At 42.6% G+C, this 54,202-nt stretch carries 50 protein-coding genes and 1 tRNA gene; 9 read left to right on the plus strand and 42 right to left on the minus strand.

The genetic code is table 11. From position 1 onward, the window contains the following. Nucleotides 1-459: 459 nt before the first annotated feature. Both tsf and rpsB read right to left on the minus strand, forming a co-directional pair. The gene (tsf, locus tag ADH92_RS01535) at nt 460-1,500 is read right to left on the minus strand and encodes a translation elongation factor Ts (RefSeq protein WP_049496376.1); all 1,041 of its coding nucleotides are present in this window, start codon (nt 1,498-1,500) and stop codon (nt 460-462) included. An 82-nt stretch (nt 1,501-1,582) separates the two neighbouring features. Continuing rightward, on the minus strand, nt 1,583-2,365 hold the full coding sequence (gene rpsB / locus ADH92_RS01540) for a 30S ribosomal protein S2 (protein WP_003016971.1): 783 nt from the start codon (nt 2,363-2,365) through the stop codon (nt 1,583-1,585). 265 nt (nt 2,366-2,630) lie between these two features. On the opposite strand from rpsB, the gene ADH92_RS01545 reads away from it, so the two are divergent. Together ADH92_RS01545 and ADH92_RS01550 are read left to right on the plus strand one after the other, a co-directional pair. Beyond that, a tRNA-Cys gene (locus ADH92_RS01545) sits at nt 2,631-2,701 on the plus strand. Between the two features lie 144 nt (nt 2,702-2,845). After that, nucleotides 2,846-3,604, plus strand: coding sequence for a hypothetical protein (locus tag ADH92_RS01550; protein ID WP_049496382.1), 759 nt, complete (start codon nt 2,846-2,848; stop codon nt 3,602-3,604). Nucleotides 3,605-3,798: 194 nt separating this feature from the next. Here the strand turns inward: ADH92_RS01550 and nusG are convergent, their stop codons facing one another. The 3 genes from nusG to rpmG all read right to left on the minus strand — a co-directional run bounded on the left by nusG (nt 3,799) and on the right by rpmG (nt 4,861). After that, nucleotides 3,799-4,335, minus strand: coding sequence for a transcription termination/antitermination protein NusG (gene nusG / locus ADH92_RS01555; protein ID WP_003002077.1), 537 nt, complete (start codon nt 4,333-4,335; stop codon nt 3,799-3,801). 187 nt (nt 4,336-4,522) lie between these two features. After that, a complete protein-coding gene (secE, locus tag ADH92_RS01560; RefSeq protein ID WP_003002261.1) occupies nt 4,523-4,699 on the minus strand; it encodes a preprotein translocase subunit SecE in 177 nt (58 codons plus the stop codon). Nucleotides 4,700-4,708: 9 nt separating this feature from the next. Continuing rightward, nucleotides 4,709-4,861 (minus strand): 50S ribosomal protein L33, encoded by a 153-nt coding sequence (gene rpmG, locus ADH92_RS10440; RefSeq protein WP_003009043.1) that lies wholly within the window; start codon nt 4,859-4,861, stop codon nt 4,709-4,711. Between the two features lie 144 nt (nt 4,862-5,005). On the opposite strand from rpmG, the gene ypfJ reads away from it, so the two are divergent. Next, entirely contained in the window at nt 5,006-5,914 is a 909-nt protein-coding gene (gene ypfJ / locus ADH92_RS01565) for a KPN_02809 family neutral zinc metallopeptidase (RefSeq protein ID WP_049496387.1), read from the plus strand. Between the two features lie 42 nt (nt 5,915-5,956). On the opposite strand, the gene pbp2a is transcribed toward ypfJ, so the two are convergent. Further along, nucleotides 5,957-8,191: a penicillin-binding protein PBP2A gene (gene pbp2a / locus ADH92_RS01570; protein ID WP_049496391.1), complete on the minus strand. Its 2,235-nt coding sequence runs from the start codon at nt 8,189-8,191 to the stop codon at nt 5,957-5,959. 103 nt (nt 8,192-8,294) lie between these two features. Between pbp2a and ADH92_RS01575 the strand changes: the two genes are divergently transcribed. Further along, the gene (locus ADH92_RS01575; protein WP_049496393.1) at nt 8,295-9,158 is read left to right on the plus strand and encodes an RluA family pseudouridine synthase; all 864 of its coding nucleotides are present in this window, start codon (nt 8,295-8,297) and stop codon (nt 9,156-9,158) included. Between the two features lie 282 nt (nt 9,159-9,440). On the opposite strand, the gene ADH92_RS01580 is transcribed toward ADH92_RS01575, so the two are convergent. The 31 genes from ADH92_RS01580 to ADH92_RS01725 all read right to left on the minus strand — a co-directional run bounded on the left by ADH92_RS01580 (nt 9,441) and on the right by ADH92_RS01725 (nt 42,783). Then, a complete protein-coding gene (locus ADH92_RS01580; protein WP_049496396.1) occupies nt 9,441-12,203 on the minus strand; it encodes a GBS Bsp-like repeat-containing protein in 2,763 nt (920 codons plus the stop codon). A 142-nt stretch (nt 12,204-12,345) separates the two neighbouring features. Beyond that, nucleotides 12,346-13,398, minus strand: coding sequence for a glycosyltransferase (locus tag ADH92_RS01585; RefSeq protein WP_049496400.1), 1,053 nt, complete (start codon nt 13,396-13,398; stop codon nt 12,346-12,348). A 10-nt stretch (nt 13,399-13,408) separates the two neighbouring features. After that, nucleotides 13,409-14,401 (minus strand): stealth family protein, encoded by a 993-nt coding sequence (locus ADH92_RS01590; protein WP_049496403.1) that lies wholly within the window; start codon nt 14,399-14,401, stop codon nt 13,409-13,411. After that, the gene (glf, locus tag ADH92_RS01595; RefSeq protein ID WP_049496405.1) at nt 14,398-15,498 is read right to left on the minus strand and encodes a UDP-galactopyranose mutase; all 1,101 of its coding nucleotides are present in this window, start codon (nt 15,496-15,498) and stop codon (nt 14,398-14,400) included. Before glf ends, ADH92_RS01590 begins: the two co-directional genes overlap by 4 nt. Nucleotides 15,499-15,508: 10 nt before the next feature. Continuing rightward, the gene (locus tag ADH92_RS01600; RefSeq protein ID WP_049496502.1) at nt 15,509-16,924 is read right to left on the minus strand and encodes a flippase; all 1,416 of its coding nucleotides are present in this window, start codon (nt 16,922-16,924) and stop codon (nt 15,509-15,511) included. A 2-nt stretch (nt 16,925-16,926) separates the two neighbouring features. Next, nucleotides 16,927-18,075 carry a hypothetical protein gene (locus ADH92_RS01605; protein WP_049496408.1) on the minus strand — a complete coding sequence of 383 codons (1,149 nt, stop codon included), beginning with the start codon at nt 18,073-18,075 and terminating at the stop codon, nt 16,927-16,929. Between the two features lie 33 nt (nt 18,076-18,108). Then, the gene (locus tag ADH92_RS01610) at nt 18,109-19,179 is read right to left on the minus strand and encodes a glycosyltransferase family 2 protein (RefSeq protein WP_049496411.1); all 1,071 of its coding nucleotides are present in this window, start codon (nt 19,177-19,179) and stop codon (nt 18,109-18,111) included. Further along, nucleotides 19,172-20,143, minus strand: a complete 972-nt coding sequence (locus tag ADH92_RS01615) for a DUF6625 family protein (RefSeq protein ID WP_049496413.1) — start codon at nt 20,141-20,143, stop codon at nt 19,172-19,174. Before ADH92_RS01615 ends, ADH92_RS01610 begins: the two co-directional genes overlap by 8 nt. Further along, complete coding sequence (locus tag ADH92_RS01620) at nt 20,140-20,781, minus strand: DUF1919 domain-containing protein (protein WP_049496416.1); 642 nt, start codon at nt 20,779-20,781, stop codon at nt 20,140-20,142. The genes ADH92_RS01615 and ADH92_RS01620 overlap by 4 nt, the downstream gene beginning before the upstream one ends. A 1-nt stretch (nt 20,782) precedes the next feature. Next, complete coding sequence (locus ADH92_RS01625) at nt 20,783-21,931, minus strand: glycosyltransferase family 4 protein (protein ID WP_049496419.1); 1,149 nt, start codon at nt 21,929-21,931, stop codon at nt 20,783-20,785. A 2-nt stretch (nt 21,932-21,933) separates the two neighbouring features. Next, a complete protein-coding gene (cps2T, locus tag ADH92_RS01630) occupies nt 21,934-23,106 on the minus strand; it encodes a beta 1-4 rhamnosyltransferase Cps2T (RefSeq protein ID WP_049496421.1) in 1,173 nt (390 codons plus the stop codon). 38 nt (nt 23,107-23,144) lie between these two features. After that, on the minus strand, nt 23,145-24,521 hold the full coding sequence (locus ADH92_RS01635) for a sugar transferase (protein ID WP_049496424.1): 1,377 nt from the start codon (nt 24,519-24,521) through the stop codon (nt 23,145-23,147). 19 nt (nt 24,522-24,540) lie between these two features. Further along, complete coding sequence (locus ADH92_RS01640) at nt 24,541-25,233, minus strand: tyrosine-protein kinase (RefSeq protein ID WP_049496427.1); 693 nt, start codon at nt 25,231-25,233, stop codon at nt 24,541-24,543. Nucleotides 25,234-25,245: 12 nt separating this feature from the next. After that, complete coding sequence (locus tag ADH92_RS01645) at nt 25,246-25,941, minus strand: Wzz/FepE/Etk N-terminal domain-containing protein (protein WP_049496430.1); 696 nt, start codon at nt 25,939-25,941, stop codon at nt 25,246-25,248. A 44-nt stretch (nt 25,942-25,985) separates the two neighbouring features. Next, complete coding sequence (gene cps4B / locus ADH92_RS01650; RefSeq protein WP_045760016.1) at nt 25,986-26,717, minus strand: capsular polysaccharide biosynthesis protein Cps4B; 732 nt, start codon at nt 26,715-26,717, stop codon at nt 25,986-25,988. After that, nucleotides 26,714-28,183: an LCP family glycopolymer transferase CpsA gene (gene cpsA / locus ADH92_RS01655; RefSeq protein WP_049496437.1), complete on the minus strand. Its 1,470-nt coding sequence runs from the start codon at nt 28,181-28,183 to the stop codon at nt 26,714-26,716. Before cpsA ends, cps4B begins: the two co-directional genes overlap by 4 nt. Nucleotides 28,184-28,371: 188 nt before the next feature. Then, nucleotides 28,372-28,977 (minus strand): anaerobic ribonucleoside-triphosphate reductase activating protein, encoded by a 606-nt coding sequence (nrdG, locus tag ADH92_RS01660; RefSeq protein WP_049496440.1) that lies wholly within the window; start codon nt 28,975-28,977, stop codon nt 28,372-28,374. A 4-nt stretch (nt 28,978-28,981) separates the two neighbouring features. Then, nucleotides 28,982-29,482 (minus strand): GNAT family N-acetyltransferase, encoded by a 501-nt coding sequence (locus ADH92_RS01665; protein WP_041826497.1) that lies wholly within the window; start codon nt 29,480-29,482, stop codon nt 28,982-28,984. 38 nt (nt 29,483-29,520) lie between these two features. Beyond that, nucleotides 29,521-29,661, minus strand: coding sequence for a hypothetical protein (locus tag ADH92_RS10795; RefSeq protein ID WP_003002079.1), 141 nt, complete (start codon nt 29,659-29,661; stop codon nt 29,521-29,523). 11 nt (nt 29,662-29,672) lie between these two features. Beyond that, nucleotides 29,673-31,883 (minus strand): anaerobic ribonucleoside-triphosphate reductase, encoded by a 2,211-nt coding sequence (gene nrdD / locus ADH92_RS01670; protein WP_049496507.1) that lies wholly within the window; start codon nt 31,881-31,883, stop codon nt 29,673-29,675. Between the two features lie 122 nt (nt 31,884-32,005). Beyond that, a complete protein-coding gene (locus ADH92_RS01675) occupies nt 32,006-33,844 on the minus strand; it encodes an MFS transporter (protein WP_049496448.1) in 1,839 nt (612 codons plus the stop codon). A gap of 168 nt (nt 33,845-34,012) precedes the next feature. After that, entirely contained in the window at nt 34,013-35,548 is a 1,536-nt protein-coding gene (gene cls, locus ADH92_RS01680) for a cardiolipin synthase (RefSeq protein ID WP_049496452.1), read from the minus strand. 278 nt (nt 35,549-35,826) lie between these two features. Then, nucleotides 35,827-36,237, minus strand: a complete 411-nt coding sequence (locus ADH92_RS01685) for an SP_0198 family lipoprotein (protein ID WP_049496455.1) — start codon at nt 36,235-36,237, stop codon at nt 35,827-35,829. A 76-nt stretch (nt 36,238-36,313) separates the two neighbouring features. Further along, on the minus strand, nt 36,314-37,546 hold the full coding sequence (locus tag ADH92_RS01690; protein ID WP_049496457.1) for a bifunctional folylpolyglutamate synthase/dihydrofolate synthase: 1,233 nt from the start codon (nt 37,544-37,546) through the stop codon (nt 36,314-36,316). Between the two features lie 347 nt (nt 37,547-37,893). Then, nucleotides 37,894-38,199: a DUF1292 domain-containing protein gene (locus ADH92_RS01695; protein WP_003001941.1), complete on the minus strand. Its 306-nt coding sequence runs from the start codon at nt 38,197-38,199 to the stop codon at nt 37,894-37,896. Nucleotides 38,200-38,221: 22 nt separating this feature from the next. Next, the gene (ruvX, locus tag ADH92_RS01700; RefSeq protein ID WP_023919889.1) at nt 38,222-38,641 is read right to left on the minus strand and encodes a Holliday junction resolvase RuvX; all 420 of its coding nucleotides are present in this window, start codon (nt 38,639-38,641) and stop codon (nt 38,222-38,224) included. Next, nucleotides 38,641-38,907: an IreB family regulatory phosphoprotein gene (locus ADH92_RS01705; protein ID WP_003002070.1), complete on the minus strand. Its 267-nt coding sequence runs from the start codon at nt 38,905-38,907 to the stop codon at nt 38,641-38,643. The genes ruvX and ADH92_RS01705 overlap by 1 nt, the downstream gene beginning before the upstream one ends. A gap of 124 nt (nt 38,908-39,031) precedes the next feature. Continuing rightward, the gene (locus ADH92_RS01710) at nt 39,032-39,628 is read right to left on the minus strand and encodes an SP0191 family lipoprotein (RefSeq protein ID WP_049496462.1); all 597 of its coding nucleotides are present in this window, start codon (nt 39,626-39,628) and stop codon (nt 39,032-39,034) included. A gap of 135 nt (nt 39,629-39,763) precedes the next feature. Next, the gene (spx, locus tag ADH92_RS01715) at nt 39,764-40,162 is read right to left on the minus strand and encodes a transcriptional regulator Spx (protein ID WP_003009108.1); all 399 of its coding nucleotides are present in this window, start codon (nt 40,160-40,162) and stop codon (nt 39,764-39,766) included. Between the two features lie 87 nt (nt 40,163-40,249). Further along, entirely contained in the window at nt 40,250-41,395 is a 1,146-nt protein-coding gene (recA, locus tag ADH92_RS01720) for a recombinase RecA (RefSeq protein WP_049496466.1), read from the minus strand. A 119-nt stretch (nt 41,396-41,514) separates the two neighbouring features. Then, a complete protein-coding gene (locus tag ADH92_RS01725; protein ID WP_049496470.1) occupies nt 41,515-42,783 on the minus strand; it encodes a competence/damage-inducible protein A in 1,269 nt (422 codons plus the stop codon). Between the two features lie 375 nt (nt 42,784-43,158). On the opposite strand from ADH92_RS01725, the gene ADH92_RS01730 reads away from it, so the two are divergent. Further along, nucleotides 43,159-44,190 carry a S66 family peptidase gene (locus tag ADH92_RS01730; RefSeq protein ID WP_049496474.1) on the plus strand — a complete coding sequence of 344 codons (1,032 nt, stop codon included), beginning with the start codon at nt 43,159-43,161 and terminating at the stop codon, nt 44,188-44,190. A gap of 62 nt (nt 44,191-44,252) precedes the next feature. Here ADH92_RS01730 and ADH92_RS01735 read toward each other — a convergent pair whose 3' ends face one another. From ADH92_RS01735 to mutL, 3 genes are read right to left on the minus strand one after another with little or no spacing between them, the layout of a single operon-like run. Continuing rightward, nucleotides 44,253-44,816: a DNA-3-methyladenine glycosylase I gene (locus tag ADH92_RS01735; RefSeq protein WP_049496478.1), complete on the minus strand. Its 564-nt coding sequence runs from the start codon at nt 44,814-44,816 to the stop codon at nt 44,253-44,255. 9 nt (nt 44,817-44,825) lie between these two features. After that, the gene (gene ruvA, locus ADH92_RS01740; RefSeq protein ID WP_049496482.1) at nt 44,826-45,419 is read right to left on the minus strand and encodes a Holliday junction branch migration protein RuvA; all 594 of its coding nucleotides are present in this window, start codon (nt 45,417-45,419) and stop codon (nt 44,826-44,828) included. Between the two features lie 20 nt (nt 45,420-45,439). Beyond that, the gene (mutL, locus tag ADH92_RS01745; RefSeq protein ID WP_049496485.1) at nt 45,440-47,383 is read right to left on the minus strand and encodes a DNA mismatch repair endonuclease MutL; all 1,944 of its coding nucleotides are present in this window, start codon (nt 47,381-47,383) and stop codon (nt 45,440-45,442) included. A 247-nt stretch (nt 47,384-47,630) separates the two neighbouring features. On the opposite strand from mutL, the gene ADH92_RS01750 reads away from it, so the two are divergent. Beyond that, nucleotides 47,631-48,071: a LytTR family DNA-binding domain-containing protein gene (locus ADH92_RS01750; protein WP_049496490.1), complete on the plus strand. Its 441-nt coding sequence runs from the start codon at nt 47,631-47,633 to the stop codon at nt 48,069-48,071. Further along, nucleotides 48,065-48,520 (plus strand): DUF3021 domain-containing protein, encoded by a 456-nt coding sequence (locus tag ADH92_RS01755; RefSeq protein WP_049496494.1) that lies wholly within the window; start codon nt 48,065-48,067, stop codon nt 48,518-48,520. Before ADH92_RS01750 ends, ADH92_RS01755 begins: the two co-directional genes overlap by 7 nt. 259 nt (nt 48,521-48,779) lie before the next feature. Here ADH92_RS01755 and mutS read toward each other — a convergent pair whose 3' ends face one another. Both mutS and argR read right to left on the minus strand, forming a co-directional pair. Beyond that, complete coding sequence (gene mutS, locus ADH92_RS01760) at nt 48,780-51,329, minus strand: DNA mismatch repair protein MutS (protein ID WP_049496497.1); 2,550 nt, start codon at nt 51,327-51,329, stop codon at nt 48,780-48,782. Between the two features lie 120 nt (nt 51,330-51,449). Further along, nucleotides 51,450-51,890 (minus strand): arginine repressor, encoded by a 441-nt coding sequence (gene argR, locus ADH92_RS01765; protein WP_023919910.1) that lies wholly within the window; start codon nt 51,888-51,890, stop codon nt 51,450-51,452. 104 nt (nt 51,891-51,994) lie between these two features. Between argR and argS the strand changes: the two genes are divergently transcribed. Continuing rightward, nucleotides 51,995-53,683, plus strand: a complete 1,689-nt coding sequence (gene argS / locus ADH92_RS01770; protein WP_021154104.1) for an arginine--tRNA ligase — start codon at nt 51,995-51,997, stop codon at nt 53,681-53,683. 153 nt (nt 53,684-53,836) lie between these two features. After that, entirely contained in the window at nt 53,837-54,082 is a 246-nt protein-coding gene (locus tag ADH92_RS01775) for a hypothetical protein (protein WP_023919916.1), read from the plus strand. Nucleotides 54,083-54,202: the final 120 nt, after the last annotated feature.

The raw sequence follows: 54,202 nt of genomic DNA on the forward strand, positions 1-54,202 counted from the left end.
CTAATTCAGTTGTATCAATTGTTTAGCTCATGTTAAGTCAATTGTACATAAACTTTTAGTTTTAAAAAATTTATTTATTAGAATTACTCAGTCATCTACTAAAACTTTCCGCTGTGAGAAAAGTGCTAGAAACAATCATGTTTCTAGCACTCGGGAGTTTTGGAAGTAAAACAGTTCGGGGAACTGTTTTAGCATGAGCTTAAAATTTGAAAAGCGAATGGGTCCAAAACTAATTGAACACGGGCGGCGGATTGTGTCAAAAAGATAAGTTTTCCTAGAATCTAAAGATTCTTCGTTAAACTTCCTATTTTGACTTTATCCGCAGACGCCCTTTGTATCTTAATTAGTCATGGAACTTCTTTGAAGTTCGCTGACGTCCGTACTCACCTAAGGAAAGTTATTTAGATGACTTTATCTTACAAAAAAGAGGTTCCCATCGAAACCTCTTTTTTTGTATTCTTAGTTGTTAAGAGCCGCTGCCATTGTAGCTGCAACTTCTGATTCAAAGTCATTAGCTGCTTTTTCGATACCTTCACCAACTTCAAAGCGAGCAAACTCAACTACTGAAGCATTTACTGATTCAAGGTAAGCTTCCACTGTCTTGCTGTCATCCATGATGTAAACTTGTGCAAGAAGAGTGTAAGCTTGGTCAACTTTAGTGTTGTCAAGCATGAAGCGATCCATTTTACCAGGGATGATCTTATCCCAGATTTTTTCTGGTTTACCTTCAGCTGCCAATTCAGCTTTGATATCTTCTTCAGCTTGAGCGACAACTTCGTCAGTCAATTGAGCTTTAGAACCATACTTCAAGTGTGGAAGAGCTGGTTTACCAACCATTGCACGGCTTTCGTTATCTTGGTCGATGACGTGGTTCAATTGTGCCAATTCATCTTTCACGAATTGTTCATCCAATTCTTTGTATGAAAGAACAGTTGGTTTCATCGCAGCAATGTGCATTGAGATTTGTTTAGCAAGTGCTTCGTCTCCACCTTCGATCACAGAGATAACACCGATACGTCCACCGTTGTGTTGGTAAGCACCGAAGTGTTGTGCATCTGTTTTTTCAAGCAAGGCAAAACGACGGAATGAAATTTTTTCACCGATTGTAGCTGTTGCAGATACGTATGCAGCTTCAAGAGTTTCGCCTGAAGGCATTGTCAAAGCAAGAGCTTCTTCGTTGTTAGCTGGTTTACCTTCAGCGATGACTTTCGCTGTTGCGTTTACCAATTCAACGAATTGAGCGTTTTTCGCAACGAAGTCAGTTTCAGCGTTTACTTCAACTACTGCTGCAACGTTACCATTGACATAAACACCAGTCAAACCTTCAGCGGCAACACGGTCAGCTTTCTTAGCTGCTTTAGCCATACCTTTTTCGCGAAGCAATTCGATCGCTTTTTCGATATCACCTTCAACTTCAACCAATGCCTTTTTAGCGTCCATGACACCGGCACCAGATTTTTCACGCAATTCTTTTACAAGCTTAGCTGTAATTTCTGCCATTTTTGTTCTCCTATATTTTTTTAATAAAATAAGAGGGTCGGGCTGAGCCCTGCCCTCTTAGGTTCGTTACTTATTGAATGAATTAAGCGTTGTCGCCTTCTACAACTTCAACGATTTCTTCGATTGAATCAGCTTGACCTTCAGTAGCTGCCAATTCAGCTTCTACTGTAGCAACACTGTCTTCACCTTGACGTCCTTCGATAACAGCGTCAGCCATTTTCGCAGTGATCAATTTAACAGCGCGGATAGCGTCATCGTTCGCTGGGATGATAACATCGATATCATCTGGGTCAGTGTTAGTGTCGACCATCGCTACAACTGGGATACCCAATTTCTTAGCTTCTTTAACAGCGATTTGTTCTTTATGTGGATCCACAACGTACATTACGTCTGGGATACGAGGCATGTCTTCGATACCGCCCAAGAATTTTTCAAGACGAGCGCGTTGTTTGTTCAACAATGCAACTTCTTTCTTAGGAAGAACTTCAAAAGTTCCATCTTCTTCCATGCGTTTGATTTCTTTCAAACGAGCGATACGTTTTTGGATTGTTCCCCAGTTAGTAAGAGTTCCACCCAACCAACGGTGGTTGATGAAGTATTGACCTGAACGAACAGCTTCTTCAGCAACAGCATCAGCAGCTTGTTTCTTAGTACCTACGAACAAGATCACTGCATCGTTTGCAGCTGCATCACGCATGAAGTCGTATGCTTGGTCTGCATATTTTACAGTTTGTTGCAAGTCGATAACGTGGATTCCGTTACGTTCTGTGAAGATGTACTTAGCCATCTTAGGGTTCCAGCGACGAGTTTGGTGACCAAAGTGTACACCAGCCTCAAGAAGTTGTTTCATTGAAATTACTGCCATGAGTAAGTTCTCCTTTTTTGTTTTTTTCTCCTCTCTCAGACGTCAACTTGCAGCACGACCACAAGGGCAACGGCGCCACAATGGATCCGAGATGAGTATTTTGTTGTTTTAGACAACTGTATAAGTATAGCAGAAATCCCTAGAATTCGCAAGCTATTTGAGAGATTTTTTCAATCCCTACGATGAAATGGTTTTCTAAAGTTGTTTGACGTAAAAAGTTTTTCTTGACCTATCTTTATTTTTAGGTTACAATATTATATGTTATGGCGGTATAGCCAAGTGGTAAGGCACGGCTCTGCAAAAGCTTGATCGTCGGTTCAAATCCGTCTACCGCCTTGATAATAAAATTTTTTATCATCTTTTATCTTTTAAAAATTCCCCTAGCAATAGGGGGTTTTTTTGTTGCCATTTGCTCCTTTCCTTGATTATTGATATAATAAAACCTCGCCTGATTGGCGAAGCACATTAGAAAGGGTATTTATGAAAAACATTCGTTTCTTTGCGATCGGCCTTCTTTCACTAGTGACACTAGCCGCTTGCTCACCTGCCAATTCTGCGCAACCAGCAAAAACAGCTTCTAGCTCTAGAAAACCGATCAAACAATCTTCTACCAAAGCATCATCTAGTAAATCGTCGAGCACTTCTTCAGACAGCAGTAGCTCAGATGATTTTTCAGGTCGCTTCAGCTTGGATCCAGATGATGGCGCATCTCTCCAATATGTGCCAGGAGCTGCATCCATTCCTGAGATCGAAAAACTCAAGAACCTCCACCCTACCACCGGTTTTGTATTGAGAACCGAAGATGGACAAGAGGTTGGTGGGCCAAAAGAAAGAAACAGTTACGATGACGTAGTTGCAGCCTTTGGTCAACCCGTAAGTAGCACAGACAGTGCGAATCCTGGTGATGGAGTCAATGTTTGGGCAACAGACAATGGCGATATCATGGCTTTCTTCCGCAATAATGTGTTAACAGATATCACCTTCCGACTAAGAGGGGGCGATGCCAACCACCAGTCTACTGGCAGCATTTCCAAATCCGATACACCAAAAACGGCCCTCGAACGTCTCGGAAAACCCTATGCCATTATGCGTTCAGAAAATGGGACCAGCTATGTCTATAAAGATAGCAACGGGGACGAATCTAGCTTCTCTACACAAGGAAACAAGATCTTCAATGTTACGTCTGCTGCAGAAACCAAGCAGTTAAAAAAGATCACTGGCCTAGATAAAAATCAATAATAAGCAATCAAAAGAGGCTGGGACAAAAGTCCTAGCCTCTCAATTATTTTTGGATTGTCAAGCAAGACGCAGTGGTTGAGTGGGCTCTACTACGCTGATTTCATCAGCTTTTACAGCCCTACTCAACTGTGCGGAGGTGGGACGACGAAATCGAATTCTAACGAATTACCGATTTCTGTCCCACTCTCTCTTTCTTACAATTCTGCAATTTGGTTCAAATTCACTTCTGCAACTGTATCGTTACCGAACATAGAAATGACCATTTTCACCTTGTTGTTATCAATTTCAGTGATCTTACCAGTATAGTCTGTGAAGGCACCGTCGATGATGCGAACTGTGTCGCCCACCTTGACATCCAAATCAAACTCTTGAACAGTTTGACCCATAGAGAGCAAGATGCTGCGGATTTCTTCTTCCAACAATGGAGTTGGTTTTGAACGGTTCCCGTGGGATCCAACGAAACCAGTAACGTTCGGGGTGTTCCGGACAACAAACCAAGCTTCATCTGTCATGACCATTTCGACCAAGACATAACCTGGGAAGCGGTTTTCTTCGATTTCTTTTGTTTTACCGTTTTTCTCAACTTGTACGGTTTGAGTTGGAATCTCTACGCGCAAGATGTTTTCTAACATATTATAAGTTTGCGCACGTTGCAAAAGATTCTCTTTTACCTTGTTTTCATATCCTGAGTAGGTTTGTAGTACAAACCAGCCTTTATCAAAACTGTCCATTTGGGCATCCTTTCTTTCTGTTTAGCCTGCTCGAGCTTTTGTGAACATACTAAAAAAAGCCTCTTGGCTTTCCTTTTCCTAGCTTCATTATACCACATTTTGCCAGAATGCAAAGAGGTTTGCTGATTTATTTTTAAGAAAAGACCATAAAAAGCAGGACCCTTGGGATCCCGCCTGGCTTCTTTTCTTAAAAGAAATTGATCATGTGCAATAGGCCACGTGCAATGACTTTGTCAAACAAATAAATCAATGCAACAAAGAAAGCGGTGTACTCAATCACTGAGATAAAGTTTTTCCATCTTTCCTTGCGATTTGGCCAAGTTGTATCTTTTAGTAAGACGAAAATATCTTTAATGAATTTCACAACTCTCTCCTATCGTGTTTCTTTATGGATGGTATACTTGCTGCAATGTTTGCAGAATTTATTGACTTCTAGACGTGTTGGTTTTGGCGTCCCACTCAACTTAATGGAGTAATTGCGTGACCCACAAACCGTACACGCTAGACTTGCTTTTTTTAATGCCATAACGCCTCCGTTCACCCCATTATAGCAAGTTTTCCACGTTTTGACAAGGACAGAAAATCTACTGTCAATAAAAAAGCAAATCTAAAGCGTTATCACTCTAGTTTTTTCCTCATTTTTGGTAAAATAAAACAAAAGGAGACGAATATGAAAAGTGATAACTTAAAAGAAAGTAGAAATATCGAAGATCGTCGAGGGCAAAGCTACCCCCAGTCTTCAGGCAACAGTAACCTTGGCGGGGGAATTTTACAAATTTTGCTATCGCCTGGTAGCTTCAAGAGTAAGATCATCATCATCCTTCTCATGGTCCTTCTTGGAGGGGGAGCTAGCCTTGGAGGCCTCTTTGGAAATGGGACTTCACAACCTTACCAGTCCACCCAAGTCACGCGCACCAATAAGACCCATGTCGACGATGCAGACGCCCAGTTCGTCAGCAAAGTCCTTGGGACAACAGAAGATCATTGGCACAAGGTCTTTCAAGCAGAAGGACGGACCTACCAGGAGCCCAAACTAGTCTTCTATACCGGACGGACAAAGACAGGCTGTGGGGTTGGGCAAGCATCGGCTGGCCCCTTCTACTGTCCAACCGATAAGAAAATTTATTTGGATATGAGTTTCTACAAGGAATTGACTACCAAATACAAGGCTAGCGGCGACTTTGCCATGGCCTACGTCATCGCCCATGAAGTCGGTCACCACGTACAAAATGAGCTGGGAATCCTTGGCAAATACCACCGGATGCAGCAAGGACTTTCTGAAAAGGAACGAAATGCCATCAGCGTCCGCATCGAGCTGCAAGCAGATTACCTAGCAGGTGTCTGGGCCCGCTCCATTCAAGACCGAAACCTTTTGGATATCGGTGATATCGAAGAAGCCATGAATGCGGCCCATGCAGTCGGTGACGATACTCTCCAAGAGCAAGCTTACGGCTACTCGGTGCCAGATAGCTTTACCCACGGGACTTCGGAGCAACGCATGCGCTGGTTCAAACGGGGCTACCAGTACGGAGATCTCCAACACGGCGATACCTTTAGCTTGTCAGATAGTGAACTCTAATTAAAAACGATTCAGAAGAATTTCTGAATCGTTTTTTTTTGATTAGAAACCAAGCCAACCTTTGAAAGTATCCCAAGCATTTTTCGCTTTTCCTGGGATATCGGCCTCGTCGATTGCTTTTTTCGCATCATCGACCATATTCGACGCCTTTTCTTTGACATCCTCAAAGAAACCTTTGTCTTCTTTGCTGTCTGTTTCTGTCGTTTCTTCTCCGACTGGCGCAATGCCATTTTCAGCATAAGAGTTCTTCACCGAATCAAACTGGGTACCGTCTGTATAAGGCAGGACACTGTTGGCAACATTCCGGAAGATCTCTGACGCCGTTCCGGCACTACTATCGGTCAGGTAATGACCTTCATCGGTCGTTGGGAAACCAAGCCATTGACTGATGACCACATCTGGCGTGTAGCCGATCACCCATTGGTCTCCAGAGAGGTCCTTGTTAAAGCTGGTCTCTGTCGTACCGGTTTTTCCTGCCATGGTATAACCATAAGGCGCAGCGTTAACCCCCGTACCATTACTGAAGGTTCCCAACATCATATTGGTCATCTTATCCGTTGTGGATCCACTAAGCACCCGGGTTGATTTCTGACTGTGGCTCTTGACCACTTGGCCACTTGCATTTTCGATCTTAGTAATGAGGTGGGCATCATTCATGACACCGCCATTGGCAAAGGTTCCATAGGCTTGGGCCATCTGCATCGGATTGGTCGTCACACCAGCACCCAAGGCAACAGCAAGCGACTTGTCCACCTTGTCCATGTTGAGTCCAAATTTTTTCCCGTATTCAAAGACCGTATCGAGCCCCAAATCATTAGCGGTCGCTACGGCTGGAAGGTTAAGGGACTCTGCCAGGGCCTGGTACATCGGTACCGTTGGGCTAGACTGGATTCCCGCGTAGTTATTGACCTCATAGCTTCCATATTGGGTGGTACTATTGTCCAATTCCTTATTGGTCGACCAACCTTCTGCAACAGCTGGGCTATAGACAACCAAAGGTTTGATGGTTGATCCTGGACTTCGAGCAGCCTGGGTGGCATAGTTGTAGGTACGGAAACCTGGATTTTGATCGCTTCCAACACGCCCTACGAGGGCCCGAACCCCTCCGGTTTTAGGATCGAGGGCGACACTACCAGACTCCGCGCGCGTGCCGTCTTCCGCTACTGGGAAGAGGGCCGTATTATCATAGATTACCTGCATGCTTGCTTGGTAATTTTGATCCAGCTCGGTGTAGATCCGGTAGCCATTTTTGACAATGTCTTCTTCGGTCAGGCCGTATTCATTGACCGCTTCATTGATGACCGCATCAAAATAGGATGGGTAGCGGTAATCCTCCGACTTGCCTTCATAGGCATCGACCAGCTGGCCATGGATATCGACAGCAGCCGACTGATCAGCCGTTTTCTGGTCAATATAGCCAGCCGCCACCATATTTTGGAGGACCGTATTGCGGCGATTGGTCGCATTCTCTACTGAATAGAGCGGGTTATAGATTTCCGGTCCCTTGAGCATACCTGCGAGAACCGCAGACTGATCCAGGCTTAATTGACTGGCTGAAACTCCAAAATACTTCTTGGAAGCATCCTCAATTCCCCAAACCCCATTTCCAAAATAGGCATTGTTGAGGTACATGGTGAGGATCTCTTTTTTACTGTATTTCTTATTGATTTCAAGTGCCAGGAAGAATTCCTTGGCCTTGCGCTCCACCGTCTGATCCTGGGACAGGTAAGCATTTTTAGCCAGCTGCTGGGTGATGGTCGATCCACCACCTGAGCGACCCAAAGTCAAAATGGCTAAGAAGAAGCGACCATAGTTGATCCCACTATTCTTGTAAAAGCTCCGGTCCTCTGTTGCGACCACGGCATTTTGCAGATTCTCACTAATGGCATCGAGTTCGACATAGGTTCCTTTTTGCCCGGTCAAACTTCCCGCCTGGTCCCCATTCTTATCATAGATAATGGTCGTCGCCTTCAGTGCATTCTGCAAATCCTTGACGTTGGTCGTCTTAGCAAGGTAGAAAAGATAGCCCCCTGTCAAGAGGCTAAAGCCTAGCCCAATGATCAGGAGAATCTTGGTCAAATGGAATCTGCGCCAAAAACGACGGAAGGGGTGTTGAGAGAGAGGCTTGCTTCTGTGCTTGCCTGAGCGACTATAGGTCGGCTCTACTGTCTCTTCCGGTAGTTCCGTGTCTGGCACTTCTTCTGCCACCGCTTTGGGTGGATGATCCTTTCTAAAAAAAGTGATCAGGTTTTCAAATAATTCTTTTATTCTATTCATACCTGTTATTGTAACACCTTATCCTTGTCCTAGCAAGAAAAGATAGCTCATCCCCTTCTCCCATTTAGTTTTCTTTAAGCTTAGATTTTGCTACAATAGGGTCATGAACTATCAATTTACCATTCCACAATCCTTTCCCCAGATGACTGTGAAAGAGTTGCTTGAGGACTACTTCCTCATTCCCCGTAAGATCCGGCATTTTTTACGAACCAAGAAGCACGTCTTGGTCAATGGCGAGACCATCAACTGGCAGAGCCCCGTTCAAAAAGGAGACCAGATCCAGCTAATCTTTGATGCCGACGATTACCCTGAAAAGGAGCTCCCAGCCGGAGACCCGAGTCTGGTCGAAGAACTCTATCAGGATGAGCATGTCATCATCGTCAATAAGCCTGAAGGTATGAAAACCCATGCCAATGAGCCGACAGAAATTGCTCTTCTCAACCATGTTTCCAGCTATGTTGGATCCACCTGCTACGTTGTGCACCGCTTAGATAAGGAAACCAGTGGGGCCATTTTATTTGCTAAAAATCCTTTTATCCTGCCCATTCTCAACCGCATTTTAGAAGATAAAAAGATCCAACGGGAGTACTGGGCCTTGATCCAAGGCAGCTTAGCACAAAAGACCATCGTCTACAAGGATAAAATCGGACGCGATCGCCACGATCGGCGCAAGCGCCTGGTCGATCCACGCAAAGGGCAGTATGCAGAAACTCAGGTGACGCAACTGAAAAAAATCGGGCGAAACAGCCTGGTCAAATGCCAGCTCAAGACGGGCCGTACCCATCAGATCCGGGTGCATCTCTCCCATCATGGGCACCCGATTGTCGGGGATCCTCTCTATAACCCTGCACGCGGAGAGCGACTCATGCTCCATGCTCACCGCTTGACCTTCACCAATCCATTAACCCTTGAAACCATTCAAGTTGAAACGACTTCCAAGAGTTTCGAAGAAGGGTTGAAAAAATGAGAAAAGAACCGAAATGGTCTTCTTAGAGACTTTCCTTAAGTGAGTACGGACGTCAGCGAACTTCAAAGAAGTTCCATGACTTAGTTTTGAGCCCCAGGTCTCAAAACTCCCGAGTGCTTGAAATTCTAATATTTCAAGCACCTTTCTCACTGCGTAAAGTCTCCAGTCATAATCAAATATTTCAAAAGATAAAAATCATTTTAAACAATTGACAGAATCTCTCATTTTATTTTAAAAACTTATCTGCATTCAAAAAAGAAGCCACAGGGCTTCTTTTCTTTATTATTGATAGCGTGGGGTTGCAAATCCACGGATATTACCATGTCCGATTCGGTAGGTATTGCGACGGACTTGGTTGTTGGAGTTTCCTTCAATGGTATGAATAATGCCATTTGAGACGCTCTCAACAATTCCGATGTGATCCGCAAAGCCATTATTTTGTTGGCTATTTTGATCCCAGTTAAAGGTGATGATGTCCCCTGCTTTTGGTGTAGTGGTCCCATCTTCATTCCAAATGCCCAAGCGTTTGAAGATCTGGATGTGACGTTCGACTCCACATTCACGACCGATCAAACCGCTCAAACCTTCTCGCTGGAAGACTGTTGTGACAAAGATATCACACCAGTCATCGGTCGTCTTCACTGCATAACCAACCGGAAGTGGTTTAACACTGTTATAATCATTGACCAATTGATGGTGAGCTGCAGTTCCGCCACGAACGCCCACTAGACTAGCTGCTGCCCGTAAGACACGGTCCCGTTGTCCATTCGTTACACGAGGAGTGAAAGCTGTTTGACCAACTGTCGCACGGGGATGAAGGGCTGTTTGACCAAGGTTAAAGCCTTCAACGCCACCATCGACATAATCCACATAGACGTGAGTGGTATAGTTGCCTGATTGGTACTGGTGATTTGCTGCAGAGACCTGCACTTCTGTGTGCATACCAGAAGGTGCTGTTGAATACCAGAAGAGATTTTCTTGGTGCGCTTGAGACCAGGCTGCAACACGGATGTTCTTAATCTGACGACCTTGAGGCGCTTGATCCACCGTTACTGTATAAGTTCCAGCACCAGAATTAACATTCTTGATGTAGGCCTGTGTTTTTGTCTTAGCATTACGGAATTCGACGTCTGTAGTTGTCCCACCAACACCGACTCGTGTGCCATCATTCTGAATGTAGTATAGGTGAACAAAGTACTTCCCAGTAGAATTTTTATGGTCACTAACCTTCACAGAAACCTTGTAGTCTCCGTTCGCTTGGCGAGTTGCTTCGTACCAACGAAGATCGTCCTGACCATCCTTGTCAGACCAAGTTGGGACTTGAACTGTTCGCACGCCTTTAGGGCTGTAGACATCTTTAATAATGACGTCAAAAGTTCCCGTATCTTTGTTGTTGTTAACTATTGAAATCGTACCAATTGGTTTGTTATGCTTAACATCCACCACCGTTTCAGTGATATAATGGTGTTGATTTTTGTTATCAACGATATAGAGGTCAGCACGATAATTGCCAAGCGAATTCTTGTGCTCATCGGACTTGATGGTAACACGATAGCTACCGTCTGGTTGTCGAGTCGCTTTGTGCCAAATAAGATCATCTTGGCCATTCACAAGACTCCACGATGGAACTAAGACTTCTTTAATCCCATTTGGAGCGGAAATATTACGAACAACTGCATCAAAAGTTCCCAATTCAGCATTATTATTTTCAATAATGAGACTTGCAGTCGGACGAGTTTGGGTAACTTCTACCACTTTTTCCGTTAGATAAAAAGGAGTATTAGAATTATCTACAAGATAAGCATCAGCACGATATCTCCCTGTAGAGTTCTTATGATCTGTTGCCTTAATCGTCACGCGGTAAGAACCATCGGCTTGACGAGTAGCCTTATGCCAGATGAGGTCGTCCTGACCACCAGCAAGACTCCATGATGGAACCAAGATGTCTTTAACGCCATTTGGCGCAACAATGTCACGAACAACTGCATCAAATGTCCCTGCTACAGTATCGTTGTTTTCAATTGAAAGGACACCTCTTGGCCGTGTGTAATCAACAGCTACTACTTTTTCAGCAATGTAGTGACGATTATTTGAGTTGTCTACAACATAAGCATCTGCTCGGTATTTCCCTTTATTCCCTTTATGTTCGGTTGCCTTAATGGTGACACGATAGCTACCATCACTTTGCTTAGTTGCTTTATGCCAAATGAGGTCTTCTTGACCATTCTCTAAACTCCATGACGGAACCAATACCTCTTTCACACCATTTGGAGCGACAATGTTTCGAATAACCGCATCAAATGTCCCTGCTACAGTATTGTTATTCTCAATTGAAAGGGCACCACTTGGTCGTGCATAATCAACAGCAACAATCTTTTGAGATAGATACTGGGCTCTCCCTTTTTTATCAATTACATAAGCATCTGCCCGGTAATTCCCAGTGGAATCTTTGTGATCGGAGGCTTTAATTTTCGCACGATAAGAGCCGTCAGGCTCTCTCATAGCTTTATGCCATATCAGATCATCTTGACCGTTTTCAAGGCTCCATGTTGGAACAAGAACTTCTTTCAAACCATTTGGGGCTTCAATATCACGAACAACTGCGTCAAACGTTCCTGCCACCGGATTGTTATTCTCGATTAAAAGTGTCCCACTGGCTTTTGCTTCTGTAGTGGGAATCGTTCCACTTGTTGTAGCACTTGTATGTTCTTCTTTTCTATTGGAAGAGAGACTTGTAAACACAGCGGAAGATGGAGATTCTGTTTCGATCTTTTCTTCAGCAACATATTCCGCAAATTCAGCGTTATTTTTAGCAGTTTCGTTCCGGTATGCTTCTGTATCAGCCTTTTTCTCTATTGCCACTGATCTTTCAGCATGTATTCCTGTATTCTCTGTATTTGACGAGGTTTCTGCCTTTAAAACGATTGTGGCAGTTTTTTCAAATGTTTGGTCAGATGAAGTTTGTTCATCAGCCTTGACCTGTTGCGTTGAAAAGGCCAATAGTACCGTTGCACTCGCATAAAAAATAAGATCTTTCTTTTTCATATAAACTTCCCTTTATACAAATTTTATACTTTAATCATTTTACCACACGGTTTCAGAGATGAAAAGTTTTAAATGGCAAATTTTTAAAATTAGTGATTTTTTTTGAAACACAAAAAAGAAGTCCTTCTGACTTCTTCTGACCTTATGCTAAATGCTCTAAAGCTGTCTTTAAATAGTGACCCTCTCGGATTTCCTGACCGACACGCTTGGCATTGTCCACCAAGTCTTGGTAATCAGCATCTGAAAGATTGTCGATTGTCTCCTTCAAGTCATGAAGCGACTCTACTGCAATCCCACAGCCCTTCTCAAGCACAAAATGAGACAAGGCTGACTGTTTCCAAACCACAAGCGGGAAGCCCGATGCCAAGTAAAGAGACGCCTTGTGAGAGTTGTTGTAGCGAAGGTACTCACCAAAGACGCCACTACAAGTTTCCGAACTATCCCCATCCCAGACCAGTCCAAAACCACCCTCAAGGGCTGCAGGCAGTTCATCCGGTAAGAAGGAACCAAAGTAAGTCTCATTTTCTAGTGCCCTACTCTCGTCAAAACCTACACCATAAAGGTTATAAGACGGTGCTTCTGGAAGAGTATAAAGATAACCAGCTTTTTCCTTGGCCAAATTACCTGCCACAATTATCGGCTGGTCTTTTGTTTGGCCACTCTTTTCTTGAAAATCTGGAATCAAATAGTCAAAAATACCAAGGCTGACAATCTTATCTTCTACAACCCCCTTATCCACTAAAACAGATTTCATAACCGGGTTGTGAGCAATAATTCCTGTAACACTACGGAACGTATCACTTTCAGTTAGTTTCATCCGTAACTTCATTCTAAATGGTAAGGTTTTATCATTCACAAAACGCAGTGTTTCCAAATCATGAACTAAAAAATAGACGTCCGTACCCCTGTTTTTAAGTTTTTTTAGTAAATGGTTAAGAAACAAAGAATGATGTAACAAAGGAAATTGAATTATGATCTCATCATTTTTCTTTAGGTCTTTGAAAGCTCTAAAGAGAGCTCTATATTTATGAATCTGTGCCCTAAGAACATTCATTTGATACCAGTCATCCACCAAAACTTTCAACGGAGAATAACCTAATTTATTTAAAATTGCTTCAACGTCATTACGTGCTTTATTTCCCGCATTTTTAGCATTATTGTCGTGTAAAAATTCTTCTTTTAAATAGTATTTCATCTCTTACTTCTCATTTTTCATACGCTGATTTTTTAGGATAATATTCATTTAAAATTTGCTTGAAATGAATGATGTTTTCTTCCCTAAAGTCACCATCATCATTGACACAAAGCAGTTTTTTACGTCTATCTGTAAAGATAGATTCCAGCTTATCCACTTGATTTAAACCAATTGTTTCTCCGAAATTTTTAGACATAGGATAAAACTGATTACTTTCAATTTGCCAGTTAGAACAAACGTATTGATTGACATCTACCCCATAATCTCTAATCTTATTTCTGGATGTTCTATCCAAAGTTTCACCTTCGATGTCCCACAAATGTGACAAAGTACTCTTCTTCATCGGTACAGGCAAATGCTGATTCACATAACCCGTCGGTCCCCATGGTAAGAGTAACAAGTTTTTCAAAACCAAGGAACCATAACGAAAATTAAAAAATTTCCAAGGAGAGGATTTCATAGCCTTCTTATTAGGAAAATGGCGATAAATCAACTCAACATTATTGTGATAAGTATTTGTAAATGGTGACCATGGAACTAAAGCATCGTATACTGCTAAAAGCTTGGGTTGTCCATTCTTATAAAAATCGGAAGGTTGAGTATCCTTTATCATGAACATATCATCATTGAAGTAGATAAAATGTTCTGATAAGCCCTCAATACGATGAAGATTTAGCTCAATTGCTGCTGAATTATATGAAGGAAGGTAAGCTTCAGGCATAAATTCCCTATGAGTGATCAACTTAAGTTTTGGATGCTCCAAATTTAACCAGTCAGGCTTTTGCCCATTGGTAATTAGATAAACATTATTCACCCAAGGAGCATGCTTTTCAATCATTCGAAACCAGTAATTAAAAATACCGTAATCACGATAACGTTGCTCTCCGTCGATTTCTTGGTCTATTTTTGACATTTGACCTGTCACGGCTTGTTTCTCGCGGATAAACTCCGTATCACTTCCGTCGACCCAAAGAACCACGATATCAATTTTTTCTTGTGTCATTTAATAAATTCTTTCTCAACGACTTCTAGAGCACGCTCAATAACCACATGCATATCGTAGTATTTATAGTCTGCTAGGCGTCCACAGAAGATAACCTTGTCATTTTTCTCAGCTTCTTCTTGGTACTTGGCAAACATCGCATTATTCTTTTCATCATTGATTGGATAGTAGGGCTCATCGCCTCGTTTCCAATCAGCTGGGTATTCACGGGTAATCACCGTCTTCGGTTGTGTACCATACTCGAAGTGCTTATGCTCAATGATTCGAGTATAAGGAATCTCACGCTCTGTATAGTTGACGACCGCATTCCCTTGATGGTTTTCCTCGTCCAAGACTTCGTGTTCAAAACGAAGACTGCGATACTCCAACTCACCATGTTTGTAATCAAAGTACTGGTCAATCATCCCTGTAAAGACAACTTTATCAGCTGAAGCTTCAAGCTCTTCACGATTGGCAAAGAAATCAACCCCAAGTTCTACTTCTATATCACCCAGCATGTTTTCAATGATGACGTTGTAACCACCGATTGGAATCCCTTGGTAACGGTCATTAAAGTAGTTGTTATCAAAGGTCAAGCGAACTGGAAGACGTTTGATGATAAATGGTGGAAGGTCTATTGCAGAACGTCCCCATTGTTTTTCTGTATAGCCCTTGATCAACTTTTCATAGATGTCCGGACCAATCAACTTGATCGCTTGTTCTTCCAAGTTCTTAGGCTCAACATCTTTCATATCCGCCGTTTGCTCCGCAATCTTGTTTTTGACTTCTTGAGGAGTCTTTGTCCCCCACATGGCATAGAAGGTATTCATGTTGAAGGGAAGATTGTAGAGGCTGCCCTTGTAATTAGCTACCGGTGAATTGATATAGTTGTTAAATTCAGCAAATTGGTTGACATAATCCCAAACCTTTTTGTTTGAGGTATGGAAAATGTGGGCACCGTACTTATGAACATTGATTCCTTCAACTTCTTCACAATAGATATTACCACCAATGTGGTCCCGTTTATCAATCACTTTTACTTTTTTGCCACGCTTGGTTGCCTCATGAGCAAAAATTGCCCCCGATAGACCAGCACCAACAATCAGATAATCGTACATAGTTGTCTCCCTATTTTTTTATTAATTGCTGTTTCAACTCTTTCACATTCACTATTTTGAGGAGCAAAATCAAGGTCCCATAGATGACCCCACCTAGGCCAGCATAGAGAACGACATTCAGCGTCGGCGAAAGGTGGACGATGAACTTGACTAGTAGCAAAAGACCATACATGAGGCCTGAAGCGAACACAATCTTCATCATTGAGCCCATAATCGGCACTTCTTTAAGATAAGTTCGTGTGAAGTAGAGTTGAATCCCCCATACCAAAGCTTCTGTCAACACTGACACAATCGCAGCTCCAATAAAGCCCAGTTTTGGTAGGAAGATGAGATTCAATCCGACACTGACAATGGCAGGTACAGTAGTCGAAATCATAAATTCTTTATTTTTATTGTGAGGGATTAGAATTTGAATCCCCATGATATTGGTCCATCCGATAAAGAACATTCTAAAAATCATGATGGCAATGGCATAACGTGCATCTTGGAAATCCTTCCCTAGGAAGAATTGAACAAAATCATCATTGATAATCAGCATGCCGGCAATAATCGGAAAAATGACCAAATTGTAAATCAAAAAAGACATTTGGTGCATCTTGTTGACAGCCTTGTGGTCCCCTGAGGATAAGAGGCTCGATACCCGAGGCAACATGACACTCCCCAGTGAAGTCACCAAGGTTAACAAAATATTGACCAATTTTAAGGCCTGGTCATAGATCCCCACATCCTTTGTAGAGGCAAGAGCCCCAAGCATAGTCCGGTCTAAGGTGACATAGAGGGAAATGGCAATCTGAGGTAAAAAGAGCAAAATGACCGGTTTTAAATGCACCCGTGCATAGGCCATATCAAAATGGACTTTCCCAATAAATTCACGTGCGGGCAACCACATGCTAAGCTGACCTAACAGTTCAAAGATGGTGAGTAAGAATACATAGAGATAAAGATCATTAGCAGATTTGACAAACAAGAAGATGGAGATGACTCCAACCAGTTTGACCGTGATATTTCGAACCGTAATCTTGCGGAAATCTTCCAATCCTTGAAAGAGCCAGGAGATGTCTAGTCCCTTTGAAACTAAACTGAGCCCCAAAATATAGGCCACAGGGTTTTGCATAGAAGGAAGGGTTAGACATAAAAGAACATAGAGGGTAAGGGATAAAATCGTAGCCCCCAACTGAAGGGTATAAATCCCCCAGAAATTCTTTTGGATGTCTTTTCGGTGTCCTGAAATCTCCTTAGTTCCATAATTGGCCACTCCTAGCGTCGCCAAAAGGAGAAAATAGGTAACAATGGAGTTGAAATAGCCATAGGTCCCCAAGTCATTTGAACTAAAGACCCGCGTCACATAAGGGGTGGTGATAATCGGCAAGATAATCACCAATAACTGGTAGGAGAGATTATAGGCGTAATTTTTAAGAACTTTCATGATCATTCAATTCTATATTTTATTTTGTATTGAACTGGCACAAGGCTAGCAAAAAGTGTAAAAATAAAAATATTATATCCTGGTCTTATCCAAAAAGCTTCTATCATACAATTAATTGTAATAAGCGATAATAAAGCTAAGAATAGGAACATACCCTGTTTATAAATTCTCTTTGATGCAAGTACATAAATCAATACCAGTAATACTACAGGAACAACTCCGTAGTAAAATAACATTTGAATATAAGAGGAATCTACATAGTTATAACTGTATACTGATTCTGTTGTGCCGCCATATCCTATAAACTTAACCCCGGTTGCTCCAAACAAATGTAATCCATAGGTCTCTATTGCATTTTTCCCTAAAAATAACCTCATACTGAATAAGTTGTTCAAACTCACAAATAATGAAGAAGACCAGGTAAAGAAATACGATAAGTAAAACATTAAGAAAGAAAATATAGCTGCAAAATAAGGTAGGATCCCATAAATTTTAAATTTTCTTTCTTTAGTAACATACATAACAATAAAAATGACAGTTGCTACAAGTACAGAAAGGGCATTTAACCTAGCATCACAAAATTTGATGATAAAAAATGCTAAACTAATACCTACCAAGGTTCGTAGTATGATGAACTTTTTCCGTAGTACATATCCCCAAGCAATAAATAAATAAAAACAGTGAGACGCAAAGTCAGTTGGATAAATGAAACCAAAGGAATTTCTAATCACAAGGCCAGACGAACGGACCTGAGCAAATTGTAAATTAGGAATAACTCCTAGAATTGAAAGTAAGAACACTCCGAACACTATCGTTCCTGACACAATAACGTATGTTTTTAAGATAACATCAATATCTGCATCATATAATAACAAAATCAATAATGAATAAAGTAGGAAATTAGTCCCGCCCGTATGCATGAATACGATAGAACTTGTTAGTAGTAATAAAATAGCAGTTAAGATATAAAAGAACGTGAATTTTTTTATATACAAAAATCTAAAACATAATAATAATGAAAAACAGATTAATAAAACAACCGGAAGATTTGGGATTATTCTGTTTAACATTGTTGTCATAAGAGTATCGTACCCAACAATAAGAGTCAATACTAGAATAACCAAAAGGTTCTCAAACTTAATTTTTAACATAATACCTTTTTACTCTTAATAAAATAGCTACACCTATTTAAAAGCAATTTTACGTAAAATTGGATTCATTTTCATTTTTTCAATAAAGATGACTGTCCGAAATTTTTTTTGGGTGAGAAGATCAATACTCAATCTTCTAATAAAAGAAGAAATATCTCGCTGTCTTAATAAGGTCTTATAAGACCCAATCATTTGATTCCTATTTCCTGAAAAAATATGATCAAAAGCTTTATTAGTAATAACAGATTGCAGTAATTCTATCTTTTCTTTCCTTCTCGCATTTAAATTAGAAATTTGAAAGGCTGCACTTACAATAATTTTTGTCTTAATTTCCTGAATTAATGTGGCATCTTCTATTTGGAACTTTTCAAGTAATTCTTGCAATGCTTGAAGTTCATCTAATTGTATTTCGATTCTTCTAGGATGAAAACTGGTCAATGCTGAACCGCTTCTACCAGCAATATAATTATAAAGAATCGAATCAATAAATTGAATGGTATTTAAATGTCGATAAACTTGAAAATTGAATGAAGTATCCTCTCCTATTGGTTTACTAGGAAACTGAATATCGTGTTTTAAAATAAATGACTTGTTATAGATTCTTGACCAAACATTGTACATCATATCAGTTTTGAATAACTCTATAAATTCATTTCTAAATTCATTCTTTCCAAGAAGACCACAACGCGTATACAAATGAGGGCGACAAGACAAAATAGTGTCCTTATTTTCTTTAATTTCATTGTAGCCAAAACAAAGAACATCCCATTTATCATTGAGGGTAGGAAATATTTTTTCAAAGAAATCCTCAGATACGAAGTCGTCAGGATCCATAAAAAATAAATAATTACCTCTCGACAAAGAAATACCTAAGTTCCTAGCTTCTGACACTCCGTTATTTTCAATATGCCTAACACAAACGTTAGAAAAATTATTTTGATACTTATCACAAATCGCACCGCTATTATCACTTGAACCGTCATCAATTAACACAATTTCATAATTGATTGGCGACGATTGCATAAGTATGGAATCTAGGGCTCTTTTTAAATAACCTTCAACATTAAATACTGGAACAATAATACTCAAATCTATATTATTCATTACTCTTCATCCTTAATTTATGACGAATAAATTCTAGTGTCCATTTTTCTTTTTTTAATTTCTTTAACATTGTTGATCTAATATATTCCCAATAGAATTTATTTCTTGTCACCTCTACTAGCTCTTGCTTAGAAATTTTCTCTCCAATAACTAATTGATTTGGTATAACATAAAATGAATCAACCAATTTAAACTCAGGACATTTGATCATCCTCTTTTGGAAATGTGCATATAGAGGACGCTTAACCACTATATCACTATCGATTAAATTTATCGATTCCAAACCATTTTCCTCTGACCAAAAATAGTAGCGTTTCGGTTCGTTTTCACCATATTCCCGAAATGAGAAATGACTAATATCAATATCATCAAAAAACTTATCTTGCAGTTGTTTGAAATGACTTTTTTCAAAAAGCTTTTGGATACCTTCTGCCTCATCAAAAATAAAATTTTGCTCACTAGTAAAGACATTATGATAATCTAATCGATAGTTTAAACCTTGCCCAGACATAAATACATGATTAACATCTTGTGTATTTTTAAATATTTGTAAATGACCTAAAAGACCATATCGAGCATAATCTTTCTCAAAAAATCTATGCTCTTCTAGAAATTGGTAAATATCTCCAAGTAAAACATCTGTGTCACAAAAGCCCCAGTAATCATAACCCTTTAATTCTTCTTCAAAGATAAGCCCATAAGCAACTTTATAGTCACATAATTTATAAGGTGTTTTAAGAGAGATTTTAAAATCAAACTTAGACTGAACTTTCTCTCTTAACTCATCAAAAGAAAGAGTTACAAATTCTATATTTTTAGCATTTAAAATGTCAAATTGTTCAACCTTTTGATCCGTATAAATTAAGAAATCAATCTTTTGATTACGTTTGGCGGTTAACAAAAAATAAGGGAAAAATTTTGGAAGTCTTCCGAAATATGGAATAATAAGTCTTATTCTTTTCATTTAGTTAGATCCTCTCCACCCTTATTCAACCAAGTAACAGCATTAAAATAACGGTGGTACGTTTTCAAATCGATGCCAACGTGTCCTTGCTTTTCAGCTGATTTAAAGTGGACCAATGAAGGTAGGTCACTATAATTCTTTGAAGAGAAAATCACCTTACTCTTGTATGGAAGCTCTTCAAACTCTTTCATCAGCTCATAAGTACAAGCATCATTGTCATTGAACTTGAAATACAAATTATCCCAATGCATTCTCTTCAAACGACGATTCCATTTTTTAGTAGCTTCTTCTTCATCTGCATAATGCAAAAAATGAAGTTCAATATCATCAAGAAGTGCGAGTGGATAGGAATTATCAAAGTCTGTGATATATTTCGATTCCTTAACAAATTTCAAGGGAATGTTTCCGCTCAAATAGTATTTGATATTCTTGAGCATTTTGATGTAATCAGGCGAAAAGACAAACAGTCCAACAAACGGTGTTTGATAAGGTAGTCCTAACTCCTGATAAACTTTCCCAGCCCAACAATTATCACAAATGATCGTGAAATTTTTATTCTTGAGTCTTCGCCGAGGAATAAAGTTAATAATTGGATAAACGATTGGTTTTAATTTATTCTTAATTGTTTCAGTATTCATCTTAATAGTTCTTATACAACTCCGAAAAATTCCGAATATAACTTTGTAATGAGAATAGTTCTTTTTGGCGTTTAACAGATGCCTTTCCAAATTGTTCTCTCTTCTCAGTGTTCTCAGCCAATTCTTGAATAGCCTTGGATAATTCAGAAGGTTGATTTGGTGTGGCAAGAAGGCCGTTTTCGCCTTCCTTAACCATTTCACAGACACCACCATGACGGTAACCGACTACAGGTTTGCCACAAGCCATGGCTTCTAGGACAACTGTTGGCAGTGGATCTGGATTTGTACTTGGCAAGACAAAGATATCAAACATATTATAGAGTTCTGTCGTCTTGCTATAATAGTCAATTCGCTTGATTTGGCTAGCTACTGGTGATTCTGATATAGCCTTTTCCAACTCATCCACGCGCCACTCTTCACCTTCAAATGCACTTCCTGCCAAAAAGGCTACTGCTTTTGAATTGGCCTGTAAGATTGGCGTCACAGCTTCTAAAAAGTCGCCTTGACCTTTCCAGGCATTCACACGACCAACCATACCGATAACCAAAGCATCCTGCGAAATTCCAAACTGATCACGAACCGCACTAGCATCCATCACCTGATAAACAGCATTGTCAACACCATTATAGATGACTTGAACATGATCATCTTTGACATAACGAGACTGCTTGACGTGGTTGGCTACAGCATTTGAAACGGTCACAATCGTATCCGCATAGCGACCCATTAAAAAGTTGATGAAATCAGAAATCGCTTTAGGTTTAACGATGATTTCATGCACATGCCAAATCAGAGGAAGTTTCAACTTCCGTTTGAGGTAAATTCCTTCAAGAACCGCTGTGGTGTTGTTGTGAATGAGGGTAATGCCATTCTCCTTAGCGTATTGAGCAATTTGTTTGGAGTAACGGTTATAGGAACCAAAGTACTCAAGGATTCCTTTTGGATTAAAATATTTCCGGCGCAAGATTGGGTAATCAATGACTTTAACCTTAGCACCGACCTCTTCCAATGCACCAACTAAGACACCATCATTGGGTAAGATAACGTGTGCCTCAAAAGCATCTTTATCCAAACCCTTAATAAGCTCCAACAAAACCTTGTCAGCACCATACATTTCGGCACCAGCGTGGAGATATAATATTTTCTGCATTTCTAACCTTTAAATACTTTCTCGTAGTCTGTGACAATCTTTTCCCAAGTGAAGGCTTCTGCGATCCGTCGGCTTGATTTCTCATTGAGGTCTGCGATGGCTTGAGCGTCCAATTGTTCAGCCTGATCAATGACATGTGCCAATTGATCTTTCTTCCAATAAAGCGCCCCATCTTCACCAACTTCTCGGTTGAAACCAACATCTAACAAGAGGTTGAGTTTAGTAGACTCGAGCGCCTCAAGAAGAGATGGATTGGTCCCGCCTACCTCATGACCATGGAAATAAGCAAAGGCATTCTCACGAATGTATTTAAGTAATTCTTGATCATAGACAGTCCCCACAAACTTCACTCGAGGATCTTGATCAAATCCTGTATCCTTGCGCAACTGTTCATAGAACTTGTTTTGCTCTACATTAGTAATCAGGACAAAATCTTTTTTAGAATTGGACTGCATAAAGCCACGAATCATGGCCTCATAGTTATTTTCAGGTACAAAACGTCCCACAACAAGATAGTAATCTCCTTCGGAGACTTGCTTGTCTGCAAACCAGGTCCGTATTTTCTCATCTTCTCTACTCAGGCTAGACTTGCTTGTATCCGTTCCATAGGCAATATAGGTCGTCTGTGGCTGATACTTAGCGTAATCCTTTTGAATATAGGCCTCGATATTCTTGCTATCGCAGATTAACAGGTCGGCATGTTTAACCATGAGTTGTTCAGAAAACTTCCAATACTTACGGACTGGGAGACTCCATTTCGCGCGAAGCCATTCATGACCATCTGGATTGACCATGAGGGTCCCACCGATCGCCTTGATTTTCTTTTTAATTTTTGAGATAAAAGGACCAATCCGGCAAGCCAAGACATAGAAGATCGGAGCTTGATCCTTATTTTCTTTAGCCATTTCAATAGCCTTATTGAGGGCCGCAATATCATAAGCAATAGCACGCGCAGGACCGATATTAGGGACGTCAATATTGTAACAGATTGCTCCATTATGCTCGAAAGTATCTGCTGTAATGTCTGATTTTGCAGAGTTTTCCCGCATACAAGCCACATAATACTGAATTTCTTTGTCTTTTTGGAATTCTGTCAATTTCTCAACAAAGGTTTCAAAACCACCATATTTTGCTGGAATACCTTTGGAACCAACGATATAAATTGATTGTGTCATTTTTCTCCTAACATGGAAAGGACGAAGTAGGCAGTCTCCTACTTCGCTCCTTCTTTTCTAAGTACAACCTTCACGGTCTTGAGCAAGATCTGAATGTCTCTCCAAATCGTCCAATCATCCATGTACGCAACGTTCAGTTTGACCACTTCGTCAAAGTCTGTAATCTCACTGCGTCCGCTCACTTGCCAAAGGCCTGTAATCCCTGGCTTGAAACTGAGTCGGCGTTTTTGGGCTGGCGTATAGTCTTGGTATTCGTCTACCGTTGGAGGACGAGTTCCGACTAGACTCATGTCACCGATCAGAACATTGTAAAATTGTGGCAATTCATCCAGACTGGTCTTACGGATAAAGCGTCCGATTGATGTTACCCGCGGATCGTTTTCCATCTTAAACATCCCACCTGTCATGGTGTTTTGCGCCATCAGATCTTTTTTAATCTCTTCGGCATCCACGCGCATGGAGCGGAATTTATAGAAGTTAAAATACCGTCCGTTCTTTCCGACCCGCTTCTGTACAAAGAAGGCAGGGCCGCCATCTTTACGGATCAGAGGGACTAAGACAATACTTACTAGTCCACAAATCAAGAGACCAAAGAGGGCTCCCGCAATATCCAAGAGACGTTTGGCCAATACGTGGCTCGGTTTGTAGAAATTGGTTGAGAAAGTGACGACACTTAGTCCCCCGACTTCTCGAACCCGTTTATTGCCCAAAGAAGCGAAGTTAAAGGCATTGAGATTGACCGATACATCGATCCCCATACTCTCAAACTCCGAGACGAAGTCACTAATATTGTAGTCCTCACTTGGCAGATTGATAAACACTTCATCCACCACTTCCTTGGTCACAAAGTTCATCATTTGATCCGGCTGCACCACCCGTACACCCGAATGGGTAAAATCCGTATCATCCATGACAGTGACACCGATCAATTCCCCATGATAGAGGCTGGGCGAATGCAGAATATCAAATACCCTTTCCATCCGACTGGTCGCTGTGATCAAGAAAATCTTTCGCGAACTTTTCCGCCGTGGTGAAACAGACTTCCGGTATCTCTTGAGCAAGAGATCCATGATGTAGACGGAAAACGTATTGAAAAGAAAGAAGTAGATCATCCCCCGACGAGAAATGGAAAAGACCCCGTCGAGCATAAAAGAGGTAAAGGTGATCCCAACAGCGAAAAATACATTGTATTTCAAGACCTGAAAGAGCTCATCCAGATAGCCTCTGCTGTAAAAACGATAGGAGACATTGCTAATGTAGAAGGCTACAAAATGCAAGAGATAGAGAATGGCGATCGTCTGCGATGTGTATTCTGCATCCTTAAAAAGACTCACAATGTAAGCTGAAAATAGGACAGCCAAACTTTGAAAGAGAACAATATTTAATTTTTCCAGTTCGATTCTTTCTTCTCCCATTTTCCCTCAATCCTATTCTTTACTTTTTCCCGTACTCTCCGTAAGATCCGTATCCACCATACGAACCATACTCAGCAGCTTTAATGTTAAATTTATTGAGCACTACTCCTAAGAAAGGTGTGCCTGTTTGTTCTAATTGGTCCTTGGCCTTTTGGACAGCCTTGCGTCCATTGGCACCAGATTCTGTGATCAAGACAGTTCCATCACAGCGTTGGGCGATAATGGCTGCATCGATCACGACCCCGATTGGAGGCGTATCGACAATGATGTAGTCAAAATGCTCACGCAGGGCATCCATCATCACAGTGAAGTTCTTGCTTTGCAAGAGACCTGTTGGGTTTGGTGCGACCTGTCCAGACTCGATGATATCCAAGTTTGGAAAATCAGTCGCATACAAAATTTGGTCCAATTGGCTACGACCAGATAAGAAATCTGTTAACCCTTGAATCTTAGTACGACTACGGAAAATCCCTGTCATGACAGAGTTCCGGATATCACAGTCGACCAAGAGGGTCTTGTAACCCGCACGCGCAAAAGCAACGGCCAAGTTGGTTGAAGTGGTTGATTTTCCTTCATTTTCTTGAACAGATGAGACAGCGATGACTTTTAGATCCACTCCACTCAATTGGATATTGGTCGCAAGAGCATTGAAGTACTCTTCCACTTTTCGAATTTCTTGCAATTTGTTTTTTGAAATTTCTAACGTATTCATGCGATCTCCAGTCTATAGTTTCTTAATATCTGGTACAACACCAAGTAAGGTCAGACCCATCAGCTCTTCAACGTCTTCTGGTCTCTTGACACGATCGTCCAAGACTTCTACTACGACCATGAGAACCACCATCAAACCAGCTCCAGCAATAAAGCCAAGAAGGACATTGCGCTTGATATTTGGTGAAGAAGGTGATTGAGGCACTTCGGCTTCATCCAAGGTCGTAACATCTGACACCTTGGTCACAGAAATGATCTTTTCAGCTGCTACATTCCGAAGACCATTAGCAATACGAGCCGCTTCTTTTGGATCTCCGTCCTTAGCCGTGATCGAAAGGATACGAGTATCTGTTGGAACGGACACACTGATCTTTTTCAACAATTCAGCAGGTGTCATATCGAGTTTCAATTCTTCGATGGCTTGGCTCAAGACATTCTGAGAAAGAATGATCTCACGGTAGTCCTTAACCAAGTAAGAACCCGCCTGCAAATCAGAGTTTGTCAAGGCATTGTTGTCTTGGTTTTGACGGCTGACCACATAGATCCGGCTAGTACTTTGGTATTCTTTCTTGGCTAAAAAGGCACTGTAGCCAAATGCTGCAATGGCAAAGACAAGAGCGACCAAAACGATCGAAAACTTGCGTTTCCATAGGGTCTTCAGCATAGCGAAAACATCAATTTCCACTGCTTGATTTTCTTGATTGTTCATTTCCTAATTACTCCTTCATGTGGATCTCTCCACCTGTTTCCTGGTTAGATTAATTCATCCGCTAACAAGAGTTCTTGATTGCTGACAAAGAGAGCTTGTGCTCGTTGTTCTCCGTATTCTTCCTTGATCAAGCGATAGGCTTCTGCCATATAAGGCGGTCGTTTGTCCACATTGTGCATATCACTGGCCACAAAGTGCACCAAGTCTTTTTCTAAGAAGTACCGAGCTCGTTTTTTCAGTTGTTTTTGCTCATCCCCAAAGAGGCGAGGTTTGAGAACACTGGAACTATTGATCTGCATGTAGCAGCCCATGTCAATCATCTCTTGCACGCGCTCCTCATTTTTCTCCAAGCACTTGTAGCGCTCGATATGGGCCACCACCGGTGTCACACCTAGATGGAGCAAACGGTCCAAGGCGGTATGAATCTCCTTGTAAGGCGTTCCCATGCTAAATTCAATCAGCGCAAAGCGCGTCTCAGCTAAACGTGGAATGATCTTTTCTTCCAGTTTTTTCAAGACATCATTGGTAAAGTAGATCTCTGCCCCGTAATGAATCGTCAAATCTGGCGCGACCTCTGCCGCAATTTTTTTCACTTCTTGAAAATTTTCAGAAATCTTTTCTTCGGGAGTTTCAAACATCCCCTTGCGACGATGAGAAGTGGAGATAATTGTCCGTACCCCTTGGCGATAGCTTTCTTCCAATAAGGCACGTGTATCTTCTCTTGTCTTTGGTCCATCATCCACATCAAAGACGATGTGCGAATGGATATCAATCATTTTTCTTTTCCTTCCATTACTTTTTGAATGGTTTCCTTAGCCTTGGTCAAGCTGGCTTGATCCAACTCCATGACATAGAGGTTGTAACCAGGCATAGCATAAGACGGCAAGTCATTTCGTCCTTGACCAGTAATCGCTTGGGAAGTCACCTCATAAGAACCACCCGTTTCTAACTGGGTATTGATCAAGTTCATCATAGTCGGCAACTGCATATTGGTTTGGACAGAATCTTGGAGGTTTCCGATAATCTCGTTGTAGTTACTTAAGACCTTAGTTGAGGTCAACTTTTTGATAATGGCCGCAATGACTTTTTCTTGGTTTTTCCCACGGTCATTGTCGCCACCTTGAAGAGAGTAGCGTTCTCGAACAAAACCGAGTGCTTGCTCTGAATTCAAATGAACCTTACCAACTGGGAAATGGAACTTGCCATGCAGGCTCGTAAATTCTTGGTCATTTTCCACATCGATTCCCCCTAGAAGGTCAATCAACTTGAGGAAGGAGGTGAAATTGAGACGAACATAATAGTTGAGCTTGATATCATAGAGATTCTCAAGGGTATGGATCGAAGCATCCACTCCGTAGATCCCTGCATGGGTCAACTTATCATTTTGGTTGTTGCCACCATCTGCGATTGGCACATAGGCATCCCGTGGTGTCGTTGTCAATAGGACTTGCTTGGTCTTCCGATTGACAGTCATGATGATATTGACATCTGATCGAGAAACCGAGGTTACTGGGCCATAGGTATCGATCCCGCTGACATAGATGTTAAAGACATCCGCATCGGCAGACACCTTGCTCGTCGCTGCCACTTCTTTTCGGATCTTGTAGGAATAGATTTTCTTCAACTTCTTCGCATAGTCCGCATCTTCTGCAGCGATGGTATCTTCAAAGGTACTGTTGAGGACCATAGCAGAAGAATTCCCTTCTTGCAGGCTCTTATAGGCATCTAGATAAGTTGGTGCATCCACTACAGAAATTTCCTGACCCTTGGTCTTTTTGATGTTGTCCAAGAGGGCCGTGAGATTGGCTTCGTTATTGTTGCCCTTTGGTGCCACCACTTCCTTGATTTCTTTGATATCTTTGATGTCACTGTCTTTCTTGACATAGACAGCCATCTCAAACTCTGTATAGTTAGAGTGGCCGTTGACATTACTGGTCAGATTCAGCAATTGTTGACTAGCAAACAAAACTCCTGAACTAGCCAATAAGCCGACAAGAAGCAGGACCAAAGTTGTCTTTTTGGCCTGATTTTTAATCACAAAACAAGCTGACAAGAGCAAGAGAACAGCTAATAGTGCCATCACGAGAACATTGACATAGCGAAAAGCCAAGATGTTATTGGCCAACATGGTATAGGTCGCCCAACTTGCAGTCATAAGCAAAAAAATAAGCAATACGGAATTAATGATTCGCAATTGCCCCCACTTATATTCTGAACGACGACTCCGTCTCCTTTGTGACATAAATACCTCCAATTAGTCCTAATCATATTTATTGTAACATATTTTTAGCAAAAAATGCATTAATTATCACTTTTTTGTCCATTATGGGTATTTGAAAAGTAAGCGTTTTCTGAAATAAGCAAAATCCCTTGTATACTTATGCAGAGAATCAAAAAAACCGGGCGAAAAACCCGGTTTTTTTGAAGATCCTACAAAAGATCATCTCGTTTGACCTGCTCAAAACTTTCTTTGCCGTCATTGAGCTTGTCCCAGATGACGACTTTTCCTTCTTTGAGGGATTTTTGAACATCAATGATCCGCTGGTTAGAAGAGCCACGGAACTGCAACATGAGGTTGCGCTTGCTCTTATCATAGCGCCCATCGACTAGTATATCAATCAGAGATAAAAGTTCTAGTTTGTCAGGGGTCTCCAACATCATTTCTTCCCAAGTGTAGCCTGTCCATGACCAGATGTCTTTGTCGGGCAATTCTTTTCTCACGCGCTTGGCCAAGGGCAGAAGGATGCCGGTGTTAAGAAAGGGTTCCCCCCCAAGCAGGGTCAGGCCCTGAACATAAGGTTGGGCCAGATCTGCCATGATCTGCTCTTCTAACTCTTTGGTATAGGGAATGCCTGCATTGAAAGACCAGGTTGCTACATTGTAACAGCCCTCACAGTGAAACATGCAACCCGCCACATAAAGGGAGTTGCGCACCCCTTCTCCATCGACAAAGTTAAAAGCCTTGTAATCGATGATGCGTCCTTGACTCAGCTCCTCACTCTTCCATTCGCCTGGTTTTGGTGTATTCCATGTCATCCTTCTACTCCACTTCTATCCAATAACGCTCCGTTCCATTTCGAACATCTTCAAATTGGCCGCCATTAGCTAAGATAACCGCTCGGCTGGCAGGATTTTCCGTGCTACAAGTCACCAGAGCACGATGGATGTTCTTTTCTTTAGCTACTTGCATACCTTGATGGAGAGCTTCCTTGGCATAACCTTTTCCCCTTTCAGAAGGGCGGATGGAATAACCGATATGACCAGCATAATTCAGCAATCCCTCATTTAGTCTCAGCCGTAGATTCAAAAAACCTAAAGCATGGCCTGATTCATCAAACAATACGAACTGAATTGATGGGACGCGATTTTCAGGCAAGTTTATTCCCATTTCTTTATTAAGGTTAGTTTCTAGCCAATTCTCATAATCAAAGTTCTCAGCATCCCAAAAGCCGCCGTCATGAGCAGATTGGGTCTCTTCAAACTCTATCATCATGCTTAGAATGGCCTCTTTATCCGCCAGAGTTGGTCTACGTAGTTCCATCTTTACCTCCCCCATACGAGAAAAGCGAGAGCGAACTCTCACTTTTTCTTATTTTTATTTAAAAATTGTTCTCTCAGGCTGGCTACTCGGTCTTTTTTATTGATTCCACCCTTTGAATGCTTCTCGTGGAATCGTTGAACCTGAGCCTTGCCCTTATCATCTAATTGGTATTTTCCCATAATGTCCTTTTCTAATCTGTCACTTGGTGTCCAACTGATTTGATCGTGGATCCATTCATGTGTTTGACCCGCGCCGCGATTTCCTTATGACGGCCATTGACCATCGGACGAGCTTGAGGGTTTCCGAGATAACCACAGGTCCGTTTGACCACATCAACCGTTTTCGGATCGCTATTGCCACAGTTTGGACAAGCAAATCCGCGCTCAGTCGGCGTGAAATCTCCCTCAAAATCACACTTGTAACAACGGTCAATCGGCGTATTGGTTCCGAGATAACCGACCCGGTCATAGGCATAATCCCAAACCGCCTCAAGGGCTTTTGGATTTTGTTGGAGCACAGGGTATTCACAATAGTGGATAAAGCCACCAGAAGCTCCAGCTTCAGGATAAACTTTTTCAAAATCCAACTTCTCAAATGGCGTTGGGTTCTTACGAACATCGTAGTGGAAACTATTGGTGTAGTATTCCTTGTCTGTGATATCTGGAACCTTACCAAATTTCTCCTTATCCAGGCGACAGAAGCGATCTGTCAAGCTTTCTGACGGTGTCGAATAGATAGAGAAGTGGTAATCATATTGGTCAGACCATTCTTCCACGCGCGCTTTCATATCCTTGATGATATCAATCGTGAATTGTTTGGCTTCTGGATTGTGTTCCCAATTTGGACCATAAAAGACAGTTGCGACTTCATAGAGTCCGATATAGCCAAGAGAAACAGTTGCTCTGCGATGACGGAAGAGCTGATCTACCTGGTCATATTTACCCAAGCGTTTCCCGAAAGCCCCATATTGGTAGAGAATCGGTGCATTGGCTGGTGTCGCTTCTTTGGTGCGTTCCACCCGGTAAACCAAGGCATCCTCAGCGATATTCATCCGTTCATTAAAGATTTGCCAGAACTTTTCCTTGTCGCCGTCCGACTCCAAAGCAATTCGGGGTAGATTGACTGTCACGACTCCAAGATTCATCCGGCCAGAATTGACTTCCACACCATTCTCGTCCTTCCAACCTTGAAGGAAAGAGCGACATCCCATCGGCACCTTGAAGGAGCCTGTTAATTCTACAATCTTGTCATAAGACAAAACGTCTGGGTACATGCGCTTAGTGGCACATTCCAAGGCCAATTGCTTGATATCATAGTTAGGAGTTCCAGGTTCTAGGTTGAGCCCCCGCTTGAGGGTAAAGATCAGCTTTGGAAAGATGGCTGTCCGATGTTCCGATCCAAGTCCCTTGATTCTAATTTCCAAAATCGCCTTTTGGATTTCCCGTTCGAAGCGATTGGTTCCAAGACCAAAGCCAAGCGAAGTAAAGGGAGTTTGCCCGTTCGAAGTAAAGAGGGTATTGATCTCATATTCCAGCGATTGCATGGCATCATAGATATCTTTTTGAGTCTTGCTCCAAGCATAGTCCTCTTGCTTTTCAGGAAGCACCCACTCTTTGGCATCTGCCAAGTGTTTTTGGTAGTTCTTTTCTGCATAAGGGGCCAAGACTTCATCGATCCGGTCAGCTGAGCACCCCCCGTACTGACTAGAAGCTACATTGGCAATAATCTGCGAGATTTGAGCCGTTGCAGTTTGGATAGACTTAGGACTTTCTACTTCTGCATTCCCAATCTTAAAGCCATTTCTGAGCATGCCTTCAAAATCAATCAAACAGCAGTTGGTCATCGGTGTATAAGGACTATAGTCCAAATCATGGTAGTGGATGTCCCCTTTTTGGTGAGCATTGGCTACGTGTTTGGGCAACATTTTGAGACCAATAGACTTACCGACGATCCCCGCAGTCAAATCCCGTTGCGTATTAAAGACATCGCTATCCTTATTGGCATTTTCATTGACGACAGCTTGGTCCTTGTTGAGGAGTTTGCCGATGGTAAAGTTGATGTCCGTCGCTTTTGAGCGCTCAAAATCCCGCTGAGTCCGATAAGTAATGTAGCTCTCAGCAATCGCATATTCGTTGGCTTGAAGCAATTCATGTTCAACGACATTTTGGATCTCATAGATCTTCACGCCCTTTGGGAATCGCTCCAAGATCTCTGCGATCACACGATCAACAATGGCTTCTAGTTTGGCTTCCAGCACGGGAGTGAGAGAAGCCACTTCTTCTGTTGCCTTCAACAAGGCTTTATAAATTTTTTCAACATCGAATTGAACACGACGGCCATCTCGTTTTTCAACAAAAATATCCGGGGCCATTCTCAGTTTTTCTTCTCTCAAGGTGATCATACCAAACATGCCTTTCTTCATTCATTTACATACAAGTTGTATTATACCACTCCAAAAATAAAAATCAATATCTTGTGGTGAAAATTCTAAAAAACTTTCCAAAACACAAGATATTGATTTCATTAAGACCGTTGATAGAGTTTGAAATGACGGTATTTCTTCTCAACTAGACGGTAATTTTCTTTCAGCAAGTTCTTCATATCAGAGGTCAACTCTACCTGATTGTTGACTACAATATACTTGGGTTCAGACCGATCGATTTGTTGAATCACATTGGTCCGATTTTCATTTATCCCCAGATAAGACGTCGGAGTCAATAAAGCAGATGCTGCCAAACGATCGCTTTCTTGATAGAGAGTAGCTGTCGCATCCCAAGCATAAATGGTATCTTTCGACTTGGTGTGATTTTTAATGTAGCTGGCAATAGCACTCCGTTCACTCGATTGACCAGACTGAAGCACAACATCTTGAACCACCGGATTCGCCAACAGGTAGACAAGGGCTACTAGCGGTAAGAAAACTTGGCTCGTAAAGTAAGCGGCCCAAACTTCCTTGTTTTTCTTCTTCCGACCACGACGTTCGATCCCATCGTTTTCTTCCCCATCTCGTGAAAACCAAATCGCAAACAAGGGAAGAACAAATGGCAACATTGGCAACAATTGGTAAGCGCCCTGTTCAGGAAGACCAATAGACACGATGAGGACTACCAGGCTACCTGCCCATCCCATAAAGCGGAAGATCCGGCGAGCACTGCTATTTTGCTTAGTAAAGGACATCAAAAAGGCAGAGACTAAGCCAAAGGCAAGCGCCAACAAGCCATAATAAATGGCATTACTGAAGGCCTGTCCATTAGTAAAATTCAAGGCATTAAAGACATAGGTTACTTGGTTAATGGCATAGCCAAAAGTTTGATTCCAAACGGTCACATACCCAATTGGATAAAAGACGAGTGAAAAACCAAGAAGAGTAGCCAGCAATTGATAAAAGCCACGCGCCCATCTTTTCTGCTTGATATTAAAGGCTGTTAATCCAAGGAAGGCCAAGAAGTAGAACAAGGCACTGGTCATTGGATCAATCAGGAAAGCCACAGCTGCAATCGCACCGTAAAGGATAAAACCTTCGTCCTTACGATGCCCAATCAGATAAGCCAAAATAAAATTCATGCTAGCAAATAGGATTGGAAGACTAAAGAAAGTTACATAAGTCCCGCCAAAACCAAGGCCTAGCACCAAGAAATAAAAGAGTAACTGGACATTCTTCGCTGTATCTTTATCAGACACCAGTAAACGCACAACCCGATAGAGATAGGTACCCGAAAAGAAGAGGGCAATCGCTTGGAGAATCATCAAGAGCCAATGGCCACCAGCCAAGCTTCCCAACCAGTTGATCGCATAATAGAGGAGACCATTGGTTCCGTAAAAATCACCAAACGGTACTTGACCCTTGGTCATAGCCCAGCCGGCATACAAGTTTTGCGATTGTTGATTGGTTGCAAAACGGGTTAAAAATGGCACCCCGACATGTAGCAAACTAATCAAGAGACTCAACACAAAAGGAATCGCTAGAGGCACTGGGCGCTTAGTTTGACGATGGATCGGATCAACTGCCGCATCCGCTTCTAGCTCTTCCGTATCCTCTTCTACCTTAGATGCTTCTGCTTTTGTCGCTTCAACTCCCGCCTTACGGGAACGACGACTCATCCGACTGAGCGGTTGCTCCGCTTCTTGTTCCAATTCTTGTGTAGGTTCTGCTACTGCTTCTGGCTTGGCATCACTAATTTTCTCTGATGCCTCCATTGCAACCGGCTCCTCCAAGACTTCTGCCTGCTGACTATGAGTCGGCTCTTCTTCACGAAAGACTGATTTATCTAGCACTTCGCGAATTTCACGTGTATCCTGAAAACTATCTCCCACGTGAAGCCCTAACTTTTTCGAAGTCATTTCTTGCTCTTTTTCGCTCATTCTTTTTCCTTTTCTTCGCTATTCCTCTGCTCTTTCCTTTTAGAAAAAAGCCCATTATCTTCTCTAGTATACCAAATTCTGCCGACCCTGTCAGCCTCTTATCACATAGTCATATGTAAAAAGAGTCAGGCATCTCGATTCCTGACTCTGATTTTCGTTTTTATACATTTACAACATCGGTGCGAACAATTGCATAATTTCCTTGATTAAGCTTTGGTGCCATGTAAAGCGGAAGGTATCTTCTGTAATTTCTTGAGACACTTCAAAGATATGGTCAAAGTCCTCCCGAATCTTTTTCAATGCCGGCGTCCGATACATCCAGACGGCATTTTCATAGTGATGGACCAAACTGCGGTAGTCAAAGTTAATCGACCCTACAACCGCCATTTCGTCATCTGCCAGGACTTGCTTACTATGGACAAATCCAGGTGTATACTCATAAATCTTTACTCCTGCATCCATCAGATCCAAGTAAGCCCCACGAGTTACGATTTGGATCAATTTTTTATCTGGAATATGCGGGGTCACGATCCGAACATCTACCCCTCGAAGGGCTGCATTGCGGATATCTTCTGTCAAATCATAATCGATGATCAAGTAAGGAGTCGTGATATAGACGTAATCCGTCGCTTGGTTGATCATATTTTGATAAACCGTCTTTCCGACCTGCGACTTGTAAATCGGCTTTGGTCCACTCCCATAAGGAATGTAGAGCCCTTCTCCTTCGACTGCCTTGTTTTCAATATGGTAGCGGTCAAAATCCTCGATTTCCCCACGGTTGATGTACCAGTTCATGAGGAAGAGTCGCGTTAAGGCCTTAACAGCTCGTCCATCTAAACGAATGGCACTGTCCTTCCAGTGACCAAACCGCTCAATATGGTTGATGTACTCGTCTGCCAAATTGACACCACCCGTATAGCCGATCTGCCCATCAATGACCAGAATCTTGCGGTGATCTCGGTTGTTATAAGCCACTGTTAGACGGGGGATCACCTTGTTAAACTTATGGGCATCAATCCCCATCTTTCTCAAGCGTTTGGTATAGTTCCCAGCCAAAGTCGCCATACAGCCGATATCATCATAAAGGAGTTTGACCTCAACCCCCTCTTTCACTTTCTGCTCTAAAATCTCTAAGATACTGTTCCACATCAAGCCCTCATCAATAATGTAAAACTCGATGAAGATAAATTTTTTCGCCGCTCGCAGATCCTCTAGTAGTTGCTCATACATGTCCTCTCCTAGAGGGTAAAAGGTCGATGCCGTCCCATTGTAGAGATCTGCATTGTGGTCCATGGACAAAATCGACTTGACCAAGCCATAAACCGCCTTGCTTTCTTGCTTGAGCTCCTTACGCAACTGATGACTATTGTCCTCTCGAAACTTCATGGACTCCATATTTTTCAGCTGGATCATTTCCTTTTTGGACAAACGCCGCTCTCCAAACATGAGGTATAAAAGCGATCCAAAGACAGGAATGACGGCAATCAAGAGCCAGGTCACCTTATTTTCAGGCGGGGTATTTCGATTAACAATAGCTAAGATTGTCGACACATATAAGAGCCCAATGACTGCAACAGATAGCCAATGAGGGAACCATCTATTAAGCCAGAAGAAGGCCGCAAAGGATGCCCATAGTTCAAAGCCCATAAACAAAATACTAAATCCATATTTGGACATTAATAGACGTAATTTTCGAAAGGTCACAGCATCCTCCTTTTTTCTTTCTACTAGTATACCAATTCTTTTTACCCGTTGCAACGACCAACCAAACCCCTTCTAGACAAACAAAAAGAGAGTGGGACAAAAGTCCTAGCCTCTCAATTATTTTTGGACTGTCGAGCAAGACGCAGTGGTTTAGTGGGCTCTACTACGCTGATTTCATCAGCTTTTACAGCCCTACTCAACTGTGCGGAGGTGGGACGACGAAATCGAATTCTAACGAATTACCGATTTCTGTCCCACTCTCCCTCTTGTTTCGTCCCTTATTGCTTGGTCAGAACGATAATTCCTTGATCATCCTCTGCTTGCTCTAAGTCTTCTAGTGACAACTGATCTCCTTCGATCCGATAGCGATAAGGTTCATCCCCGATACGCATGGATTGATTGACCGGATCAATACTAACCTCTTTGGTCTCTTCTTCGCCATCAGCGTCTTGCACTGTAAATGTGCCTTTTTGACCCGTCACCACCAGCAGAATCGTACTCTCCTCATCCTGCCCTCGATAGCTTCCGTCTATAGACACTCCTTGCTCTGGCTTTTCACTGGTCGAAGCCGCTGTCTCAGATGAACTTGAGCTAGCGCTGCTAGAAGTCTGAGTTGCTTTTTCTTGCTGGCTACAAGCAGTCGGGAAAAGGGCTACTGCCAAGGTCAGTATAGACATGATTTTTTTCATTAAGATTGACTCCTTTCGCCATAACCGTATACTATCTACCACCAGTATACGCCAAGAAAGTCTTTAGGTCAATTGTTTACCCCTCTAATAAAAATGCCCTTACTTCTGCAATAAAATACAAAGATCCTGTCACAAATAAGACCTCATCTGGACGACTCTGATTCCTAAATTCTTTGATATAGGCCTTGTAGTCAGCTACATAGGGTAGGTCTTGTCGATCGCCCTGCGCCACTACTTCTCCATAATGGAAGGTCGTCAAAATCAATTCAGCTTCTGGCAAACCTGTTTGAAGGGCTTCGAGCATCCCGCTGTAGTCTTTTCGCTTGAGGGCCCCAAATAAAATCTTCACGCGTTTCCCGGCTAAGCTCTTTGCAAACTCAATCAAACGCAGCATGGCGTGAGGATTATGGGCGCCATCCAAATACAACTGGTCGCCAAATAACTCTAGACGTCCCGGCCACCGCGTCTCTTGTAAGGCCAGTTTGACCTGATCCATATCCACTTCTTGATCTAGGCCTTCCATGTAGAGGAGAAAGGCCTCTAGAGCTACTGCAGCATTTTCCCGTTGGTAATCACCCTTCAAGCCCAGAGACGGCAAGACAAGTTCCACGTTTTCATTCCAAAAACGATCCCGCTCTAAGCCAAAATCTTTCTGAAAGGCATGGAGATCCACAGCCAATTGCTCCGCTTTTTCTTGACAAACAGCTGCTGCTTCATCAGATAAGGGCCCCACCACAGCTTTCTTATCCTTCTTAAAGATCCCTGCCTTTTGCTGGGCGATTTCCGCAATCGTCCCTCCCAGTGTTTCCTGGTGATCCAGGCCAACCGAAGTGATCACTGCGATCTCTCCTGTCACTACATTGGTCGTATCTAGAAGCCCACCGATACCAACTTCCAATAAGACCACATCCACAGCCTGTTCCTTAAAATACAAGAGGGCCATGAGGCAGATAATCTCAAAGTAAGAGAGTTGGTCCTGAGTTTGAAGCAAGGCCTGCTCCATTTGTTGGACTTCTTGACCAATCCGAGTAAAATCTTCATCAGAAATTGGCTGATCCCCAATACAAATCCGATCATGGATACTGATCATATGAGGAGAAGTAAAGGTCCCAACCTTCTTCCCGTGAGCCATCAACAATTGACGCAGAAAGGCGATTGTGGATCCCTTCCCATTGGTTCCTGTCACATGAAGGATCGGATAAGCCTTATCCGGCCTCCCTAAAAGGCTGACTGCCTGCTCCATACGATCCAGTCCCGATCGAAAATTCAGACCGATCCGACTATTCATCCATTGCTCAATCTTATTCACATCTTCCTCCTAAAAGAAAAAAGCGACAAAACCTCTTATGACGTTTGCGCTCCTTTCTTTTGTAGTTATTTCTTTCTCATTTTTACAGCAAGTCCATCGGACATTCCAACTCTTTCTAGTTTCTAGGAGTTGGGCTAAAAACGTCCCCCGGACTTACTTGCGGTCTTTGTTTCTAGCGCAAGGGTAAAAACATCCACTGGATGTTTGTTTCTAGGAGTTGAGGTGATACAGTCTCCCAGACTTACCAGCTCTCTCGTATTTCAAGGAGCTGGGCTAAAAACGTCCCCCGGACTTACCAACTCTTTCCAATTTCTCGGAGTTGGGCTAAAAACGTCCCCCGGACGTTTTTACTCCTCCATAAAGCTGTTGAAGACTTCTTCGATCATATCCCATTCTGCATCTGAGTCTTCTGGGATTGGTTGAAGGTCGCCTTCTGTTCCGTCTTCGTTTTCTGTAAATGAATAAGCTTGGATTTCAACTTCGCCGTTTTCATCTTCTTCTGCATTTGCAGGGATCAAAAGGACATAGTTCTTTCCAAATTCTTCTTTGCCATCAATGGTCAAAAGAATTTCAAACAAGGTTTCATTTCCTTGTTCGTCCACCAATGTGATTAATTCACGTTCTTCATGGTCGTGGTTATGATCATGTGCCATACTATTCTTCCTCGTTTTCTTTCTAAAAATTGCGATCTAAATAATTTTGTAAAATAAGCTGCGCTGCTAACTTATCAATAACTTTTTTACGTTTGCTACGGCTAATGTCTGCTTGCTCAATCAACATCCGCTCTGCAGCAACTGTCGTCAACCGTTCGTCTTGGTAGTCGACAGGCAACCCAAACTTTTCAGCAATCATGGCGCCATAAGCCTGACTAGCTTCCACACGCGGTCCGCTGGTGTTGTTCATGTTTTTCGGCAAGCCTACAACAAAACGGTCCACCTTATATTGAGCCACTAATTCGGCCAAGCGCTCCAAACCGAATTCTTTTTTGTCTTCATCGATTTGGATGATTTCAAGACCCTGAGCTGTAAAACCGAGAGGATCACTCACAGCAACCCCGACGGTCTTTGAGCCAACATCCAATCCCATAATTCTCATTAGAGGTCTATTCCTTGCCCTTTCAAATAATAACGTACCAATTCTTCAACGATTTCATCTCGTTCATATTTACGAATTTGGTTCCGTGCATTATTATAACGAGGTACATAGGCAGGATCACCACTGAGTACGTATCCTACGATTTGATTAATTGGATTGTAGCCTTTTTCATCTAGTGATAAGTACACATCTTTCAAGGTCTCGCTAATTTCCTTACGATTTGAATCATCAAGATTAAAACGTACTGTTTCATCTGTAAATCCCACAAGAACACCCTCTTTCCTTAGAATATTACTATTATACCATAATCAAGAGTTTTCCACAATGGTCAAGCCCTTGATTTTACAGCTTTTTCAAGCATTTTTGAGCTATTTCAGTTAAACTGTTTTTTTATTTTTGCTCACTTGCTCCAGCATTGATAAGATTGTCCGCAAATTGACTCGGTGTCAGCTTCAACAACTCTGGTAAGTGATTGTTTTTGAAGTAAGTCATGCCTTCAGCCTTCTTCACATCCATCGCTTCAAAGTCATAGGTGATGGTCACCTTGTATTCATTCTCATTTTCCAAGGTTAAATCAGCTGCGAAACCTGGCACTGTCAAAGCTTCCTTAAAGGCATCATCCTTGTTAAAGGATTCTCTCAATTGCTTTTGCGCTTCCTCTACTCCAACCTGTTGGATCCCTTTTTTCAACTCCTCATCGGTTGCCGTCACATTGATGGTCTCCAATTTTTTAAAGGTATTCCCCACATAGGTGACGATTTGCGTCTGTTGTGTCCCCTTGTCATCTTTTGGAAAGACAAAGGTTCTAGTGATGACCTTGTTTTCTTCAGCTTTTTGCAGAATATTCTTATTATCCTTTTGCAGTTGCTCTGCTTTCGCTTGGATTGCTTTTTGCTCACTTGAGGTTGGCGTTTTCACTTGCTTTTTTTGACCGCATCCAGTCAAACACAAGGCAAGCGCACCCAATAAGAAGATTTTCCTTTTCATTTTCCATTCCTTACTAGTTATTGTTTTCTAAAATATTGTATCATAGATTTCGTAAAATGGCGCAGTAAACTGCTTTTCATTCCGATTTTTAAAAAGAAAAAATCAGAAACAAATTGTTTCTGATTTTCATTCGCTTTAAAGAGCTGCACGCATCCGCGCTTCTGCATTTTCTACATTTCTAACTGATCGTGGCAAGAAGGCACGAATATCATCTTCTTTGTAGCCCACTTGGAGACGTTTGTCATCTACCAAGATCGGACTTTTAAGAATACGAGGTGTTTCCATGATGATGTCAATGACTTCATTGACACTCAAGTCTTCGATGTCCACTCCTAGATTTTTAGCGTATCGATTTTTTGAAGAGACAATACTTGCCACTCCATTTTCAGTCTTTGTAAGGATATCCAATAATTCTTCTTTGGTGATCCCTTCCTTACCGAGGTTTTGTTCTTTATAAGTTAGCTGGTGAGCGTTGAGCCAAGTCTTTGCTTTTTTACAGCTGGTGCAACTTGACACTGTATAAATTTTAATCATGCATGCACTCCTTTCGCTACACGATAATACTATCGTATTAAATTATAACACAAAAACCATCAGTCTAGCGACCTATTTTGAAAAAAATTAATCTTCAATTTCAATCGCGTCATCTAAATCTAGAGTTACTTCTTCTACGACAGGAGCTGCTTCTTCAGTTTTATCAAGGTTTTTCACTGCTTCGTCTTCTTCGATCAAACCAAAATGAACCCGAACCTTGTGGTCGATTTCGTCAAAAATTTCTGGGTGGTCAGCCAAGAATTTCTTAGCATTTTCAGATCCTTGACCAATTTTTTCGCCATTATAGGAGTACCACGCACCCGCTTTTTGGATGATATCCAAATCTGTTGCAATCTTCACCAATTCACCTGTACGTGAAATTCCTTCCCCGTACATGATTTCGACCATGGCTTCTTTGAACGGTGGAGCTACCTTGTTCTTCACAACCTTGATCTTAGTTTCCTTACCAACGTTGGTATCTTTTTGGTCCCCAGTCCCCTTGATTTGAGTGTTTCCACGAACATCTAAACGGACAGAAGCGTAGAATTTCAGGGCACGACCACCAGGTGTGGTTTCAGGGTTCCCAAACATGACCCCAACTTTTTCACGCAATTGGTTGATAAAGATGGCAATGGTCTTGGTCTTATTGATCGAAGCTCCGAGTTTACGCATCGCTTGGCTCATCATCCGCGCTTGCAAACCAACGTGGCTATCCCCGATATCTCCATCGATTTCCGCACGTGGTACCAAAGCCGCAACAGAGTCGACAACCACCAAATCAACCGCACCAGAGTCGATCAATTTACCAGCAATTTCAAGTCCTTGTTCCCCTGAGTCTGGTTGAGACAAGAGAAGTTCGTCGATATTGACCCCAAGAGCTGCTGCATAAGATGGATCCAAGGCATGCTCGGCATCGATAAAGGCAGCAATGCCCCCTTCTTTCTGTGCTTGTGCTACTGCATGGAGGGCAACGGTTGTTTTACCAGATGATTCTGGACCATAGATTTCGATGATCCGACCTTTTGGATAACCACCAGCACCCAAGGCAATATCAAGCGCCAAGGAACCAGAGCTCATGACTTGTACCTTTTGCTCTGCACGTTCGCCCAGACGCATGATCGATCCCTTACCAAAATCCTTTTCGATCAACTTCAGGGCATCATTGAGCGCTTTTTCACGCTCATCTCCAAATTTCTTAGAGATATCATCTAATTTTTTCTGTTTTTTCGCCATTCTTTTCTCCTATTTTTTACTATACAGGAAATGCATGCAACCCACCGACGTTTTCCGTCATTTGAAAGGCACATTTCCTATCCATTTTTAGAATTATTCTTCATTTGGCACAAGCTTCATTATACCAAATTTTCACCATTTAATACAGCCAAGCGCACCAAATTAAAGGCATGAAGAACTGCAATTTCGCGGACATCCGCCCGGCTACGTCCAGCGATATTGACTTGGACACTATCCACTCCATTTGGAGTCGCAAGTCCGATAAAGACAGTCCCTGCTGGGTGCCCTTCTAGACTATCTGGCCCCGCAACTCCGGTCAGGCTAACACCATAATCGGATCCTGTTAACTTACGGGCCTGTGAAGCCATGGCTTGAGCTGTAAAATGAGACACCACTCCATGTTGCTCTAACTCTTGAGCTGGAATAGACAACATCTTGCTTTTTTCTTCCAGACTATAGGTGACAAAACCACCAGCGAAGATGCTGGACGCACCTGAAAAATCTGCCAAAGTCGCTTGGAAAAGGCCAGCCGTCAGGCTTTCTGCAGCTGTAATGGTCTTGCCAGTCCCTTTCAAGAGATCAAAGGCCACCTTGGCCATCGAATTATCATCCCCATAACCGTAAAACAGTTCATGCAAGGGTTGATGATCCAGCGTGTGGCGTGATAAGATTTCCTTTTCTAAGACATCGAGCTTATCATTCGCTGAGGCTTGATCCTTTGCCTTTGTAGACAGACGCAAGGTCACTTCTCCCGTCTTGGCATAAGGAGCCACCGTCGGATCACTCTGCTCTTCAATGATATCTGCTAGGATCGTAACCAGCTGGCTTTCCCCAATCCCAAAGAAGCGCAAGACTCTTGAAAAGAGCTGTTCCCCTGTTGTCAAATGAGGCACCAATTGTTCATTGACCATGGGTTTTAACTCACTTGGTGGACCAGGTAGAACGACATAGGTCACACCATCGACTTCAATCAAACCTCCAACCGCGAGACCTGTACGGTTTTGAAGGGGGATTGAACCGGCAATCAATTGTGCTTGTCGCTCATTATTGGGCGTCCGGACATAATCAGGGCGACTGGCAAAGAAGGTGTCGAGTTTGGCAAGCGCTGTTGGATCAAAAACCAGTTCTTTCCCTAAAAACTTAGCAAGGGTTTGCTTGGTCAAATCATCCTCTGTTGGCCCAAGTCCACCACATAAAATCACCAAATCACTGCGTTTTGAAGCTGTCTCAATGGTCGAGAAGAGGCGACCTTCATTGTCTCCTACCGCCACATGATAATAGACATCAATCCCTAAACTAGCCAATTTTTCAGACAAGAATTGAGCATTGGTGTTGACAATTTGTCCTGTTAGAATTTCTGTTCCAACTGCAATAATTTCCGCCTTCATGGTGCCTCCTACTTATACTATTCGTAATTTTCATTTCATTTTAACACAATTTCCTAAATTATTAAAAAAACAGATTGAAGATAAAGTCCATTTTGGACAACTTTCTTCAATCCTTTTCTTTTAGTGTATAAAGTAAAAACTCTTAGAAATACCATTACATCAGCATTCCTAAGAATTTTAACTATGTGGCAATCAACTTCTAAAGGGCTATTTTCTATTGTTGATAGAGCTTATCCATATTCTGAAGCAACCATATCTAGTAGTTGCTTTTTTACTACTTTCTTGATCTAAAAGCCTTCTTCTGGCTCTAATTCTTGTTGTTTCCCCTCATTTTTTGTGATACAATAGCATCAATTTTTTCTAGGAGGATGAGATATGGTTTCTACTATTGGTATTATAAGTTTATCTAGTGGGATTATCGGAGAGGACTTTGTCAAGCACGAAGTGGACTTGGGGGTCCAACGACTCAAAGACCTGGGACTCAATCCTATCTTTTTACCTCATTCACTAAAAGGCTTAGACTTTATCAAAGAACATCCCGAAGCTCGCGCGGAGGATTTGATTCAGGCATTTTCTGATGATAGTATCGACATGATCCTATGCGCCATCGGTGGAAACGATACCTATCGCTTGCTACCTTATCTTTTTGAATATGACCAATTACAAAAAGTTATCAAACAAAAGATTTTTCTTGGCTTCTCGGATACGACCATGAACCATCTCATGTTGCATAAACTAGGAATCAAGACTTTTTATGGGCACTCCTTCTTTGCAGACATTTGTGAGTTAGACAAAGAAATGTTGCCATATAGCTGCCACTACTTTAAAGAATTAATTGAGACTGGTAGAATCTCAGAAATCCGCCCTAGTAACGTTTGGTATGAGGAACGGACTGATTATAGTCCCAAGGCTCTGGGAACACCTCGTGTCAGCCATGCAAATACAGGTTTTGACTTGTTACAAGGCAATGCTCAATTTGAGGGAGAAATCCTCGGTGGTTGTCTTGAGTCTCTCTATGATATTTTTGACAACTCTCTACACGCAGATAGCACAGACCTCTGCCAAAAATACAAACTTTTCCCTGACTTGTCAGACTGGGAAGGAAAAATTCTCTTGCTAGAAACAAGCGAAGAAAAGCCTGAACCTGACGACTTCAAAAAGATGTTGCGGACTTTAAAGGACACGGGCATATTCGCGGTCATCAGTGGACTCTTGGTCGGAAAACCTATGGATGAGACTTTCTATGACGACTATAAAGAAGCACTATTGGATATCATTGATAGCAATATCCCGATTGTCTATAATCTGAATGTCGGACACGCAACTCCAAGAGCAATTGTCCCCTTCGGAGTACACGCCCATGTAGATGCAACGGAGCAAGTCATCCACTTTGACTATAACAAATAAAGCTGAGAGGAATTTCTCAGCTTTTTTTCTATATTCTCAGATACTCTAGTTACCTATATTCACTAATCACCGTTTTTCCATTCACAAGCATTCTCATGATCATTGACCAGGCCTACTGCTTGTAGGTAGGACAGGACCGCAACGGGACCTGTAAACTTAAAACCACGCTTTTTGAGGTCCTTGGCTAGCTTCTCAGAAAGAGCTGTCTTCACTGGAGCCTGTCGGTAATCTGGAACATCATTGACGATGGTTTTCCCATCGACAAAAGACCAAAGATAAGCATCAAACGATCCAAATTCTTCCTGGACTTTTAAAAAGGCTTGAGCATTGGCCCGTGTCGCAAAGATCTTGGCACGATTGCGGATGATGGCTGGATTGTCTAACAAAATTTCCAGTTCAGAGTCGGTCATCTCTGCGACGCGTTGAATTTGGTAACCATGAAAAGATTCTCGGAAAGCCTGCCGTTTATTGAGCACCGTTTCCCAAGATAGACCGGCCTGATAGGTCTCCATACAGAGTAACTCAAAAAGTGCCTGATCATCATGCAGAGGCCGACCCCATTCTTCATCATGGTAGGCTACATAGAGAGGGTTATTCATTTTGACCCAACCACAACGTTTTGGCATCTTCTTCTCCTATTTGACCAACATCTTAAGGGCTGACTTGATATAGTTCTCTGCTGTATCGGTCGTTCCTTCAAAGAACTTCTTGATTTTCTTAAGTTCCGTTGCCTTGTAGCCCAATGCTAACATGGCTTCCATAGCTTCTTCAAGGGCTTGGTTTTCTTCTGCAACTTTGGCTTTGGACTGAGCCGGTGCATCTTCTAGATCAAGATTGATCTTACCTTCCAAGTCCAGCACCATCTGTTGGGCTGTTTTCTTGCCGATCTTTGGAAACTTGGTCAAGTAGGTGATGTTCTTGCTTTCGATGGCTTGGACAAGGCCTGCATTGTCATCTGCAGCGATAATAGCCAGAGCTGAGACAGGTCCAATCCCAGAGACTGAGATCAAGTTTAAAAAGAGCTTTTTCTCTTCTTCGGTTGCAAAACCATAAAGAAGGTGGGCGTCTTCCCGGACCACTTGGTGCAGGTAGACTTGCACCTCTTGGTTCATTTTGCCAGAGTAGGCATAGGGATTGGCCACATGCAAGAGATAGCCGATCCCAGCTGTTTCTACCACAATGTATTTAGCGGTGATTTTCGTTAAAATTCCTTTAATGTATTCGTACATAATCTTCCTTTATTGTTTGTTTAATACTTGCCCAATTCCCGTAGACTGGTGTGATTTTCTTGAATACGTCGGAACATCTTTTCCATGTCGGACTTGGTGAAGTTGACCAAGACCGGACGGCCATGAGGGCAGTTATAAGGGTTGTCACATTGGGACAGTTGGTAGATGAGATCGCGTGCAGAGTAATCGTCCAGTGTGTGATTGGCCTTGATGGAGCGTTTGCAGGACATCATGATGGCCAACTCAGCCCGGTATTTCTTGATGGACACTTCCTTGGTCAAAAGGAGCATATCACACATTTCATAGATGCCCGACTCGATCTCTTCTTCCTTCATCCAGATCGGATGCTCCCGTAAGATCAACTGGTTAGCTCCATATTCTTCTAAGTAGACGCCCACTTCTTCTAAGAGGTGCTTGCGCTGTTGCAGGCGGATCAGATCGTCTGTAGGGAACTCAAAGATATAAGGCACTAGCAGTTGTTGCTGACTGCCGTCTACGTTCCCGATGCTCTCCCGGTATTCTTCGTATTTGACCCGCTCTTGGGCCGCGTGCTGGTCAATGATATAAAGGCCTCCATTGCCTTGGGCAAAGAGATAGGTTCCATGCATCTGACCAAAATATTCCAACTCTGGGAAGGTCGAATGTTCTTCCCCATTCAACTTATCATAGGCCTTGTCTAGACTGGCCAGATCCAACTCTGGGTGGTCCAGTTCATCATAAACCGCAGTCTTTCTTTCTGCAAACTTGATCGCGCTTGTTGGTTTTTCTGCTGGGTTTTCTTGACTTGTAGAATCAGCAGTTACCTCATCTGTCAGAGGCCGTTGAGGATCTGCCACTTCTGGTCGAAGTTTGAAATCTTGACTCTCTCGGTCATAATAGAGACGGTTTTCCTTTAAAGGCAGGGTCGTCTGTACCGGTTTTTCTGTTCGACGAATGGTCGACTTGGCTAGATTTTCTAGAGCATCCGGAATCAGATCCTGCTCTTTCAAAGCATTCGCAATAGCCTGGGAGATCAAGGCCATCAGTTCCCGTTCTTTGGAGATACGAACCTCTTGCTTGGTCGGGTGAACATTGACATCCGCTAAGTAAGGATCGATCTGGATATTAATGATCGCGAGCGGGAAGCGGCCCACCATGAGTTTACTACCGTAGCCATCTAAAATAGCCCGATTGAGCAAGAAATTCTTGATGTAACGGCCGTTGATAAAGAGGCTGATGTAATTGCGATTGGCACGAGTCAATTCAGGCAAAGACACAAAGCCCGTCACTTCAAAATCTAGATCGCGATTTTCAATGGCCACCATCTTCTTGGCAGACGCCAGGCCATAGACACCCGCAATCGCTTGCCGGAGATTACCCGTCCCCGCTGTTTTGGTCATTTCTTTTCTATCATTGATCAAGGTAAAGGCAATCTCAGGATGGGCCAAGCTCAAGCGGTTGAGAATATCCACGATATGGGATAGCTCTGCCTGCTGGCTCTTTAAATACTTGAGACGAGCAGGTGTATTAAAAAAGAGATCTTCCACTGTGATCTTGGTCCCAACAGGGCTTGTCGCTGGCTCCAACTCCTCAATTTCGCCACCCTTTGCGACCAATTTGGTCCCGTGGGCAGCTCCTTCTTGCGCCGTTAGAAGGGTTAGAATACTAACAGAAGCAATGGAAGGCATGGCCTCACCACGAAAACCAAGCGTTCGAATACGAAAAAGATCCGCTTGACTCTTGATCTTACTGGTCGCATGTCGACGGAGGGCCAAAGCGACCTCATCGTGCGCAATTCCTTCCCCATTGTCTGTAATCCGAATCGACTTCAATCCTGCTTCTTCGATTTCAACAACGATCTGGCTAGCCCCAGCATCGATCGAGTTTTCAACCAATTCCTTGACCACACTAGCAGGTCGTTCAATCACTTCACCTGCCGCAATCTGATTGGCTAGGACTTCTGGCAATTCAATAATCTGTGACATGTCTGCTCCTTTACCTATTTTTTCACCGATACATGTAGCTCTATTATACCACAGATCCACAAGACTCCCTTTCTTAAAAAATGGAGGCCGGCCCCATCTTCTTCTTTAAAAACCGCATAGGCAAAGAAAACGACCACATGAACAAATCCCCTTGTCTTCCCTTTGGAAAAAGTGTTTAATAGTAGTGTAAAGAAGGAGCCGGGCTAGCAGGCCAACCGACTTTACCCAAAGGAGGGAGTACGATCTTATGAAAGTTGAAGTACAAATTGATTCCCACTTCCAAGAAGAAGCGGTGATGATCACAGCACCTGCACTGTCTGCGCGTGTAGAGAAAATCCGTGACTTTGTGGAAGAATTGGATCAAAAAGGGCGCTTACGTGCCAAAAAGGATGGGGAGGCTTACCTGATCGAAAGCCATCTATTCCAACGTTTTTACATTGAAAATCGGCAAGTAATTGGTGAGACTATGACAGATCAATTTATTCTGACTGGACCACTCTATCAGCTATCTGAAGACTTGCCGACCTGCTTTCTCAAAATTTCCCAATCTGAAATTATCAACACAAAAGAAATCGATCACCTACACTTTACCAGTGGAGGATCCGTTCAAATCTATCTTAAAAACGGGAGTCTGACCTACTCCTCCCGTCGTTACTTGAAAGCCATTAAGGAGAAATTATCATGCTAAAACAATCTTTTTCTGACGCCCTGAAAGGGATTCTCATCGGGCTCATCCTATCCATCTTCTTTTCCTATCTCTTCTCACCTGAGTTGTACCTTCCCTTAAGTCCCAACTCTGCAGTCGGCCGCTGGATGTTCTTGCATCATGTTCACGGCTCACTGGTCATGCTCTATTGTGCCCTCGTTTGGGGTGCGATTGGGGTCCTCTTTAGCTTCGGAAGTCTCCTCTTTCAAAAAGACTGGAGCCTCTTACGGGCTACTCTGAGCCATTACCTACTCATGTTACTTGGGTTTATTCCCCTAGCTACCTTGGCCGGCTGGTTTCCAGCACGACTCGGATTTTACCTCTCACTCATTGTCGAATTCACCCTCGTTTACGTGATCATCTGGTTGGTCTCTCATCATTTTTATAAAAAACAAGTTCAAGAAATCAATCAAAGCATTGCTAACCACTAATAAAAGAAAAAAGACTGGGCAAAAACTGTCCAGTCTTCGATGTTTAATAGGCATACCTGTATGACGCAGTGGTTGATTGGTATCTTTGTTCGCTTATTAAGCTCCAAAGATGACCTATGTGGACGGAAACAATGTTTCCTTTATCTGCAACCTCCAACAGTCTCCCAGATTGTTGGAGCTATGCGGGGGTGGGAAGATTGAAAAGGTTTGGGGAACCTTTTCAACCTTTTTTATATTGGAGTTCTTTCCCACTCCCTTTTTATAATTTCTTTTTCAATTCGGCGACTGCCATCATGACTTCCATCGGAGTCATATTGTAGAGATCCAGATTCTTCAATTCTGTGATCACCGTATTTTCTGCCTCCTCCTCAAAGAGGGACATTTGTTCAGCAACCTGCGAAGGTACTTCCTTTTTAGGAGTTGCATCCACAAGCGGTACTTGCTGGGCTTGTCCTTCGAGCTTGGTCAAAATCGCATCCGCCCGCTTCAGCAATTCTTCTGGCAAACCAGCGATCTTGGCCACGTGAATCCCATAGGACTTATCTGCTGGGCCAGGTTCAATCTTGTGCAAGAAGGTAACCTGACCATCTCGCTCCAAGGTCGCAACATGGACATTTTCCAAACGGGACAAGGTCTCTGAGAGAGCCGTCAACTCATGGTAATGGGTCGCAAACAAGGTTTTGGCTCCGGTCCGATCATGGATATATTCGATGATGGACTGGGCGAGGGCCATCCCATCATAGGTCGCCGTTCCCCGTCCCAACTCATCAAATAAAATCAAGGACTGGGGCGTCGCCTTGCGAATGGCGTGATTGGCTTCCATCATTTCCACCATGAAGGTAGACTGCCCCGATACCAGGTCATCAGCAGCTCCGATTCGAGTATAAATCGCATCAAAAATTGGCAACTCGGCCTTTTGCGCTGGAACATAGGAGCCAATCTGGGCAAGAATCACAATGATCGCCAATTGGCGCATATAGGTAGACTTCCCGCTCATATTTGGCCCAGTAATCAGCTGAATATCCCGTTCTTCATCCATAAAGATGCTATTAGGAATATAGGACTGGGCTCCCATCACTTTCTCAACAACTGGATGGCGGCCTTTGTCGATCGCGATTCGTCGTTCTTCATGAAAAAGGGGACGATTCAACTGTTGCGACTCAGCGACACTGGCTAGACTTTGTAAAACATCAACCGTCGCAATCGCCTGAGCTAACTGTTGCAGACGTTGGATATACTTGCCAACTTCTTCACGAATCCGCATAAAAATCGTATATTCCAGATTAGCAGACTTCTCACGCGCCTCTAGCATATCTCCTTCGATACGTGCCAATTCCTCCGTACCAAAGCGTTCTGAATTTTTCAAGGTCGCCTTGCGGAAAAAGTGAGCAGGAACGTGACTCAATTGAGAATTGGTGACATGGAAATAGTAGCCATCCTTCTTGTTGTAATCAATCTTTAGACCTGTAATGCCACTGGCTTCGCGCTCCTTGGCTTCAATCTCAGCAATCCAACCAGTACCATCTCGAAGAACGACACGGTACTGGTCCAATTGCTCGTCAAACCCAGTTCGGATGATATTTCCCTCCGTAATAACAGCAGACGCTTCCGGAGCAATAGCTGAGGTAATCAAGCGGTGCAACTCAGGAAGTTCATCCAAGCGTGCAATCAAGACATCTAAGACCGGATCACCAATTCCCAGTAGAATCGACTTGATCGTCGGCACATGCCCCAGAGTATCTCCTAGCTGCAAGAGATCCTTAGGATTGATCTTACCAAAGGAAACCCGACTCGCTAAGCGTTCAATGTCATAGACCCCTTTGAGGCTGTCGGTCAAATCGCTCCGTTCAAAGAAATGATCCATAAAGACCTGAATGATGTCCTGGCGCTCTCGAATCCGTTTCAAATCGACTAAGGGTTTCTGAATCCAGGACCGCAACAAACGACCGCCCATGGCCGTCTTGGTTTCATCCAAATACCAATACAAGCTACCATGTTTCTTCCCCGTTCGCGCATTCTCTGTCAAATCAAGACTAGCCTTGGTCGCAAAGTCCATCTGCAAGAAATCGCAAATCTCATAATGATGGGCTTTTTTGAGGTGACTCAATTCCCGCATTTGTGTCTGGTGGACATACTGGAGAAGTTTTCCAGCCGTTTTCTTTTCGAGCTCACTCAACTGATCCCCTAAGAGTTGAACATCGTCAAGCGCCGTCTCTACATGTGACAGCAAAAGATTCATCTGGCTAATAAACACACGCTCTTCCTGTTCTGGCAACTCATAACCCAGGACCACCTCACGCGCACGTAAATTGCGGATTTCTCCACAAACCATAGTGAAGTCATTGAGGGTCGTCACCTGAAACTCCCCTGTTACCAGATCCATATAGGCTAGCCCATACTCATTCCCTGAACGATCCAAGGCAACCAGGAAGTTATTCTCACTATCTGGCTTGGTCGAATCCACCACTGTACCCGGCGTAATCACCTGTACGACTTCACGCTTAACGACCCCCTTGGCTTCTTTGGGGTCTTCCATTTGTTCTGCAATCGCGACCTTATACCCCTGTTCAATAAGAACATCAATATACTGCTGGGCCGAGTGGTAGGGAACACCCGCCATAGGAATTGGATTCTCTGCATTTTTATTCCGTGAGGTTAAGGAAATCTCTAAAATTTGAGCTGCATTCACTGCATCTTCATAAAATAATTCGTAAAAATCTCCCATTCGAAACAGCAAAAAGGCATCCGGATAGTCTTTTTTGATATCTAGATACTGCTGCATTCCAGGGGATATTTTCTCTACTGCCATACTTCTTTATTCCTTACTCTTGCATCATTTTCTGACGCAAGCTCCATAGATGAAAACAGGAGTAGATAGCTCACTATCTTCCTCCTTTTGACATCTCTCTTTCTCTCCAACGGGGCTTGATTACTGCATCATCCCTAAAATTTCATTTTGAATTTCAATGGCTGCCTCTTGGTCACGGCAGACAATCAAGAGGGTATTGGCCCCTGCTACTGTTCCCAAAATACGCTCATCTGACATTTCATCTACACCATTGGCCAAGAGAGCTGCTTCTCCTAGCTCTGTCCGCAAGACCAAGGTGAATTCTGCTCGTGAGACAGACTTGGCGTGACTGGACAACATAATATAAATCTCTGCCACCTCAGGCTCATTTGGCAAAATATAATACAACTGGTCTTTTCGTTTCACCTTGACTAGACCCAGATCTCGCAAATCTCGTGACAGAGTTGTTTGCGTTACAGCAATGCCTTTTGCTTCTAATCGATCCTGAATCTCTTTTTGAGTCGATAATTTTTCATTTCGAATCATTTGTTGAATCAAAAGGTGACGTTCTGTCTTTTTCATTGGACCTCCACTTTTGAATAAATATACTTTAAATTATACCAAAAAAATTGAAAATTCGCTCAGAATTGTGTTAAAATAATAGTTAAAAGGACTAAGGAGCTAATATGAACAATAAAGAACTCATTGCTAGTGAATTGGCCAAAGTGATTGACTCTCTTGACCAAGATGCTATTTTAAACTTGCTTGAACAACCAAAATCATCTGATCTTGGCGACATTGCTTTTCCAGCCTTCTCACTTGCAAAAGTGGAACGCAAGGCTCCTCAAGCAATTGCTGCAGATATTGCTGAAAAGATCGACCAAAGCGCCTTCGAAAAAGTCGTTGCAACTGGACCTTACGTGAACTTCTTCTTAGACAAATCTAAGATCTCTGATCAGGTGATCAAATCCGTCATCGAAGCAGGGGCAGACTACGGTCAACAAGACGAAGGTCATGGCCAAAACATTACCATCGACCTTTCAAGTCCAAATATCGCAAAACCATTCTCAGTTGGTCACTTGCGCTCAACCGTTATCGGGGATGCTCTTTCAAACATCTTCCGCAAAATGGGCTACAACACCATTAAAATCAACCACTTGGGGGACTGGGGTAAACAGTTCGGTCTCTTGATGGTAGCCTACAAAAAATGGGGTAGCAAGGAAGCTGTCGAAGCCAACCCAATCGATGAATTGCTAAAACTTTACGTTCGGATCAACGCTGAAATCGAAAACGATCCTGAGCTTGATGATGAAGGACGTCTCTGGTTCAAGAAACTGGAAGATGGGGATCCAGAAGCGACTGAATTGTGGCAATGGTTCCGTGACGAAAGCTTGGTAGAATTCAACCGTATCTACAAACTCCTCGGTGTTGAATTTGACAGCTTAAACGGGGAAGCTTTCTACAATGACAAGATGGATGAAGCTGTCCAAATCCTTGAAGACAAAGGCTTGTTGAAAGAGTCTAAGGGTGCTAGCATCGTTGAGTTGGATGATGTCAACCTTCCACCAGCTATGATTAAGAAATCAGACGGTGCCACTCTTTACATCACGCGTGATATCGCAACCGCTATCTACCGTGCACGGACTTACAACTTTGTGAAAAACATCTATGCTGTAGGTCAAGAACAATCCAACCACTTCCGTCAGTTGAAAGCTGTTCTGAAGAAAATGGGATTTGACTGGAGCGACGATATGGTTCACGTTGACTTTGGTTTGGTGACAAAAAACCGCCAAAAATTGTCAACTCGTAAAGGAAATATCATCCTTCTCGAACCAACTCTTCAAGAAGCCATCTCTCGTGCCAAAGCGCAGATCGAAGAAAAGAATCCTGAATTGGAAAACAAGGAAGAAGTGGCACATGCAGTCGGTGTTGGTGCGGTTAAATTCTACGACTTGAAGACAGACCGCCGCAATGGGTATGACTTCGACCTCGAAGCCATGGTATCCTTTGAAGGAGAAACTGGACCTTACGTTCAATACGCTTACGCTCGTATCCAATCCATCCTTCGCAAAGCCAACTTCACACCATCTACAGATGCGACATACAGCTTGAGCGATCCTGAAAGCTGGGAAATCATCAAGCTTCTCCAAGACTTCTCTCGTGTTGTCAAACGTGCCGCTGAAAACTATGATCCATCCTTGATCGCAAAATATGCTATCAATTTGGCTCAGGCCTTCAACAAATACTATGCACACACTCGTATCTTGGATGAAAGCCCAGAACGCGAAAGCCGTCTTGCTCTTAGCTACTCAACAGCAGTAGTCTTAAAAGAAGCCCTTCGCTTACTTGGTGTCGATGCACCTGAGAAAATGTAATTTCTTATCTAATGATTGATAAGTAGAACATCTCTTATGGGAGTGAGAGGAGAAACTAAATGCGATTCAATTTAGTTCTTTCTCACTCCTTTTCTCATGTCCAATGCCCTTCATTCTCTACATTTTCAGATCCTTTATATACAGGAGAAATCTATGAATCAAACCGTTTACATCTTAATACTCATCAGTTTAGTGGTTCTCTTTTTATTTAACAAGTACGAAAGAGAAAAACTACAACGGCTCTTACAAGAGCAACTCTTGAAAGATCAAGCTTTCAAAGATAGCATCAAGGAAAAAATCCAAGAAACCGACAATATCAACGATGTCATCCATGCCATCAATAAAGACTATCGATTGGGGCTCCTACTTGCTAAAGAAATCACAGAAAAATTAAAATAAGCCATAGAAGAGGAGTCATATAAAATGTGACTCCTCTTCTATTCAGTCGCAACAAATAAGAGGCTGGGACAAAAGTCCTAGCCTCTCAATTATTTTTGGATTGTCGAGCAAGACGCAGTG

This window comes from Streptococcus parasanguinis (genome assembly GCF_001073155.1).
Taxonomy (GTDB): Bacteria; Bacillota; Bacilli; order Lactobacillales; family Streptococcaceae; genus Streptococcus; species Streptococcus parasanguinis_D.

Excerpts from the sequence above, each read along its gene's own strand:
- ADH92_RS01605 (WP_049496408.1), bottom strand. The coding sequence starts at position 18,075 with ATGTTAAAAATTAAGTTTGAGAACCTTTTGGTTATTCTAGTATTGACT.
- mutS (WP_049496497.1), bottom strand. The coding sequence starts at position 51,329 with ATGGCAGTAGAGAAAATATCCCCTGGAATGCAGCAGTATCTAGATATC.
- mutL (WP_049496485.1), bottom strand. The coding sequence starts at position 47,383 with ATGTCACAGATTATTGAATTGCCAGAAGTCCTAGCCAATCAGATTGCG.
- ADH92_RS01580 (WP_049496396.1), bottom strand. The coding sequence starts at position 12,203 with ATGAAAAAGAAAGATCTTATTTTTTATGCGAGTGCAACGGTACTATTG.
- argS (WP_021154104.1), top strand. The coding sequence starts at position 51,995 with ATGAACAATAAAGAACTCATTGCTAGTGAATTGGCCAAAGTGATTGAC.
- ADH92_RS01735 (WP_049496478.1), bottom strand. The coding sequence starts at position 44,816 with ATGCCAAAACGTTGTGGTTGGGTCAAAATGAATAACCCTCTCTATGTA.
- ADH92_RS01645 (WP_049496430.1), bottom strand. The coding sequence starts at position 25,941 with ATGAACAATCAAGAAAATCAAGCAGTGGAAATTGATGTTTTCGCTATG.
- ADH92_RS01710 (WP_049496462.1), bottom strand. The coding sequence starts at position 39,628 with ATGAAAAGGAAAATCTTCTTATTGGGTGCGCTTGCCTTGTGTTTGACT.
- ypfJ (WP_049496387.1), top strand. The coding sequence starts at position 5,006 with ATGAAAAGTGATAACTTAAAAGAAAGTAGAAATATCGAAGATCGTCGA.
- ADH92_RS01635 (WP_049496424.1), bottom strand. The coding sequence starts at position 24,521 with ATGGGAGAAGAAAGAATCGAACTGGAAAAATTAAATATTGTTCTCTTT.
- ADH92_RS01685 (WP_049496455.1), bottom strand. The coding sequence starts at position 36,237 with ATGAAAAAAATCATGTCTATACTGACCTTGGCAGTAGCCCTTTTCCCG.
- ADH92_RS10795 (WP_003002079.1), bottom strand. The coding sequence starts at position 29,661 with ATGGGAAAATACCAATTAGATGATAAGGGCAAGGCTCAGGTTCAACGA.
- ADH92_RS01665 (WP_041826497.1), bottom strand. The coding sequence starts at position 29,482 with ATGGAACTACGTAGACCAACTCTGGCGGATAAAGAGGCCATTCTAAGC.
- ADH92_RS01695 (WP_003001941.1), bottom strand. The coding sequence starts at position 38,199 with ATGGCACATGATCATAACCACGACCATGAAGAACGTGAATTAATCACA.
- tsf (WP_049496376.1), bottom strand. The coding sequence starts at position 1,500 with ATGGCAGAAATTACAGCTAAGCTTGTAAAAGAATTGCGTGAAAAATCT.
- ADH92_RS01620 (WP_049496416.1), bottom strand. The coding sequence starts at position 20,781 with ATGAATACTGAAACAATTAAGAATAAATTAAAACCAATCGTTTATCCA.
- cps4B (WP_045760016.1), bottom strand. The coding sequence starts at position 26,717 with ATGATTGATATCCATTCGCACATCGTCTTTGATGTGGATGATGGACCA.
- ADH92_RS01675 (WP_049496448.1), bottom strand. The coding sequence starts at position 33,844 with ATGAGCGAAAAAGAGCAAGAAATGACTTCGAAAAAGTTAGGGCTTCAC.
- ADH92_RS01550 (WP_049496382.1), top strand. The coding sequence starts at position 2,846 with ATGAAAAACATTCGTTTCTTTGCGATCGGCCTTCTTTCACTAGTGACA.
- ruvX (WP_023919889.1), bottom strand. The coding sequence starts at position 38,641 with ATGAGAATTATGGGATTGGATGTTGGCTCAAAGACCGTCGGGGTTGCT.
- ADH92_RS01640 (WP_049496427.1), bottom strand. The coding sequence starts at position 25,233 with ATGAATACGTTAGAAATTTCAAAAAACAAATTGCAAGAAATTCGAAAA.
- ruvA (WP_049496482.1), bottom strand. The coding sequence starts at position 45,419 with ATGTACGAATACATTAAAGGAATTTTAACGAAAATCACCGCTAAATAC.
- cps2T (WP_049496421.1), bottom strand. The coding sequence starts at position 23,106 with ATGACACAATCAATTTATATCGTTGGTTCCAAAGGTATTCCAGCAAAA.
- nusG (WP_003002077.1), bottom strand. The coding sequence starts at position 4,335 with ATGGACAGTTTTGATAAAGGCTGGTTTGTACTACAAACCTACTCAGGA.
- ADH92_RS01750 (WP_049496490.1), top strand. The coding sequence starts at position 47,631 with ATGAAAGTTGAAGTACAAATTGATTCCCACTTCCAAGAAGAAGCGGTG.
- nrdD (WP_049496507.1), bottom strand. The coding sequence starts at position 31,883 with ATGATCACCTTGAGAGAAGAAAAACTGAGAATGGCCCCGGATATTTTT.
- rpmG (WP_003009043.1), bottom strand. The coding sequence starts at position 4,861 with ATGGCATTAAAAAAAGCAAGTCTAGCGTGTACGGTTTGTGGGTCACGC.
- ADH92_RS01610 (WP_049496411.1), bottom strand. The coding sequence starts at position 19,179 with ATGAATAATATAGATTTGAGTATTATTGTTCCAGTATTTAATGTTGAA.
- spx (WP_003009108.1), bottom strand. The coding sequence starts at position 40,162 with ATGATTAAAATTTATACAGTGTCAAGTTGCACCAGCTGTAAAAAAGCA.
- ADH92_RS01590 (WP_049496403.1), bottom strand. The coding sequence starts at position 14,401 with ATGACACAAGAAAAAATTGATATCGTGGTTCTTTGGGTCGACGGAAGT.
- ADH92_RS01615 (WP_049496413.1), bottom strand. The coding sequence starts at position 20,143 with ATGAAAAGAATAAGACTTATTATTCCATATTTCGGAAGACTTCCAAAA.
- ADH92_RS01730 (WP_049496474.1), top strand. The coding sequence starts at position 43,159 with ATGGTTTCTACTATTGGTATTATAAGTTTATCTAGTGGGATTATCGGA.
- nrdG (WP_049496440.1), bottom strand. The coding sequence starts at position 28,977 with ATGACATGGAATACACCAAAACCAGGCGAATGGAAGAGTGAGGAGCTG.
- cpsA (WP_049496437.1), bottom strand. The coding sequence starts at position 28,183 with ATGTCACAAAGGAGACGGAGTCGTCGTTCAGAATATAAGTGGGGGCAA.
- ADH92_RS01625 (WP_049496419.1), bottom strand. The coding sequence starts at position 21,931 with ATGCAGAAAATATTATATCTCCACGCTGGTGCCGAAATGTATGGTGCT.
- ADH92_RS01585 (WP_049496400.1), bottom strand. The coding sequence starts at position 13,398 with ATGAAATACTATTTAAAAGAAGAATTTTTACACGACAATAATGCTAAA.
- ADH92_RS01575 (WP_049496393.1), top strand. The coding sequence starts at position 8,295 with ATGAACTATCAATTTACCATTCCACAATCCTTTCCCCAGATGACTGTG.
- ADH92_RS01600 (WP_049496502.1), bottom strand. The coding sequence starts at position 16,924 with ATGAAAGTTCTTAAAAATTACGCCTATAATCTCTCCTACCAGTTATTG.
- ADH92_RS01725 (WP_049496470.1), bottom strand. The coding sequence starts at position 42,783 with ATGAAGGCGGAAATTATTGCAGTTGGAACAGAAATTCTAACAGGACAA.
- pbp2a (WP_049496391.1), bottom strand. The coding sequence starts at position 8,191 with ATGAATAGAATAAAAGAATTATTTGAAAACCTGATCACTTTTTTTAGA.
- ADH92_RS01775 (WP_023919916.1), top strand. The coding sequence starts at position 53,837 with ATGAATCAAACCGTTTACATCTTAATACTCATCAGTTTAGTGGTTCTC.
- recA (WP_049496466.1), bottom strand. The coding sequence starts at position 41,395 with ATGGCGAAAAAACAGAAAAAATTAGATGATATCTCTAAGAAATTTGGA.
- glf (WP_049496405.1), bottom strand. The coding sequence starts at position 15,498 with ATGTACGATTATCTGATTGTTGGTGCTGGTCTATCGGGGGCAATTTTT.
- rpsB (WP_003016971.1), bottom strand. The coding sequence starts at position 2,365 with ATGGCAGTAATTTCAATGAAACAACTTCTTGAGGCTGGTGTACACTTT.
- argR (WP_023919910.1), bottom strand. The coding sequence starts at position 51,890 with ATGAAAAAGACAGAACGTCACCTTTTGATTCAACAAATGATTCGAAAT.
- ADH92_RS01755 (WP_049496494.1), top strand. The coding sequence starts at position 48,065 with ATGCTAAAACAATCTTTTTCTGACGCCCTGAAAGGGATTCTCATCGGG.